Origin of the sequence: Amycolatopsis sp. 505 (assembly GCF_031625235.1) — a bacterium.
Lineage (GTDB): Bacteria > Actinomycetota > Actinomycetes > Mycobacteriales > Pseudonocardiaceae > Amycolatopsis.
In genome coordinates, this window is sequence record NZ_JACKQP010000017.1 from 1 (window position 1) to 57,671 (window position 57,671).

The following is a 57,671-nucleotide window of genomic DNA, read 5'->3' on the forward strand; positions in this document are numbered from 1 at the left end:
AGCACTGATCGCCCTGGCCCGCCGCCTGGTCGACGTCATCTGGGCGCTGCTGCGCGACGGCCGCGAGTTTCACCCCTCACCACCGATCACGGCCGCAACCGCTGCTTGACACAGTCATTGAGACTCCTCGGAACGGACTCGGTAAACCGATCGGTTTCCGGTCCGGCCGAGCACTTCCGCCGAACCGGCGTTGCGCGCCGGCGTGGAACGGCTCCGCACCGAACTCGACCTCCATGACGTGACGCTGCTGGGCCGCCGAGCTGCCGGACCGGGTCCGGCGCGTCGTCGCGGTGAACGCCTACGACTTCCGCGGCGGCATCGCGCGGTCCGGCCTGCTCGCCCGTGCGGTGGTGACCGGCGTCCTCGCCCCCGGCGTGGGCCCGGTGGTCGCCGGGGTGGAGCCGAAAGCCGCGCTGCGCCGGATCCTGCGCGGCGGCCTCGGCGACAAGAGCGCCCTGCCGCGGGATCCACCAGAACCTGCCGAGCCTCATCGCGGCCCGCTCGCGTTACGCCGAAGTCGAAGCGCCCGTCCGGTTCGGCTACGGCGAGCACGACTGGTCCCGGCCGTCGGATCGGCGGGCCAACCGGGATCTGCTGCCCCACGCCGGGTTCACGGAGGTGCCGGGAGCGGGCCACTTCCTCGCCCCGGACCGGCCCGATGTGCTCGCCGGGCTGCTTGCACATCCCCGATGAGTACTCTACGTTCAAATATCGTCGATGCGGTTCGACGAAGAGTGACGGGTCGCCGTCTCCTGGGGGGCAGTCGAGAACGCCATGCGCAAGCGCGGTCACCACCGGCACGCCGGGGCCCGGCTCACCGCCGGCCCCCGGACGAACGTCCTGGCCTTGGTCGTGCCGCTGCGCGCCGGCGCCCACGACGTCGTCGTGCGGGAGTTCGTGGCCGCCGCGATCGCCGCGGCCGGGGCCCGGGACCACGCCCTGCTGCTGCTCACCGCCGAAGACGGCCCGGCCGCGCTGCGCCGGGCGGTGTCCTCGGCGGTCGCCGACGGGGTCGTCGTGATGGACGTCGAAGCCGCGGACGCGCGGGTGCCGGTGCTGCTCGGGCTCGGCCGGCCGGCGGTGCTGATCGGCGTGCCGGACCGGCCGCGCGGGCTCGGCTGCCTCGACCTCGACTTCGCCGCGGCGGGCGCGCTCTGCCTCGGGCACCTCGCCGGCCTCGGGCACGAGCACGTCGCCCTGATCGGCTCGACCCCCGCGACCTACCGGCGCGGCAGCAGTGCCGCGACCCGGCTCGCGCAGGGCTTCACCGCGGAAGCGGATCGCCGGGGCATCCGCTCGACGACGCTGGCCTGGGGCGACACCCACTGGCGGACGCTGCGCGGCCTGGACGCGCTGTTCGCCCGCCACCCCGGCGTCACCGGTCTGGTGGTGCACAACGAAACGGCGCTGCCCGCGGTACTGGCGGCCCTGCACCACCGCGGGCTGCGGGTCCCCGAGGACGTCTCGCTGGTCGCGGTCTGCCCGGACAGCCTGACCGCGCACAGCCTGCTCGAGCTGACCTGCCTGGCCATCCCGGCGCGGGAGATCGGCGCGCTGGCCGTCGAAACGGTCCTCGGGCAGCTCGACGACGGCACCGCGCCGGGAACCCGGCTGCTCGCCCCGGAGCTGACGGTCCGCGCCAGCACCGCGCCGCCGCGCCTGCCGGGAACCGGGCGGGCCGAATAGCGCCCCGCGTATTTTGCCACTGTCGGTATTCCGGTGATCAATTGTCGGCGGTTGGTTCACGGAAATGACGTATTGCCCGGACGGCCCGGACCGGTGTTAACGTGGCCGCGGCGACCGCGCGGCTGTTTTTCCCGCTCGCATTTGCCGAGACGAAATCCGGGGGAAGCGATCTCAGCCGGAGGGGCCTGACATGCATCGAAGACAGCTGGCGCTGGCGGCCGTCGTGGTGGCGGGGTGGTCGCTGCCCGTTCCGGCGGCGGCGGAACCGGCCGCCTCCCCCGTGGCAGCAAGCGATTCGGGCCAATCGGTCACGCTGATCACCGGCGACCGGGTGCGGGTGCTCCCGAATTCCCGCGGGGAAAGCACGGTCACGGTCGAACCGGGTCCGGGCCGCGAGCGGATCGGTTTCTTCCGCGAAACGCACACCGGCGCGCAGGCCGGCGACATCACCGTGGTGCCGTCGGACGCGCTGGCGCTGGTGGCGTCCGGCAAGCTCGATTCCCGGCTGTTCGACGTTTCCGGGCTGCTGCGGCAGCACCTCGCCGACTCCGAAGGCAGCCTCCCCCTGATCGTCACCTATTCCGCCGGCTCCCCCGCCGCCACCCCGCCCGCCACGACGGCCGTCCGCGACCTGCCGAGCGTGCGCGGCGCGGCGCTGCGCCAGGACCGGCGGCGCGCCACGGAGTTCTGGTCCTGGCTCACCGCCGGGTCCGCGCTGCGGCCCGGGGTCGGCAAGGTGTGGCTGGACGGCCTGGCCACCCCGGCCCTCGACGTCAGCGTGCCGCAGATCGGCGGCCCGGCCGCCTGGCAGGCGGGCTACACGGGCCGCGGGGTCACCGTCGGCGTGCTCGACACCGGCGTCCAGGCCGATCACCCGGATCTCGCCGGCAAAGTCGTGGAGGCCCGGGACTTCACCGGAACCCGGCCGGACGCGGGCGACGACCTCGGGCACGGCACGCACGTCGCCGGCATCATCGCCGGCACCGGGGCCGCTTCCGGTGGCCGCTACCGCGGGGTGGCGCCGGACGCCCGGCTGGTCAGCGGCAAGGTCTGCGTCGCCCACGGCTGCCCGGAATCCGCGGTGATCGCGGGCATGGAGTGGATCGCGCCGAAGGTCCGCGTGGTCAACCTGAGCCTCGGCGGCGACGCGACCGACGGCACGGATCCGGTGTCCCAGGCGGTGAACGCGCTGACCGGCCGCTACGGCACGTTGTTCGTCGCCCCGGCCGGGAACGACCGCTCGCTCGACCTGCCCGAACCCGGCCCGGTCGTCGCGCCCGCCGCGGCCGACGCGGCGCTGGCGGTCGGCAGCGTGTCGGCCCAGGACACCACCAGCGCGTTCTCGAACCGGGGCGCGCGGCTCGGCGACCACGCGGTCAAGCCCGACATCGCCGCGCCCGGCGAGGGCATCGTCTCGGCGCGGGCCGCGGGGACGCGCGACGGCGACACCGCGCCGGTCGACGACGACTACGCGCGGCTCTCCGGGACGTCGATGGCGGCACCGCACGTCGCCGGTGCGGCGGCCCTGCTGCTCCAGCGGCACCCGGACTGGCTCGCCGGCCGGCTCAAGACGACGCTGACCAGCACCGCCAAGCCCACCGGCGCCGTCGCCGAGCAGGGAGCCGGCCGGGTCGACGCCGCCCGCGCGGTCACCCAGCAGGTCACCGCCACCACCGGCAGCCTCGGCTACGGCTTCGTCGCCTGGCCGCGCACCCGGCCCGTCACGAAAACCGTGACCTACCACAACGACGGCGACGCGCCCGTCACCCTGGCGCTCGCCACCACCTCGCCCTTGTTCACGCCCACGGCCGCGGCCGTGGTGGTGCCCGCGCACGGCGATGCCGACGCCGGCGTCACCCTGCAGGCCGGCGGGGCCGCGGCCGGGCCGCACGGCGACCGGCTGACCGCGACGGCGCCCGGGATCACCGTGCAGACCGCGCTCGGCGCCTTCCTGGAAGCCGAAAGCTACGACGTGTCGGTGCGGCTGATCGGCCGGGACGGGCGGTTCACCGCGGGGGTCGCCACCCTCGTCGACACCGCGACCGGAGCCGCGTTCGGCGTGCGGCCGTTCGGCGCCGACGGCACGGCCGTGGTGCGGGTGCCCAAGGGACGCTACGACCTCAACGCGCTCGACGTGTCCGGAGACCCGACCGGCCAGACCCGGCCGGCCGCGGTGACGCTGCTGTCGCGGCCCGGTCAGCCGGTGACCGGCCCGGTTTCCCTCACCTTGGACGCCCGTGCGGGCCAACCGCTGCGCGCGGTGGTCGACCGCGCGGACGCGCGGCTGCAGGGCGGCGAACTGGGCCTGGTGTCCGGGAACCCGGGCGGGACCCGGACGAACACGCTCGCCTGGATCATCCAGCCGGGCACCGAGCTGTACGCGGTGGGCTCGGGCCGCGAGGTCACCGACCACACCTACGCGCTGTACTTCCGGGCGACGCTGGCCGCCCGCCCGGACGGCGACTACGTCTACCAGCTGGCGCTGCTCGAACGCGGCCGCGTGCCGGCGGACCCGGTCTTCCGGGTGCGCGACCGGGACCTCGCGGTGGTCGACGCGCGGTACCACACGCAGGGGAAACCGGCGGACAGCCTGCGTCTCGACGACGTCACGTTCGGTTTCCCGGGCGCCGACAGCGGGACGTACCAGGTCGCCGCCCAGGCCCTGCCGAGCCGGCGCACCGAGTACTACACGACCGGGGTGACCTGGCAGCACCTCCTGGCGGTGTACCCGGATCCGCTGACCGACGCGGAAAGCAACTATTCCTACCGGACCTACCGGGCCGGGCCGCAGCGCGCCGGCTGGAACCGCGCGCCGGTCGGGCCCGCTTTCGGCGCGCCGCAGGACGGCTGGGGTGTGCTCCGCGCCGGGAACCAGCTGGTGTACGCGATCCCGCTGGTGTCGGGCAGCGATCCGGAGCAGTACACCTCGCCCCCCGGAGGCCTCACCGGCACGGCGACGCTGTCGCGCGACGGCGTCACGCTGGCCACCGCGCCGAGCCCGGCGATCGGGGCCCTGGCCATCCCGGACGACGCGGGCACGTACACGCTGCGGTCGGTGGCCACGCGCAGCGTGCCGTGGTCGGTGGTGGGGACCGCGGCGGACGTGCTGTGGACGTTCCGCGAGCCCGGCCTGGCGGCGCCCGCGAAACCGTTGCCGCTCCTGGTGGTCCGGGCCGAGGGCGCGGTCGACGAGCAGAGCCGGGCCCCGGCCGGGAAGCCGTTCGTGCTCGCCCTGACCGCGCAGCGGCAGCCGGGTGCGGGCGAGCTCCGGCTGGCGGACCTGCGCGTCGAAACGTCCGTTGACGACGGTGCGAAGTGGACACCCGTGCCCACGGCCCGCATCGGCAACGGTGGCCTCGCGGTGGTGCGCAACCCGGCGGCCGCGGGGTTCGTGTCGCTGCGGATCACCGCCCGGGACACCGACGGCAACGCGGTCACCCAGACCGTGCTCAGGGCGTACCAGACAGCACCGTGACCGCGACGGCGGCGAGCGGGACGACGAAGGCGGCCCCGGTCAGGGCTTTCAGGGCCCGGCCGTGGGCGCGCCATTCGCCGTCCCAGCCGCTTTCGCCGTCGTAGCGCAGGTTCGCCGTCGTCATCAGCGCGCGGCCCAGCCCGAACCCGACACCCGCGGCCAGCGCCGCGGGCAGCGAAGCCGTGAGGGCGACGGCGATCGCGGCCACGTACGGCAGGCCGCTGGGCAGGTAGGTGCGCGCGCCGGTGCCCATTTCGAACCCGAACTGCAGCGGGCCGAGGTGGCGGCCGAGCCGGAACACCGTGTCCGGCACCAGCCGCCGGTTCTCCGGCAGCCGGAACGACCACACCCCGGTTTCCCGCAGCAGCACCGCACCCAGCACCGCGGCCACCACGGCCCAGCAGGCGGCCGCGGGAAGCGGGGCGCGCAGCAGGGAACCGGCCACGAGCGAGACGAGCGCGGTCAGGACGCCGCCGCAGACGAGCCCGGCGCAGAACGCCAGTGTCGGAGTGCCTCGCCAGACCGGCGAGCTCAGCACGAAGGCCGAGTTCCGGCTTCAACTGGAGCCGCTGGTGGCGAACCCGGCGGCCGCGCACAGCACGAGCCACGCCCCCGGCAGCAGCCGGCCCGGCGCGAACAGGAGCGCGATCGTCGCCACGGCCGCGGCGAGCACCAGCCCGGCGGCGAGGGTCAGCGGGTGCCACCGGCGCCGGGCGGTCCCGTCCTTCACAGGGCCGCGCGGCAGATCGTCAGGTACGTCTGGCCGGTGTACCCGCCGCCCCAGAAGGTGGAGAAGCCGTCGGAGCAGCGGTAGACCTTCTGGTCCGGCGTCGTCCACCGCCACGCGTTCTTGCCGACGAACTGGCCGCACGTGTTGGCCACGGGCTGGTGGTCGACCTGGAGGCCGCCCTCGTTCCAGGTGCCGTACTTGTGCCAGCCCGCTTCGCAGTAGGTGCTCCCCCGCCAGAACCCGCCGAAGCAGGCGGCGTAGGTGTTGACGTACGTGCCGCTGGTGTCGGTCAGTTCGGCGTAGCCGGTGGGATAGGCGTCCCGGCAGTCGTTGCGGTCGAAGCCCGGCATGCCGTACGGGCTGAACTCGGCGTTCGCCTTCCGGACGCGGGACAGGCCCGACCAGTCGAGCGCGGTCGCGCCGATCGTCAGCGCGCCGAGCGCCACCGCGCGCAGGAACGTCCGGCGCGTGCCGCGGACCTTCAGCTTCCGCCCCGCGCGGGTGGCCACGGCGTCCGGGCCGGGGTGGTCAAGATCGGGAATGTGCGCCGACTCCAGCGTCACCGGCTTCACCTCCTGACGTCGGACCGGCCCAGCCGGCCAGTGTGGTGTCCACTTCGGACGCCCGGACCGGGAGCAGCACCCGGCGGGCGCGGCCGGTGTCGTCGAGCAGCATCAGCACCGGCGGCGAGAGGTGGGAAACCGAACGCCACGCTTCGGCGTCGCGGACCACCGGCAGGCCGTGGGCGAGCTCCGCCCAGGTCGTCGCAGGTTCGTGGGTCAGCAGGGTCGCGTCCGCCCCGAGCGCCGCCAGCCGCTCGACCACGGTGAGGCACAGCGGGCAGCCCGAATCGACCGTGGCCACGACCCGGCCCGCGAACCGCGGGCCCAGCACCAGGTCCGGTGGCGCCGCGACGAAGCCGTCCGTGCTGCGGGTGATCGTCCCGCGCAGCAGCCGGACTTCGCGCAGGACGGCGGCCAGGCCGAAGAACAGCAGGATGATCGCCGCCCAGGTGAGGACGGCGAACGCGGTCGACGGCGTCATCGCCGGTCCCAGGCGATGTCGATGCCGTCGAGCCAGTCGAGCCGGTCCCGTTCGGTCTTCGCCGGCGTGTCCGCGAGGTGCACTTCGGCCACGCCCGCCGGGCAGCCGAGGACGAAGGAACCCTTGGCGTGCCCGGACTTCCAGACCTCGCCGTGCTTCGTGCGCGCACCCGCGTGCCGGGGCAGCAGGGCCGCGGCCTGGCGCGGCGCCGGGATCGACAGCGAACCGTGGTCCCGCACCACCACCACGAAGTGCTCGTTCGCCGGGTCCAGCAGCGTTTCCGCGCGGGGGACGACGGTCATGCCGTCGACGTGGTCTTCGATCCGCAGCGAGCCGAACAGGGCCAGCACGCGGTCGCGGCGGGGTGCCGGGCCGGCGTACACGGTCATCAGCTCGTGGTAGGCGCCGAGCAGGGTGGCCACGGACGACTGCCCGTCGCGGGCTTCGGCGACGACCACTTCCCGGCCGTGCACGACCAGGCGCTCGCGGGTTTCGGCCGGGGCGACGTACGTGCACGCGAAGTCGTGGTAGCCGCGCGGGCCGATCTGGAAGCCGGTGCCGTACGACCCGCCGACGAACCGGACACCGGCCACGACGTGGGAAACGGGGGCCGCCCCGGGCAGGCCCACGGTCACCCGGTCGCCGCCCGGCGCCACCAATCGCAACCGTTGTGCCCCCATGATACCTCCGATTCCCGGAATCGCACCCGGTGAGACTAGCCGACGGATTCCGCGGTCGCCACGATCATTTTCCAGCAGATCCCGAATTGCTCCGAACGGGGAGGGTATTTTTGTCCACTATTACCGTGGGTCCATGCACTCCTTCTGGTCCGCGGGAATGACGGCCCTGACGGCACTCGGCGCGTTTCTCCTGACCGCCGCCGGCGGCTCCCACGCCGTGCGCCACCGCGAGCATCGCGCGGTGCTGCGCGGCCACCGCCTGCTGCCGCCGGCGGTGGCCGCGCCGGCCGCGGGTGCGGAGATCTTCGTGGGCGCGGCGATGCTCGCGGTCCTGCTCGCCGCCCCGGCGGTCACGGTCTGGCCCGCCACCGCGCAAGCCGCGCTGTACTGCGCTTTTGCCGGCTACACGGCGGTGTTGCGGACGCGCCGGCCCGGCGTTCCGTGCGGGTGTTTCGGCGCGGAACGGGTGTCGTGGGCGGTGGTGGCCCGAGCGGCCGTGCTCGCCGTGGGCAGCGCCGGGTGCGCGGTCTTCGGCGTGCCCGGACCGGCCCCGGACCGCTGGGCGTGCGCGGCCGCCGGCGTGGTCCTCGCGATGGCGAACCACCTCATTCCGGCGTGGCGCCGAGGCGGCTGAACCGCCTCCGAAGCGATTCCTCGACGGTTTGTGAATCGGTGCTTATTCGCCGGAAAATCACTGCCGGTCAGAGCAGGTGAAGCCCTTCGGCGGCGGTGTAGCGGACGGCGAAGGGATCGGACAGTTCCCCGGCGAACCCGCCGTCCCGCTCGGCCACGAACCCGAGGAGATTCCACCGGTTCCCGGTGTCGCGAACCAGGCGGGGCGCGTACAGCCCGGGACACGGCACGGGCCGGGCGAGGGACAGGTCCCACGGACCGGTCACCGCGGGCCCGGGCACCGCCCACACCTGGTCCGCGGCGGCCCGGGGACCGAGGTTGCTGCAGAAGAGCAGCAGCGGCTGCCCGTCGACGACCGCGACCTGGGGGACCTCGAGGTGCCCGAAGCCGCCGGGCCGGGTCAGCGGCGGCCCGACCTCCCAGTTCAGCAGGTCGGCCGAGAAGGCGTGGCCGATCACCCCGCGCTCGAGCGGGGCGCCGTCCTTCGCGTGGGCGGTGACGAGCATGTGCCAGCCGTCCCCGTCCGGAGACGGGAAGACCCACGGGTCCCGCCAGGCTTCGCCGGCCCAGTCCGCGCGGTCGCCGTGGGCGTACCAGGTCGGGTCGGGTTCGACGAGCGGCTTCACCCCGGATCGGTGCCACGTGCCGAGGTCGTCGGAGACAGCGAGGCCGATCCGCTGCACCGCGTGATCGCCGTCGTCGCCGACGCCGGTGTAGAACAGGTACCAGCGCCGGTCCGGGCCGCGGACGACGGACCCGGTCCAGGTCGCGAGGTCGTCCCACGCCGGTCCGTCGGCGGGGACCAGCGCGTCGGCGACCAGCTCCCAGTGGCGCAGGTCGCGGGAAACGGCGTGCCCGATCGACGCCCGCCGGTGGCGCCGCTCGGGATCGAGCAGTGCCCGCGAGGCGCGCAGGAAGAAGACGTGGTGGCGGCCGTCGTCGTCCGTGGTGTACCAGCTGTCCCACACCCAGTGGTCGGGCAGGCGCAGCATCAGCGCACCTCCGGCGGCCGGGCGACCGAAGCCCGGGTGCGCAGCGGCATCGGGATGCGGTGGACCGGTTTCTCCCCGGCGGTTTCGCCGTTGATCTCGGCGAAGAGCGCGTCGACCGCGGTGCGGCCGAGGTCGTAGAACGGCAGGGCGACGGTGGTGAGCTTGGGCCGCATCCACGAGGCGAGCGGGTGGTCGTCGAACGAGACCACCGAGACGTCGTCCGGAACGCTCAGCGACGCCTCGGCCAGTGCCTGGTAGGCCCCGAAGGCGAGCCGGTCGTTGAGGCAGATCAGGGCCCGCGGCTTTGTGCGGGCGAGCAGGTCCCGGGTCGCGTCGAAGCCGTACTCGGGCAGCCAGTCGGCGGTCCTGGTGCCGCCCGCGAGCTCGACGCCGGCCCCGGCGAAGACCTCGCGGATGCCGACGAGCCGTTCCACCGCCGCGACACTGCCCCGCGGCACGTTCCGGAGCCCCGGCCCGGCGCCGATCAGGTGGATGCCGTCCCGGTGCCCGGCTTCCAGCAGCACCCGCGCGGCCGCGCGGCCGGCCTCGACCTCGTCCGGCACCACCACGGGCAACGGCGAAGGCGTCTTCGGCACGGCGTTGAGCAGGACCGCCGACGTCCCCAGCAGGCTCTCGGGAACCGAGACGCGCCGAGTGTACATCGAGGCGAAGACGATTCCGTCGACCTGGCGGTCGTGCATGCCTTGCAGCAGCGCGTGTTCGAGCTTGCTGTCCCCTTCGGACTCACCGATGAACAGCAGGACGCCCCGATCGCGGGCGGCCTCGATCGCACCCTTGATCATGTCGCCCGCCAGCCGGGAGGTGGCGACCGTGTCGGAGACGAACCCGATGGTCAGCGTGCGCCCGGTGCGCAGGCCGGCGGAGACGATGTTCGGCCGGTAGCCGAGTTCTTCCGCGATCGCCTTGAGCCGCTCCTGGACCTCGCCGGAAATGCGCAGTTCCGCTCCCCGGCCCGAAAGCACCAGGGACGCGGTGCTGCGCGAGACCCCCGCCGCCTTGGCGACGTCGGCCAGCGTGACCCGTCGTGGGCTCACCGTCGCACCCCCGCTTTCCCCGTCTTGACACCGGCTCGTCCGATCGCCGAGACTACCGATGCTAACTCGGTTTAGCAAGGTCGAAACCCCTGCTCGACCGGTGAATCCACTTGCGACGGAGGAGACGATGTTGTCCCGTCGAACACACCCCGGCCGGCCCCTCGGCACCCTCCTGGTCCTCACGCTGGCCGGCACGCTGGCCGCGGCCTGTTCGGGTCCGGGCGGCAGCGCGGGCCCCGGCGAAACCACCGCCACGGCCGTCACCGCGGAGCCGACGTGCGGGAGCGCACCGGTCACCCTGCGCGGCTACTTCGAAACCGGCTTCCCGATGGCGAAAGCGCTCACCGACGAGTTCACCAAGCAGTTCCCGAACGTCAAGTGGGACGTCCGCGAGGACCAGTTCGCGGTGATCACCCAGAACGCGCCGCGCGTCCTCGCCGACGACCCGCCGGACCTGATGCGCCTGCCGCAGGTGTCCGAGCTGGTCAAGGACGGCCTGCTGAAGAACCTCGACGGGTACGCGAAGTGGTTCGGCTGGGACAAGTGGCCGTCCGGGCAGCTCGCGCAGCTGCGGATGGGCCCGGGCGGGCGGCCGCGCGGAGCCGGGTCGCTCTACGCCATGGGCCTGAACTTCAGCGTGACCGGCGTCTTCTACAACAAGCAGCTCGCGGCCCGGATCGGCCTGACCACCCCGCCGGCCACGCTCGCGCAGCTCGACGAGGCCATGGCGAAGGCGAAGAACGCCGGGATCCAGCCGATCCAGCAGTTCAACGGCGGCGCCACCGGCGGGCTGGCCTTCCCGCTGCAGGACCTGATGGCCTCGGTCGGGCAGCCGGCGCCGATCAACGACTGGATCTACCAGAAGCCCGGCGCCACCATCGACACGCCGGCGAACCTGCAGGCCGCCCAGCACCTCGAGCAGTGGATCAAGGCCGGCTACTTCGCGCCGGACGTCAACGCCGTCGACTACGCCCAGATGGTCAGCCGGTTCACCGCCGGACAGGGCCTGTTCAGCTTCAACGGCGACTGGGAATCGGCCAACCTGGACAAACAGATGGCCGGCAACGTCGGGTTCTTCCCGATGCCGCCGGCACAGGCCGGGGGCAAGCCCGCGGCGATGTCGGCACCCCTGACGGTCGGGATCAGCGCCAAGGCCCCGCACGCCGACTGCGCGGCGTTCTTCCTCAACTGGGTGGCCACCAACGGCAAGGCGCGGGAAGTCGCCGTGCAGACCGGCGGATCGCACCCGATGGGCCCCGCGGACGCGCCGCTGCCCCCGGTGGCGGCGGGCACGGTGACCGCGGGGACGCTCGAAGCCGCCGCCCAGGTCGACCAGGCCGGCACCGCCATGGACTTCATCGCCAACGCGACCGGGGCGATCTACGCCAAGAGCTGGACGCCGCAGCTGCAGAAACTGGTTTCCGGCGAGCAGACGCCGGACGGGCTGCTGAAGTCGGTGCAGCGCGACTACACCGACCAGGTCGGGAGCTAGGCCCCGATGACCAGGTCGGGCAACCTCCTCGCGGCCGGGCCGCGACCGTCCACCGTGGTGGGACCGCCGGCGCGCCGTCGCCGCCGGTCCCGCCGCACCGGCTGGGCGGGTTGGCTCTTCGTGGCGCCGGCCCTGCTCTTCTACGCCGTGTTCGTGCTGCGGCCGATCGTCCTCACCGTGCAGTACTCGTTCTACGACTGGAACGGCATCGGCGCGTCCCGGTGGGCCGGCTTCGGCAACTACGCCAAGGTGTTCACCGATCCGGAACTGTACGAGTCGATCCTCCACGCGTTCGAGCTGATCGTGTTCTTCAGCGGGATCCCGGTGCTGCTCGGCCTGGCGATCGCGGCGACGATCCGCCGCATCGCGACGAGCCGGCTCGCGCTCGTCGCCCGGACCGTGCTGTTCCTGCCGCAGGTGATCCCGCTGGTCGCCGCCGGCATCGCGTGGACGTGGCTGCTGTCGGCCACCGGCGTCGTCAACCAGCTGTTCTCGGCGCTGGGCCTCGGCAAGGTGTCGAAGGCATGGCTCGGTGACTCCTCGACCGCGCTGCCCGCCGTCGGGGTGATCGGCGCGTGGGTCCTGCTCGGCCTGTGCATCCTGCTCTTCCTGTCGGGCATGAGCAAGATCGACCCGGCCCTGTACGAGGCGGCGCGCATCGACGGGGCCGGGGTCGTCCGCGAGTTCTTCGCGATCACGGTGCCCAGCCTGCGCCAGGAGATCGGCGTCTGCGTGACGGTGACGATCATCGCCGCACTCGCGAGCTTCGACGTCGTGTACGTCTCGACGCAGGGCGGTCCCGGGAACGCGACCATGGTGCCGGGCCTGGAGATCTACTACCTGGCGTTCTCGCAGCGCGAAGTCGGGCTGGCCTCCGCGCTCGCCGTCGTGCTGATGGTGGTCGTGCTCGCGGTGGTGCTCCCGATCCAGCGCGTCTCGAAGGAGGACAAGCCGTGAGGGGCTGGACCGGACGCATCCTCCTCGTCCTGCTGATGGCGGCGACGGTGCTGCCGTTCATCAGCCTCTTCGTCACCGCGCTGCACCCGTCCGGTTCGTACCCGTCCGGTTTGGACTGGCCGGCCGACCCGCAGTGGGGCAACTTCGCCAGGGCGTTCGAGGTGGCCCGGCTGGGCGAGTTCCTGAAGTCCAGCGTCCTGATCGTGCTCGGCGTCGTCCCGGTGTCCCTGCTGATCGCGACGATGGCCGGTTTCGCGACCGGGCACCTGCGCATGCCGGGCGGCCGCGCGGTGTTCCTGCTCTTCGTGCTCGGCTTGACGCTGCCGTTCGAGGGCATCATCACACCGCTCTACTTCCAGGTCAGGGACATGGGCCTGCTCAACACCCGCTGGGCGATCATCCTGCCGCTGATCGGCCTGTACATGCCGTTCTCGGTGTTCTGGATGCGCGCGCACTTCGTGACCATGCCGCACGAGCTGTCGGAAAGCGCCCGGGTGGACGGGGTGAGCACCTGGCAGCTGTTCTGGCGCATCCACGTCCCCCTGGCGAAGCCGGCGCTCTCCTCGCTGGCGATCCTGCTGTTCCTGTGGACGTGGAACCAGTTCCTGCTCGCGATCGTGCTGGTGGACAACCCCGCGAACCGCACGATGGCGGGCGCGCTGGGCGCGTTCCAGGGCCAGTGGGGTACCGACATCCCGCTGTTGTGCGCCGGTTCGCTGCTGATCCTGACGCCGACTTTGGTGGTGTTCTTGATCTTCCAGCGGCGGTTCGTGTCGGCGTTGCTGGCGGGTTCGCTGAAGGGGTGATCGTCGTCTCCCGCCACAATGGCAGACGTGCGAATTGCCTGGACGCCCGAGCCCCACGGTCGGGCTTGCTGCTCCTGCGCTACAGTCCGGTCGCAGGAGCATCAGACCTCACCCTCCGCATCGCGCGCGACCGTGGCGCCGGAAAACTGAGCATGATCATCGACGGTGAGATGGACGACGTGGCATGGCTACGTACAGGAAACTTCGGATCCGATGGCGTGAAGCAATCTCGGCGTGCCCTCAGTTCGGATCACTTACCGAGCCGACCGTGACATTCGCATTGGCGGCCGTGCGCGGCGACGAGCTGGGCAGGCGCAGATCGCCGATGAGGAACGTTCCGTCGCCTTGGTCTGTCGACGCCGCGGTTACGTGGTGGGCGAACTCGGCAGTCGGCCACTGGGTGCGCGTGGACCAGCGTGCGCCGGAGAGCAGGGTTCCGGACAGCGTGGCGCCGGCCAGGAGTGCGCCGTCGAGATTGGCGCGGTCGAGGGTTGCGTCGGTGAGGTTGGCGTTGACGAGCTGGGTGCCGATCAGCGAGGTTGCGGACAGATCGGCATTGGTGAAGTCGGCGCCCATCAGCTCGGCCTCGTTGAGCGTCGCACGGAACAGCGAAGCCCCGGCGAAGTCGGCGCCGAGCAGGAGTGTCTCCGTCAGGTTCGCGTCGTCCAGGTCGATAGTGACCGCCCAGAACACGTCCGGACGGTCCGGTCGGCGGTGCGTGTAGAGGATCTCCTGCGCGGCGCGGCGCACCTGCTTTTCTTGCCGCGCATCGGCGTCCTCGGGTTCGGCGAACGGCATCCGGAGGTAGGCGCACACCACGTTCACAATGGTCTGTCGCTGTGACTCGGCTGTCTCGCCGAGCCTGGCCAGCGCGTAGAGTCCGGCAAGACGGACCGGCGCGCGGTCACTGCCGAGCTGATCCGCGGCTTTCGTGTACAGCTCGGTTATCCGCCGTTCGCTGGCGTCGTACTCGGCGCGCTCGGCAACCTCCTGCTGGTGCTGCAGCGTCAACTCAGTGGACCGCTGCCGTCGCGCGGCGAGCAGTAGTGCGATCGCACCGCCGGTACCGACGACTACCGCGCCCGTGGTCCGCACTGCCTCCAGCCGCGCCAGATCCTGAGGGGCGCCGGTGCCGTACAGCACCAACAAGATCGTCAGGATGGCGCCGCCGATGAGGATGACAGTGATCGCGCCGATGATGATCGCGCGATTGGTCAACGGTTTCGGCGCCTCACGATCACGGCTCACAGACCGAGGCTACCCCAAGGCGCACTTTCACCGCTGATGGAAATGCGCCAGCGCGCCAGAACCCCAGGACTTGCACAGCAATGAAGACCCCAGCGTGCCATGAACCGGCAATAGCGTCGTGAGCTGCGAAAATCGGGTTTACCGATGTCGACGAACTGCGGCGCCTGATCCGGCTTCGATCGCTGGAACCGGGCTCGACGAGCAAGCGTGGTCCCGGCTCGTGCCTGGCCTCGCCTATCAACCGACGTGCTAGCAACCGGCCGACGCGCCGTATGCGGAAAAACCCATCACACAAGGCCGGCTTGTCGAGGCCAGTACCAGCAAACGGTCTTGTCGACTGGGCGTTCACGGCATGAACATCCGCTCATGCCGCTGGTCGTGCGCTCACGTCCGCTCATGGGCGGCAATCGTCGAGCGACGGCTGAGGCCTGCGGGCGCTTCGTCACGCGTCAGGGACTGCCGCCTTCGGCCCTCCGGGCGAGTTGCTCCAGTTCGGCGGTGCACATCATGAGCGTGCGCGTCGGAAGGTGCCGGAGGTAGTGGTCCACATCGGCACCCAGCACGAATACGTGCAGTGACAGCCCGGTTTCGTGGCACGACTCGATGGCCTGGCGAAGCGCGGCCAGCACGGCCGGGTGCCGGGTTTGGTACGAGGAGGCGACCAGGTGGTTGCCGCGATCCGCCGCGAGGTAGAACTGGATCAGATCCTTGGTGCCGACGAACAGTTCACTGGCTCCCGAAGTGCGGAACTCGGCCGCCGAGTGCACGGCCGCCGGTGTTTCGAGGAAAACGCCGAGTGGCGTGTCGCCGGTCAGGCCGAGGTGCTGCCGCAGCCGCAGGAACTCTTCCTGGTCATTGATGAACGGCACGGCGAAGCCGACTCGATCCGCGTCCCAGCCGAGGCGGACCCGCAGGTAGGCGCGGAGTGCCCGGAACGCGCGCGGATAGCGATGATCCGCCAGCAGCCACCGGGTGCCGTGGAGGCCGAGCTCCGGGTTGGGCTCGTCCTCCACCGCCACCCCGGTCGTGATCCGGGCGGCATCGTCCGAACGGAGGTCGAGCAGTCTCATGACCAGGCGTTGACCGGGAAGGAGCTCCTTCACCATCGAGCACAGCTGCGAGGCGATGGCTTCGCCGTAGTGCTCGGCCTCGCGATCCCCGGCCCGGAGCGAGTCGACTGGGCTCAGATCGGCGGCGAAGCAGACGAACTCCTCGCGGATGAAGTAGCAGTTCACCTGTTCGACGCGCGGCACGATGTCATTCGTGGACCGGATGTCGGCGGCGTCGGCGATGACCACGCAGACCGACTCGAGGTCGTCGAGGCCGGCACCTGCGAGTGGCACCTGCTGCCGCGTCGTGTCGACGCCGCCGAGGATGACCGACTCGCGATCGACCCGGACGGTGACTTCGCCCACCAACACGTCCGGCTCGAACGAATCGACGCGCAGGACGGGGATTCCCCGCGAGCGGCAAAGCGACTGCATGTGGCCGGTCCGGCCGCCTCTGGCGCAGATCACGGCGGATGAGGCGACGATGGCGTCGTAGAAGTCGGGGCCGAGTGTCTCGACCACCAGAACGGCGCCCTCGATCGGTTTCCTCGTGCGATTGCAGATGCCGCGAACGCTCGCTCGCGGCGAGCCGACGAGCAAGGACCCCGGTATTTCACGCAAGCCCGTCTTCTCACCGGTTTCCGGGTGATCCGCATCCGGTCGAGGCATGACACCAGGCTAGCCGGTCTCCCGCCGCAGGCGCGTCTTCCCCGCTGCGCCTCCGCTGGTCCACTGTGGACTCTCAGGGGAGTCAGCCGAGCGATTCCAGCGGCTCATCGAGCCCCAGCAAGCCACGAAGTTCGCGCGGTGTGACGGACAGGTCGTTGAGCTTCCTCATGGCGGCCGTGTTCACGGCGGATCGCAGGGCGCGATCGGTCCAGGGGGCCTCGCTGTCAGAGGTGGCGTCACGAATTCCCGCAAGGCTTGCCTCGAGCCGGGTCGCCAGGGCTTCTCGGTCGCGACTACGCCGAGCGGTCATTCGACGCACATCGAGCATGACCGAAGCTGCGAACGCCTTCCGCACCCCGAGGTCTTCGGTCAAGGTCTCGGCCAGGTCCTCGGCATGCTCGTCGTAACAGGATTCGAGTCGGCGCAGCAGGGTCGCGGCGACGCCGACCGAATGGTTCTTGATCGCGGCGAGGTTGAACGTGAACGCGCCGATCCGGCCGAGCCGGACGATCTCGTCGCCCTCCCGCGGACCGCCGATCACGGAGATCGGACCGGACGCGACCCCGGACGGCCCGAGGAGGGCACCGGATCCGTCGACCTCCACGCCGCGCCCGGTGCGCCGGTGCCGCACGGCGATCTTCTTCCGCAGGAGAGCCGCCCAGAGCGCCGACCCGACCCGTCCGTAGTCCGGCTCCCGCCCGAAGTTCGAGATCACGAGGTCCGCTTCGAGGGTTTGCGTCGACGACGACCCGGCCACCGACAACATCAGCGTGCCCGCCTCAGTGCCGACGATCCGGTCCACTTTTCCGGTAATGAGGGTGATCGGCCCGCCGTCGTCCATCGCCGCGTCGACGATCTCGGTCGTGTACGCGACCGCGCCGACCCGCAGGGCGGCCAGCAGCGTCCCGTACTCGTCGAGGAGCGCCCGCAGGTCGGCGGAGGGGATCCGGGCCAATACCTCGGGCAGGTAGGGCTCCCAGGACTTCGCGACCCGTTCCGACACGACCACCGGCGCCACCTCGGGGTGTTCGCGAGCGACGATCGCACACGCCCGTTCCCATTCGGCCGTGACGCGCTGAAGCAGCCCTCCGCGGCCTTCGTAGCTGTCGCTGTGCAGCCGAGGCGCCGGCAGGTCGAGAACGCGGTGCCGGTGGTCCGGCGGATAGGTCCGAAGCACCCGGCCGGATCGGGAGATCATGGCGATTTTCCCCGTGTGGCCGCGCCGCAGCAGCAGCGCGGCCGAGTCGTACGCGGTGAGCAGCGTACCGATGATGGCGACCGTGGCGTCTTGCCCGATGCCGAGAATTCGCGCGATTCCCTCTTCGGAGTAGGGGTGCCGCACGAAGGATGGGTGGTTCATCACGTCGGCCGCGAACGGAAGGTCCCGTTCTTCAAGGCCCGTCGCGATGACGACGTGGTCGGCGCGGAGAGTGACGCGGTCGGGCGCGGTATCGGAATCGTTGCGGATCACAGAGAACCGGTCGACGACGACGTGTGCGTGGCCGCCGTCGACTTCCACGTCGACCACCTCGCCGTCGGCTTCGACCAGAGTCACGCCGTCCGTCGCTTCGCACGCGGCTTGGACGAGGCGGTCCGCAAGATAGTCGGCATAGATCCGGCGCGGCGCGGGCCCGGACTCGGTGAACGTGAAGCCGCTCCACTCCGGGGGCCAGCCGGTGCGGTCGGCCTCGCTGTTCGCCCAGGCCACGAAGTCATCGACGTCCTCACGGAACATCGACATCCGGCCCGCCTGGATGTTGAAGACGTGATGCCAGTGGTTGCCCGCCCGGTGGTAGGCCACGCCGGCGCTGCGATACTCGGGATGCCGCTCGATCAGCACCAACTGCAAGGGCTCTCGCGCGAACTGGAGGAGGCGGACGGCGGTGGCGGTGCCTCCCAAGCCCGCTCCGACGATGACCACCCTGCGAAAACGGTTCGAGAGCCACATCGTGCCACTCCTGTCCCTGTCGGCTTCGCGAGTCGTCACGAACAGCGTCTGCACATTCGGCCGACCGGGTCTGTTCGGCCACAAGCCGTACTTCCCCACGATGTTACAGGCGCCCCAACGCCCTCTCATGCCGACGACAGCGCGTTCTGGCCAAAACACCGACCGCCTCGCCATCGTCCTTGGCCGGCGTACCCGGCGCCGACGACCAGCCGACGCGGCAGCGTGAGCAGAGCACCGACAACAGCCCGATCCGGTTGCGCGGCTGCACCCGGCGGGTGATCACCTCGCGATCACGGAGACCGCGCTCACCGCGAGGAACGCGAACGTCAGCAGCACGGTGCCCAAGGCAGCCGGTGCGCGGGCGTCGGCGGCTCAGGCGTGACGCAGGCCGCCGACCACGACGCGCGCCAGCACGTCCGGGCGCAGGATCGACGTCGGCGGTTGCAGGAGCCCGATGGTGCGGATGAACGCGGCGGCGGCCACGGGGTCGTGCGCGGCGACGCGTTGCAGCCGGGCCACGTATCGGTTCAGCGTCTTGGTGGACAGCGAGCGGTGGCCGGGGATCTCCGGCAGCGCCAGGTCTCCGAGCGCGTTGAGCTGCCACACCGGATCGATGATCTTGGCCGCGGCGCGGAAGAACCGCGTGGACAGGTCCGCGTCGCCGATCTCCAGGCACCGCCGCAGGGCCTCGGACTCCAACGCCGCGACGGTCATGCCCTGGCCGTAGATCGGGTTGAAGCTGCACATCGCGTCACCGAATACGAGCAGACCCGGCGGGAACTGCCGCAGGTGCTCGTAGCGGCGGCGCAGGCTCGCCGGGAACCGGTGCGTGCGGATCTCGCTCACCGGTTCGGAGGCGGCCACGGCGTCCTGCACGTCCGGTGGCGCGGACCGCTTGAGGAACGCCAGGAAGCCCGCTTCGTCGGTCGGCGGGTGGTCACCCGCCATGCCCACCTGGGTGACCATCCAGTCGCCGCCCTCCTGCGCGGCGAACGCGAACCCGGTCGGCCGACCGGGCACCGGGCCGACCAGGACCAGCTTGTCCTGGAACGGTGTCTCCGGCCGCACGAGCCTGCTGGCGTACATCATGTTGACGTCGATCCGGTCCTCGGCGGGCGTCGGCAGGCCGACCGACGCGAGCCACGACCGGGCCCGACCGGACCGGCCCATCGCGTCGATGACGAGGTCGGCGGCCAACACCTCCTCCGCGCCGTCGCGGTCCACCCGGACGCCGGTCACCCGGTCGCCCTCGAACACCGGCCCGACCACGTCGCAGCCGGGCACGATCCGCACGCCGGGACAGGTCGCCACCCGCGCCCGGACCGCGCCCTCCAGCATCGGCCGGGTCGCCTGGATGTCCGCCGCGCCGGTGTTCGAGCGCACCATCGGGTGACCCGCCAGCACGAACCGCGCGTCCACATTGAACCCCACCGGCACCGCGCCCGCCGCGACCAGCTCGGCCGAGAAGCCGGGGAACATCTCGTCGAGCGCATCCTTGCCGCGCAGCAGGATGGTGTGGAAATGCCTGGCCTGCGGCACCCCCCGCCGGTGCACGACGCCGGCCGCCAGGGGATCCCGGTCGACCACCGTGATCCGGTCGTAGGAGCCGACCAACGCCCGCGCCGCCAGTAGTCCACCCATGCTCGCGCCCAGCACCACCGCATGCGTCATGGGGCGACTGTGACAGTTTCCGCAGCGGTGCGCTTATTCAGCTGTGCTGATCTGCTCGGTCGAACGCCGAGCAGATCAGCCAACCGGCCCCAACTGGTGGTCGAACCCCAGGAAGCCACGCGCCAGTATGAACGATGCTGTTTCACGACAGGTTGACCGCCGTGGATAGTCCGCAATTACAAGCTTCGTCAAAGTGTCGCCGGAGGGCTCGCACTCTCATGCCGCAGTGAGGGCGTCGAAGCGGGAATCCTCCGGGTTCCCCGGACCCGGTCGGCCCGCGCGGAAGCAGCGCGTGCGTCGCCGCTGAAAACTACAGCTGGTTCGCGGCCCGCTTCACGGTCTTGATCACGGGTGCGGTCTCGAGGTGGGTGATGGCGGTCAGCCGGGCCAGCCGGCCCGTCAGGTACCTATACAGCTCCTGCTGGTTCGCGCACGCCACGCTCGCGCACACGTTCGTCGGCCCGGTGGTGGCGGCCGCGAACGCGATCTCCGGGTGTGCGGCCAGCTCCGTGCCCACCTCCTCCAGGTTCGTGGGGGCGACCGAGAGCCAGAGCAGCGTTCGGGGGCCGACGCCGAACATGCTTCCGTCGACGTCGATGTCCAGGTACAGCACTCCGCGCTCGCGCAGCTCGGTCATCCGGCGGCGGACCGTCGTCGGCGACCAGCCGGTCGCCGCGGCCAGGCGCTCGATCTCGGCCCGGCCGTCGGTCGCGAGGGTGGCGAGGAGCTTGCGGTCTCCGTCGTCGAGCCGGACCGGTCCCGGCCGGTGCGGGATCGGGGCCGGGCGCAGCCGCTCGATCGCCTCTTCGTCCAGCGATCCCAGCTTGGCGACCAGGCTGTCCGGGCCGCCGTAGAACGCGTGCAGCACCGAGTGCGCTGTCACGCCCTCCACGCGCGGGGTGCGCGGCAGCTTGGCCAGCAGCAGCGCCTCGCTGTCGGCCTCGCTTTCGGTGCGGACCGTGCAGGTGATTTCCGTACCCCCGGAGGTGATGCTCACCCAGGACGTGTCGGGACGCCGGGCCAGCGCCTCGGCGACCGGCACCGACGCGGCGGGCGCGCACCGCACCCGCAGGAACCACAGCACCGCGCCCAGCGCGGCCGGGTCGACGCCGCCGAGCACCCGCACCGCCCCGGCCGACCGCAACCGGGCGTACCGGCGGGCGATGGTGCGATCCGATACGCCGAGAACGCCGGCGATCGTGCTGAACGGCGCCCGGCCGTTGATCTGCAGGGCGTGCACCAGCCGACGATCCAGTTCGTCGTATTCCACCTCGAAGAGGCTAATCAGTGTCGGATATCGACGCAATAACGCCGGTTTCTGGCACAGCCGCGTCGCCGGGCGGAGCGTCGCTCCCGTCCTGATCGATACAACCCGGGGAGACCCCATGGACACCGAGGTGCTCGTCGTCGGCGCGGGCCCGACCGGCCTGACGCTGGCCAACGAACTGCGGGTGGCGGGCGTGCCGGCCGTGCTGGTCGACAAGCTGCCGCAGCGCAGCACGTTGTCGAAGGCGGGTGGCGTGCAGTCGCGCACGCAGGAGGCGTTCGACCAGCGCGGCCTGCTGGAACCGTTGCTGGCCACCGGAAACCACCCGGCCGGCACCGCACACTTCGCCGGGATCACGCTCCCGCTCACCCGAAACCGGCACGCCCATCCGTGGCGGTCCATCCCGCAGGTGGTGATCGAGGGTTTCCTCGAGCGGCACCTTGCCGCACAAGGCATCCACGTCCGGCGTGACCACGACCTGACCGGTCTCACCCAGGACGAGAACGGGGTCACCGCGACCTTCGCGAGCGGCAGCGTCGTCCGCTCCCGCTACCTGGTCGGGGCCGACGGCGGCCGCAGCACGGTCCGCTCGCTGCTGAAGGCGGAGTTCCCCGGCCGGCCCGGCACGATGACCACCGTCGCCGCCGACGTGCGGCTGAGTGGCGGCGAACAAGGGATGGTGCACGCCCGAAGCGAGGACGGCCACTGGGTGTCGGTGTTCCCGCTCGGCACCGATCCGCAGGGCAGGCCGCTGCGCCGGCTCGCGCTGGGCGGGCCGGGCCGGTCGCTGCCCCGGGACGCCCCGGTCACCGAGGACGAGCTCCGCGACGGGCTGCGCGCCGTCTTCGGCTCACGCGTGCACCTGCTCGAATTGCGCTACGCCCGCCGCATCACCAACGCGGCCCGGCAAGCCGCCCGCTACCGGCACGGCCGGGTGTTCCTGGCGGGCGACGCCGCGCACGTCCACCTCCCGATCGGCGCGCAGGGCATGAACACCGGGATCCAGGACGCGCTGAACCTCGGGTGGAAGCTCGGCGCCGCGGTGCACGGCTGGGCGCCGGCGCACCTGCTCGACACCTACCACGCCGAACGGCACCCGGTCGGGGCCGCCGTGCTGCGCAACGTCCAGGCGCAGAGCCTGCTGATGGACCACCAGGGCACCGGCGACCCGGATCTGGCGGCGGCCAAGGATTTGTTCGCCGCGCTGGCCCAGCTTCCGGAAGTGCAGTACCACCTGGACGACATGCTGTCCGGGATGGGCATCCGGTACCCGATGCCGGGCAGCGAAGGCCAGCCGCGCGTCGGTCTGCCCGCACCGGATCAGCGGCTCGGCCCGGTCCGGTCGCACGAACTGCTGCGGTGCGGGCGCGGTCTCCTGATCGACCCGGCCGACAGGTTCGCCGAGGTCGCCGGCCGTTGGCGGGACCGCGTGGACCGCGTGGGACAGGGCGTCGCCACCGAGCCGATGCTCATCCGGCCGGACGGTTACGTGTGCTGGGCCGGCCACCCGGACGATCTTGGGCCGGCGCTCGGTCACTGGTTCGGCGACCGCCCATAGGGCCTCCTGGCCGTGGCTTCGCCCCACGCGTTGACAAGCGGGCACCACCTCCCTAGCGTGATAAGTGGAGATGACCTCCAATTTCATCACACTCGACGAGGTGCGCGTGAAGATCCTCATGTTCGGCCGGGGCGCCATCGCCACGGTGCACGGCTGGGCCCTGGAGCGGGCCGGACACGACGTCGAGTGCTACGTCCGGCCGGGCCGCGCGTCGGCTTACGGGGAGGCGGTGGAGCTCGATCTGCTCGACGCACGGAGGCGGGTGTGGGGGCAGCGCGTGGTCCAGGCGTGGCCGGTGCGCTACCGCGAACAACTGCCGCCGGACCACGATTTCGACCTGATCGTGCTGAGCGTGCCGCACCACCGCCTCCCGGAAGCGGCCGCGTTCTTGGCACCGCGCGTCGGCAACGCCACGGTCCTGGTGTTCGGCAACATCTGGGCCGAGCCACTGACCGCGATCGGCGCTCTGCCCGTCGATCAGGTGGCGTGGGGCTTTCCGTTGGCGGGCGGCGGCTTCGGCGAAGACGGCGTGCTCCGCGGAACGCTCCTGCCCGCGGTCGTCTTCGGCACCGTCGACCGGCCCCCGACCGCGCGCGAGAGAGCGACGCGGCGGGTGTTTCGCGAGGCCGGCTTCCGGTTGCGGGAGAAGCGCGATTTCCGCACCTGGCTGTGGCTCCATTTCGCGATGAACGCCGGCCTGCACGCGCAGGGCCTGCGGCGGGGAACGCTGTCCGAATTGGTCGGAGCGACGGCCGATCTAAGCGAAGCGCTGCTGACCGCCCGGGAGCTGCTGCCGGTGCTCCGGGCGCGCGGCGCCGACCTGCGCCGGCGTGACACGCTGGGATACCGGGCGCCGACCTGGCTGACGGCCCCGGCGTTCGCGTGGCTGACCGCGCACGTCCCGCTGGTGCGCAGGAGTTTCGAGGGTCACGCCGACCCGGCAGCCGAGGAGCCACGGGAGGTCTGCCGCGACACCCTGGCCGAAGCCCGCCGGCTCGGCATCGCCGTGCCACGCCTGGAAGCGGCGGAATCGAGCTTCGCCGGTAGCCCACCCGTGGTCTAGGGTGCTGTCTCCGGGCCGGGGGATTCCGAAGGGGGCACCTTGTTCGACGAACCGACGGCTTCGCCATCGCGTCGCTGCTCTGTGGCCTGGTCGGGCTCATTCCCCTGGCCGCGGCGTTCGGCATCCGCGCGTTCAGCGTGCTCTGGCTCGGCGTCGGCGTGCTGAAGGCCGGATCCCTCCTGTTCGCACACACGGTCGCTGCGCCGCGAACCGCCGGCGGCAACGACTACATCCATGTGATGGGCGCGGGCGAGAACCTCACCGCGCCCGTGCAGCCCTGAGCTTCCTATTGAAGCTCCGCGCGCTTGTCGTCCGCGGCGACTCGCACGTCCCGGAAGTCCACGACGGCCGCTCGAGCGTTTCGGATCAGCTTCGCCAGATTGCCCTCCGACAGCAGCAGCACATCGTCGAGAACCTGCGGAGGCAGCTCCAGTTCCCGCGGGCCGTAGCAGTCGTGCCACGCCAGGTCCGCCAGGTGCAGCAGGTCGAGGGCCGCCTCGACGTTCTTGGACGAGAACTGTGCCTCGATGCGAGGTGTGCGTTCCCGGCGGCGTTGCTCACTTCCGACAGCCATCAGACCCTCCCACTGTTCTGCTCCAAGGATCCACGCGTCGACGCGAAACCGGTACGTGAAAGCCCCCCGGCACTAGAATCGGCCGGCGTGCCGCCCACGCGAAGTCCCCGGGTTTTCGTCTCCTACGCCGATGACTCCGGTGACCACACCGAAACCGTCCGGCTGTTCGCCGGGCGGCTGCGCGCCTCCGGCATCGATGCGCGGCTGGACCAGTGGGAGCGGGATCGGCGGCGGGACTGGCTCGACTGGACCATGGACCAGCTCGAGCACGGCGACTTCGTGCTCGCGATCGGCTCGCCCCGGTACAAACAGCTGGCCACCTCGGACGGCGAATCTCCCGGCTACGACCGGTTCCAGCTCGTCATGCTGCGCGAACACCTGGCCCAGGACCGCGCGCAGTGGCTGGCCAAGATCCTCCCCGTCGTCCTGCCCGGGTGCTCCGCCGACGACCTGCCCGCGTTCCTCCAGCCCTACTCCGCCACCCGGTACGCGATCCCCGAGCAGTTCGACGAGTTGCTGCGGGTGCTGACCGGACAACCCCGCCGCGTCCAGCCGGAGCTGGGGCCGCTCGCCGATCGGCCGGACGGGCTGTCCCTGCTGAGCGCGGACCTGAGCCGGGTGCTCGTCGACGCCTCGGAGAGCCTCGCGGGCGCGGTCGGCGACCTGTGGCGGGGTGAGTCGCGGCGGCTCGGGCTCGACGACCCGCGTCCGCTGGTCACCCGCTGGCGCGCCGACAGCCGCGAGTTCGAGCGGATCGGGCCGTTCTTCCGCGATGACGTGCCGTCCCGGCGGCTGCTCCTGCTCGGGCCGCCGGGGTCCGGCAAGAGCGTATCGGCGATCCGCCTGGTGACCGATCTGCTGGCCGGGTGGGCCCGGGGCGCGCCGGTGCCGGTGCTGGTCCCCGTCACCGGCTGGCACCCGGGCGAGCTGCACCCGTTCGACTGGCTCGCCCGCCGGCTGGCCCGCGACCACCGGCTCAGCGGGACCGTGCGCTGGGTCGACGGGCGACGGCTGACACTGGCGTCCGCGCTGCTCGAGGTGGGCCTGGTGCTGCCCGTCCTCGACGGCCTGGAGACCATCGCCGAAGACCTGCGGCCCGAGGCGATCGCGGCGCTCAACCGGCTGGGGTCGTCGGTTCCGCTGGTCGTCACCTGCGGCCTCGCCGAATACCGCGCCTTGGACGCGGCGGGCGTCGGGCTGACGCGCGCCACCCGGGCCGAACTCCGGCCGCTCGACCGGGACGACGTCGAGGACTACCTGGCCGAGACCGTCCCCCACGGCCGGTCCCGCTTGGCTCCGCTGTTCGCCCGCCTGCGCACCGAGCCCGCGCCGACGCCGCTCGTGGTGTGGCTGATCCGCGTGGTCCACCAGGACCCCGGCCGCGATCCCGGTGACCTGTGCGACCGGACGCGCTTCCCGGACCCCGACTCGATCGAGGCCCACCTGGTGCGGCACCTCGTCCCGGCGGTCTACCCGGACTACCCCGGGCACCGCCGCCACGGGGCCTTCGCCCGGGTGGACCACGGCACCGTGCGGCGCTGGCTGGCGCACCTCGCCGCGACCGGGACGGCGGACATCGCGTGGTGGCAGCTCGATCGTTCCCTCCCCTGGGTCGCTCCGGCCTGTCGCGTCGCGGCGGGCGCCACGCTCGGCTTCGGGCTGGTCAGCACGGCCGGTGTCCTCCCCGGGTCGGTGGCCGCCGCCGTGGTCGGGCTGGCCGCCGGCCACTCGCGGTACCTCGCGTACTTCAACGTCACCGATCTCGAAACCCCGCACCGGTTCGACAACTCGACGTCGAAGGTCCGCGCCGAATTGCGCGACTTCGCGAAACTGCTGGGGACTGCGCTGCTGTTCGTCGTCGGCGTGCTCGCGCTGCTGGTCGCCGGCCGGAGCGTCGCGACCGGACTCGTGCACACCGTGCGCGCGGCACTGGTGGTGACGGCTTCGGCGCTCGGCGGCGGGTTCCTGGCCTGGTGGTTCGGCCGCAAGCTGTGGCACCGGCAGCGCCACGGCCGCGGCGACGGCGTGGTGGTGCTCGCCGATCTCGACCGCCCGACGAGTCCGGGCGCCACCCTCCGCGCCGACCGGAACGTGCTCCTGGCCGGCACCGGGACCATGCTGGCGATCGCGGTGATCTTCGCGGTGCTCGGCCTCGGCTACGCGGTCCGGATCGCGCTCGGTTACGCCGCCGCCTGGATGTTGCTCAGCGCGTACGCCAGGTTCACCACGGCCCGGCTCGTGCTCGCCGCGCGCGGCAAGCTCCCGTGGCGCCTGTTCGGGTTCCTGGACGACGCCCGCGACCGCGGCGTGCTCCGCCAGTACGGCGCGGTCCACCAGTTCCGCCACCGGCACCTGCAACGGCACTTGGGCGGCCCCGGGCAGCGCTGAGGGACTCGATCGGACAGGTCAGAAGGAGCACTGGATGGCCATGTCGTCGAAGCGCACGAAGGTCTTGGTGCCGTTGCCGTTGCCGTAGATGACCTGGAGGTAGATGTCGCCGGTGAACCCGCGCAGGTCGAGGCCGGTGATGAAGGCCTGGCGGTAGCCGCCGCCGGGGAACCAGGGGTAGGTCTCGGCGATGATGCGCCAGCCGTCGGGGTTCCAGATCTGGAGTCCGACCTGGGCGCCGGCCGGGGTGAGAGGGTTGAACCAGACGCCGACGGCGCAGTTGCCGCGGTTCCAATTGGAGATGTTGACCGGGATGCGGTTGGCGGCCCAGCCGTTGCCGACGTAAAGCCAGCCGTCGTTGGCGCCGGAGCGGGCGACGCCGCCGTTGAGGTCGTAGCCGGCGACACCGTCCCCGGAACCGCCGCCCTGCCAGCGGGTCCAGGGGGTGGCCCCCTCGACGCTGTCCCACACTTGCACGATGCTCGCCTGCGCGGGCGTTGCGGTGGTCAACGAGACCGCCGACAGGAGCGCGGTGGCCAGGGCCAAAGCCTTTGCGGATCTTTTGACAAATCCGTATTTCACGGTGTTCGCCTTTCGCATCGAATGTCGCCGGGGCGCCGGGGTGATTCGCGGATCCCGATTTCCTTTCCGGTAATCGATGCTGGCACAGGAAGTGCGGGCCGATAAGCGTCCGATCTTGCCCACTCGACCGTGGGTAAGATTGCCCATGCCTACTATTGTCGTGAGACCGCTGCCGTAGCCGCACAGCGTCCATCCAGGGTAGTGCGGTCGCCCCGGTGAAACCGTAGACTCGGCTTGGTGGGGGTGATCGCCGCGTCGGGCACGGGTGCCGGGCAGCGCGTGCTCGCGGACATTGTGGGAGCGCAGGTCGCGTGGTGGAATCTCGGTTTCGCGGTCCGGCGAGCCGTGGTGCGGGAAGCCCGCCGGGGAAAGCGGTTTCCCGAGCCGGACGTGTGGAACGTGTCCGCCGGCTGGGCACGGCAGTGGCTGGCGGCGCCGTGGTGGTGGCGGCTGGTTCGCAGTGTCGGCGCAACGGTCCTCGTCATCGTCGGCCTGACCGGGTTCGCCGCGGTGCTGGGTGAGGTGGACGGGATCACCGCACTGAGCGGTGCGGTGGCCGGGTGCCTGCCGTCGGCCGCCGGGTGGTCCTGGCGGCAGGCGCGCATCGCCAGGCTCCTCGCCGCACCGGACCTCGAGCTGCCGCTCGGTCCGCCGCCCGCGCGGAGCTTGGCCGTTCGCACGGTCCTGGTCCTGCTCGCGGCCGGTGCGGCGGTGAGCGCGACGATCATCGCCATCGCGAACGATCGGTCCGCCCGGTACGACTGCCCCCGGTTCGCCGTCGATGCGCCCGTACACGACTGGTGGCTGCACCGGGGCGGGCGCGTCGGGGTCGGCTGCCCGGCCGCCGACACCCGCTCGGCCGAAGCGGGCGTGCGCTACACGCCGTGGACTCCGGTCGTCGGCAACCGATTCGGGTGGAGTGAAGTGGTGTACGCCTTCCCGCCGGAGGAGCCGATCACCATGGCCGTACCGATCTTCAACGCCTGGATCGCCGCCGGCGGCCCGTCCGGCGTGCTCGGCCGGCCCACCGACGGCAACGTGGACGACACGACCATCGCCTACGTGAACTTCCGTGGCGGCACCATCGTCCTGACCGCCGACGGCGACCCGGAGGTCCACGTGGGACAGCAGTACTCCCGCCGGGCCCGCGACCTCGCCGGCCCCTGTGCGGCGCGCGATCGCCCGTGCATCACCGCGGCTTACGCCGACGCCGACGGAATCCACGTCGGCTGGCAGTACGGCGCCGCGGACGCGTTCAACGTCACCTGGCAGCCGGCCGACGGAACGCCGTGGTCGGAACGGCACCGTGAGGTGGCCGGCTTCGAGGTCACCTTGCCCGACGTCCGGCCGGCGACGACGTACCTGGTCTCGATCCAGGCCTGTGAAAAGCACTTCTTGAGCCGGTCCGCCTGCACCTGGCCGCCCGACGAAGTTGCCGTCCGGGTCGGGTAGATGCCGACCGAACCCAGGCATCCGGCCCCCATGCTGCTGGTGCTCGGCCTGCGCTGGCTGGCGTTCGGCTGGATGCTGGTGGTGGCGTTCGCCGGCGGTCAGATCCAGCGGCCGGTCGAGGCCGGCGTCGCCCTGATCGCCACCGGATGCTGGACGGCCTGGCTGACGATGGCCGCGGTGCGGCGGATGCGGCTCGTGCTCGCCGCCGATCTGGCCACGGCCGTGGCGTTGATCGTGGGGTACGGCCGGGTGTACCCGGCGCACGCGGTGCTGACCGACCACCCGTCGTTCATGGGCGCGTATCCGGCCGCGGCGGTCGCGGCGTGGGGCGTCGTCCGGGGGATTCCGGGTGGCCTGGTCGCCGGAGCGGTGGTCGGGCTGAGCCTGCCGTTCGCTTACGCGGCCAATGAGGTCGCGTTCGCGCGGCTGTCGTTCCTGCAGCTGTTGACCGTGGTCGGCTGGGGCCTGTCGTACGTGCTGCTGGGTGGCGCGGTGGGCGTGGCCGCCGGTCAGCTCGACCAGCTGCGCGAGCAGGCCATCCGGCACGGCGAGCGGACGGCGCGGCTGGCCGAACGGGAGCGCCTCGCCGCGCGGATCCACGACGACGTCCTGCAGAACCTGGGCCGGCTCCGGGCCCGGATCGGGGAACTGTCGGCCGCGCCGGCGCTGGCCGCCGTGGCCGAGGGGATCGCCCGGCAGGAGGCGGCGCTGCGCGGTCTGGCGCGCTCCGATCCCGACCCGGTTCCGGCCGGTGTCGTGTCGCTGCGCGAGGAGTTGGCCGAGCTCGCCGGACGGCGCGACGAGATCCCGGTCCGCCTGGTGGCGAGCGGCCCGGTCCGGTTGCCGGAGGCCGTGGCGGCCGACGTCGTCGCCGCGGTTGCGGAACTGCTGAGCAACGTCGTCAAACACGCACGGGCGCACCGGGTTTGGCTCACCGTGTTGCAGGATCGCAGCGATGTCACGGTGAGCGTCCGGGACGACGGCGTGGGGTTCGAGCCGGGCCGCGACACGAACGGGATCGGCCTGCGGCTGTCGGTCCGGGCTCGGGTGGAACGCCTCGGCGGGCAGGTCCGCATCCGCAGCCGCACCGGCCAGGGCACCGAAGTGGAACTGCGCATCCCCCGAGGGAGAGGTGAGCATGCCGGGAAATCCGGTCCGGTTGCTGGTCGTCGAGGATCACCCGATCACCCGTGACGGTGTCCGAACCGCACTCGAGCGCGATGGCCGGGTGACGGTCGTGGGTGAGGCCGCGGACGCGCCGGCCGCCTGCCGGCTGGCCGACCGGCTCCACCCCGACGTCGCGCTGGTCGATCTGCGGCTGGGCCCCGGGGCGGGCAGCGGCGTCGACGTCATCGGCTACCTGCGCGTCCACTGGCCCGATATCCGGATTCTCGTGCTTTCCCAAGGAGAACCCGCGGAGTTCCTGGCGGCGGTCCGCGCCGGGGCCCACGGCTGCGTCAGCAAGGCGACCACCGCCGCGGAGCTGACCGCGGCCGTGGCGGCCGTGCTCACCGGCCCGGTCCTGCCCGCCGACCTCGCCGCGCACCTGATCGGCGAACTGCACGAATCGTCCCGCCCGCTCACCACCCGGGAGCGGGATGTGCTGCGCTGCCTGGCCAAGGGCTACGACAACCGCGAGATCGCCGAGGAGCTGCAGATCGCCGTCCGCACGGTCAACCGCCACCTGGAGAACATCCGCGCCAAGCTCGGCCACCACCGCCGTTCCGTGCTCATCCGCGTCGCCCGCAACCACCACCCCTGACGCGTCAGGTGCCGATCACCTGGGCGTGGGCCAGCTCCGCGTAGGCCTCGTCGAGCTTCGCGACAGCCTGCTGGCGGAACACGGCTCCGCCACCGGTCCAGTCGTTCAGCGCGAGCTGGATGTACCCGACGCCGGCGGAGATGTCCTGTGCGGCGGCCTGCAGCCACGGCTCCGGCTGTGGCTTGACGGTACCGAGCTCGTCGATGAAGCCGACCCGCGCCGGGAACGGCCGGGCGCCCGGACTCGCTTGGGCGGCCTGGGTGAACTCGTCGAACGCCGCGGCCCGCAACTGGGCCCGCCGCACCGGGTCGGGGGTGCGTCCCGCACTGCTGAGCTCACCCAGCCCGAGCGCGATCCGCCGGCCCACGACCTCTTGCGGGTCGGGCAGCCAGTCGACCGCCAGGCCACACTGCGGGCAGCCGAGCTCCCAGTTCCAGTCGAGGTGCACCGGAACGCAGATCACCTGCCCCCGCCACTTGAAGCACCACGGCCCCTCGGAGCCGGCGGAGGCCGGTGCCGCCACGGCGACCGTGGCCAGCGCCGCCGCACTCAGCGCGATCAGTCCTCTGCGGATCCAGCTCATCTTGTTGCGTCTCATGGGTTCTCATGGTTCTGCCCGGTGACAGCGTCCGCAAGCGACCGGATTTTCCCATGCGCACATGGGTATTCTTACCCATTTCACCCCGGCTGCTCGACCGCCGGCACCTGACTCCCGTCCCGCAGTACTAGCGCCAGCGCATCAGGTAGGTAGGGCCGCTGTCGTCGTGGCGCGCATCGCGTTCGTCGAAACGCCATTGCGCGAACATCGTTCGCGCAATGGCGGGCGGCGTGGTACGGCGAGCCTCCAGCAGCGATTCGAGCTCATTGAAGCGCGCGGGTTCACACTCCCCCGCGTCCCATGCTTTCACGTGGAGACGCCAGGCTTCCTGTTCGAGGGCGAGACCCTCGTCGTCGATCGGCCAGACGGAGAACTCGTCACCGTCCTCGAAGAAGTTGTTCAGCCTGAGGAAGTAGTGCGGAACGCCGGAGATGTCGGCGACACCGGCTTGCGGGCCGTCGTAGCGCTCGTTTTCCACGTGAACGTGTTCGAAGCCGATGGAGATCAGCTGCTCCCGCGTGGTGTAGCCGCGGTCTTCCAACGAAACGATCGGGACGGGGTACTCGGTGAACCAGCCATCGGCACGGAAACCGAGCTGGCGGTACGCCGGCTCGCTCTCGGCGGACGCTCGCAGCGCCACCGTGTCGTATCCGGCGGCGCGAGCACTGTCTATCGCGGCCGAGGTCATGACGCCACCGAATCCCCGGCGCCGGAAAGCGGCCAAGGTGGAGATGTTGTAGATACCGGCGACCCCGGCGTGTAGGAAAACCTCGCCTGCGCTGACCGGCGCGCCGTGGTGGTAACCGAGTAGATAGTGCGCCGGGCAGTCCTCGGCGAGGGCTGACGAGGCCACACGATCGTAGAACTCGGCAACGGCGACGGCGGGCGGATTCCGGTTGGCGGCCAGGATCCGGGCGTAGTCGGCGAGTTCCTCGGGGGTACGGACCCGGCGGATTTCCAGATCCGGGAGCCGGTCCGCAACGGGGATGTCCGCGGCGGGGGCCCACATCGCAGCTTCCCTTCGCCCGGCCGTCAATTCGACGGAGCCGAACGGCAAATCCGCGGAATTCGGACCGGCCGACCAGGAGAAGGCACGGCCGGTCAAACGCAGCTTGAACACCGTGCGGTAGAGGCGGTCCTTCACCTCATCCGGCGCGAACCGAGCGTTCGCGACGATGTTGAAGGTGTCGGCACCGGTACTGGCATCGCCTTCGATACCGCTGTCGGCGATCACCAGATCGTCGGTTTCCGTGACAGTCATGCCCTCGGTATGGCGATGCAGATGACAGGCGTGTTCGACGACGTTCGCCTCGATGCGCTCCGTGAGCCCGGCGTGCATGGGCTCACCGTACGGTCGTGGTCGGCCCCGGACCACTCAATTTGCCGACGGGCAGGACGCACCCCCGAGCCGCCGGCGGAGGGTGTCGAGTGCGGTGTCGAGGTCGGGTGCGGACTGTTCGAGTACGAAATCCGCGTCCAGCATCAGCAGGTTGAGGGCGAGCGCGGCCGGTGACTCGGCGGTGGCGTGCACGCGGCACCGATGCTCGTCCACCACCTCGACGGGGACGGCCGCCGGCACTCTGGCGATGATCTCGGCGGCGGGTGCGCCGACCAGGGCGACGGCGCGATGGCGGGCGAACGCGGAGTCGATGCCGTGCACCACATCGGTGGCGGACGGGGCCTCACGCGGGGTGAACGTCGCGCCCTCCGGGCGTTTCACGGTCATCCGGTCGAGGCGGAACTGCCGCCAGTCGCCGCGGTCGGGGTCGAAAGCGACGAGGTACCACCGCCGCCCCACCTGGACGACGCGGTGCGGCTCCACCTCGCGGCGGGTCGCCTCGCCTTCGCGGGTCAGGTAGCCGAAGCGGACGCGGCGGTGGTCGCGGCAGGCGGCGGTGAGGAAGACCAGCAGGTCGGGGGCGACGCCGCCGGGGGCTCGGGCTGTCTGCGTGTAGTCGCGCATGGCCGCGACCCGTCCCCGCAGCCGGCGTGGCAGCACCTGTTCGAGTTTCACCAGTGCGGTCCCGGCAGCCTCGCCGAGGTCGGTGGTGCCGGCGCCGGTGGCCATCCGCAACGCGATGACGATGGCCACGGCCTCGTCGTCGTCGAGCTGCAGCGGGGGCAGCGCGGTTCCGGGGCGCAGCCGGTAGCCACCGGCCACCCCGGGGGCCGCTTCGACGGGGTAGCCGAGGTCACGCAGCTTCCGGATGTCGTAGCGCACCGTGCGGGGACTCGTGCCGAGCCGGTCGACCAGCTCCGCGCCGGTCCACGACGAGCGCGTCTGCAGCAGGGTCAGCAACGCCAGCAGGCGGGCAGCCGGGTTCGACATGTCTCCATGATGCGGTGGATCGCGGCAAGGATCTTGCCGCAATACCGGACATCCTCCACCTCATGAACACGACCACCACGCCCAGCCCCAAGACCGTTCTCGTCACCGGCGCCACCGGCACGATCGGCCGCCACCTGGTCGGCGAACTGCTTGCCGCCGGGCACCGGGTGAGGGCCCTGACCCGCACACCCGAGAAGGCCGGCCTGCCCGGGAAGGCGGAGCTGGTCGCCGGCGACCTGACCACGGCGCCGCCGGAGGGATTGTTCGACGGTGTCGACAGCGCGTTCGTCTTCCCGGTGGCGGGGGTGGCCGGATTCGTCAAGGCGGCCGCGGCCGCGGGCGTCGCGCACCTGGTGCTGCTCTCCTCGCTCGCCGCGGCGCTGGAACACGAGCGTGACCGCGGGTCGGCCAGCCAGGTGCACCACTCCGCGATCGAGGACGCCGTCCGCGACAGCGGCGCGAGCTGGACGATCCTGCGGCCCGGCACTTTCGCCGGCAACCTGCTGTCGTGGGCCCGGCCCATCCGCTACACCGGCGGAGTGACCGGCCCCTACCCGGCCTCCGCGCAGGCCCCGATCCACGAGGCCGACATCGCCGCCGTCGCCGCGGTAGCACTGACCGAACCGGGACACGCCGGCCGGCACTACCCCATGACCGGCCCACAGGCGCTGAGCCGGGTCGAGCAGCTCGACACGATCGGCACCGCCATCGGCCGGGAGCTGAGGTTCACCGAGAACACGCCGGACGAGTTCCGCGCCGAAATGCGTTCCTACGGCGTCGGCGAGGACATCATCTCGATGCTCCTCGACTACTGGTCGGACACGGTCGAAACGCCCGACGTGGTGCGGCCGACCGTGGAGCAGGTGACCGGACGACCGGCCCGCACCCTCGCGGAGTGGGCGCGCGACCACGCGGCGGCCTTCGGCGCGTGAACTTTCCGGGTCAGTCCCAGTAGTTGAAGAGCACCTCGCCCAGATCGGCCGGAGACCAGTACTTCAGGTCTTCGGGGGCGTACCCCGGCCACGTGTCCGCGTCGAACGGCCCGGCCAGGTCAGCCGGGGTCAGCACCCGGAACGCCGGGAACTCCGCCAGGACGGCGACCAGTTCCGGAGCTTCCACGAACGTCAGCGGTCCCCAGGTGGTCGCCGTCCCGTCGATCGCGCGCGGCTCGGCGACCGCCACGACCGGCTCGGTCCGGTCGCGGGTGCTCACGATCGACCGGCGGTGGGTGCCGTAGTCGAGGACGCCTTGGTGGAAGTTCGGCGTGACACCGTCGGCGATCCGGAACCGATTTTCCGGCTCGCGACGTGCGCGGCTACTGCCTCGCGAGCACCCAGGGCATGAACTTCTCCGCCACCGCCCGGCTGAACGGCCGCACCAGTTCCTGCAGTTCGGCACACGCGGGTTCGCCGATGTGCGCATACGGCGCCACGCTGTTCTCGTCGGTCGCCTTCTCGAGTTCCGCCCGGCGCGCCGCACCCGTGGGCGTGAACGTCGGCTCGGCATCGTCGGTGAGCCAATCCCGCTCACGGAGGCCGTCGACGGCGCGGCTCCAGTCCTCTTCGGACCACGACCGGGAAGTACGCAGGGTTTCCGCCGGGACAGCACCGGAAGCAGCGTGGGTGACGAGCGCTTCGACGCCGCTCAGGCCCGCCGTCAGCAGGGCCGCGATGTGGGCGTCGCCGCGGTATTCGCGGAGCAGGGTCTGCGCGTGCCACAGGACCAGGTGCGGCTCGGTGGGCCACGGCAGGGCCGCGTGGGCGGCGTAGAGCGGGCGGCCGACGACGTCGTCGGCGACGGCCTCGGCGGCCTCGCGCAGCAGGGTGGCCGCCCGGTGCATCTCCGGAGAGCCGATCGCGTCGCCCAAGGCGCCGCGCAGCGCCCGGTCCGCTGCGGCGTAGCGCGCGGCCAGGACGGCATCCGGCGCGGTGGCGGCCCGGGCGGCGGAGATCGACTCCCGGACGAGGACGGGGTTGAAGTTGTAGAAGGTCGCGACCACGACCGGGGCCGGGACCGCACCCAGCGCCGCCGACCTCGAGGCGAAGTAGCCCGCACGGCCGGTCAGGCCGAGCTCCTGGTACGCCGCGGCGGCTTCCGGGGCGAAGTAGATCATGCCGTGGTAGGGCTCGATGAGTCGCCAGGTCCGGCGCGCCGCTTCGATCACGCGGCCAACATACCAGCCAGTCGGTACGGCGTGGGGCGTTCCGGCCCGCCCGGCCGCGCGACCTACTCGGCCGTGCGGCCCACCTCGCTATGCGGCCCCGGCTCGCGGTGCAGCCCACCGGCCGTGCGACCCATCCCGCCGCCCGACCCACCCGGCCATGCGGCTCACGTCGCCTTGCGGCCCACCGGGCGTGCGACTCATCCCGCCGCGGCCCACGCGGCCGAGCTGCCCACCCGGCCATGCGACTCAACTCGCCATTCCGCCCAGCCGACTCTCTGGCCCCGCCATGCAGCCCACCTGGCCGCGCGACCCATTCCTCCGTGCCGCGCATCCCGCCGCGCCGCCCACCCGGCCATGCCGCCCACCCCCGCCGCGCAGCCCACCTGGCCGCGCGACCCATCCCTCCGTGCTGCGCATCCCGCCGCGCCGCCCACCTGGCCGCGCGGCGTACCAGCCGCGCGGCCCACCAGCCCTGCAACCCAGCCCGCCACGCGACCAACCCCGCTATGCAGCCCCGCCACGCGACCCACCCCGCCGCGCCGCCCACCCAGCCGCGCCGCCCACCCAGCCGTGCCCGGCAGCCGGGCCGCGCTAGCATCCCGGCGGCGGCCGCGCCGATCGGGAGGCGAACATGGCGGACGAACGCGGCGTCGAAGCCGTCGAGCAGTGGTTTCGGCGGCGGGGCTTGCCCGCCGTCGTACGGGGGCGGCCCGCGCAGCTTCTGGTGCGCGTCGGGCCCGCCGTCGTGTTCGTCGCGGCCTGGCGGGTGCTCGCCGCCGTGCTGTCCGCTGTGGACGGCCGGACCGATGCGGACTTCGACCGGCTCATGGAAAACGACCTCTACGCCCTCGGCTACACCGGCCTGCTGCTGAGCCTGGTCGTCTTCCCGGCCCTCGGCTCGTGGCTCACCGCACGGTGGGTGCGGCGCAAGCTGGTCGACCGCGGCGGAACCGTGCCCGCGGCGGTCATGGCGGCGGTGTTCGTGGTCGTCGTGCCCGTGGTCGACTGGATCGTCGACGGCGACTCGATACCGCTCGGCTTCGGCACCCAGCTGGCGATCCTGGTCGGGCTGTTCGCGGCCGCCTTCGTCGGGGTCGGCTCGATCGTCGGCTGGGCGCTGCGGGCCGCCTACCGGCAGACGCGGCTGCTCGGCGAGCTGACCAGCCGGGCGCTGCCGCTCCTGCTGCTGTTCACCGTCTTCGGGTTCTTCACCACCGAGATCTGGCAGGTCGGCGCCGCCCTGCCGCGGCAGCGGATGTGGCTGGTCGTCGGGCTGCTCGCCGTGGTCGCCGTGGTCTTCCTGCTCGCGGCGCTCAAGGACGAGGTCACCCGGCTGACCCAATCGCGCACCGCGCCCGTCGGCCTCGACAAGCTGCGCGAAACGCCGCTGGCCGCCTTCCTCGCGGACGACGTCCCCGAACGGCTCCCGCTCACCAAGCTGGAACGGGCGAACATGATCCTCGTCCTCGTCCTGACCCAGGTGCTGCAGACGTTCGTGCTCGCCACCCTCGTGTTCGTCTTCTTCGTGATCTTCGGGATCGTCGCGGTGCAGCACGCGGTGATCAAGGCGTGGATCGGCCGCGACCCCGCCGGCGGCACGCTGTTCGGCATCCAGCTGCCGATCCCGCAGGAGCTGCTGCAGGTCTCGCTGTTCATCGCCGCGTTCTCCGGCCTGTACTTCGCCGCCTCGACGGTGACCGACGCCAAGTACCGCAACGCCTTCTTCGACCCGCTCGCCGACCACCTGGCGGTCAGCCTCGTCGCGCGCGACCTCTACCTCGGGCGGCTCCTCAAGCGGTAGCTCCCGGACCCGACGACCACGACGGTGGCCTTCTTCGCCACGTCGTACGTCACGCTCGAAACACCCGGGGCCCACCGCACCGGCTTGCCCGACTCGGTGACGCTGCCTCCGGGGATCACCACTTCGGCGGTGGTGCCGGCGGGCACGGTGACGTCCATCGTCAGCCCGTCACCGGTGACGCTCCAGGCGTTCGACAGCCGCCCGTAGACGGTGTCGATGGCGCCTTCGGCGTGGGTGAGCCCGCCGCCGAGGTGCGGCTCGATGACGCTCCGGCGGTAGCCGGCCTCCTTGATCCGGATGCCGCCGATGTACTGGTGCATCCAGTCGGCGACCGCCCCGTAGGCGTAGTGGTTGAACGAGTTCATGTCCACCGGCCCGAACGTGCCGTCGGGCTGGATCGAGTTCCAGCGTTCCCACACGGTGGTCGCGCCCTTGCCGATCTCGTACCCCCACGACGGGTAGTCCTTTTTGGACAGCAACGTGTAGGCGAGGTCGTCGCGGCCGATGTTCGTCAGGGCCGGCATCAGCCACGGCGTCCCGATGAACCCGGTCTTGAGGTGGTTGTCGCTCTGGGCGAGCTTCGCCACGTACTTCGCCCCCGCCTTGGCCTTCAGCGCCGGATCGGTGAGGAGGTCCATGCCGAGCGCCAGGGCGTACCCGGTCTGCGAATTGCCCAGCACCGTCCCGTCCGCCGCCACATAGGCGCGGGTGAACGCGGCACGAACGTCGTTGTCCAGCCTGGCGTACTCGGCCGCTTCGGCGGTCCGGCCCACCGCGGCCGCCATCTCCGCCATCATCCGGACGTCCTGCGCCCAGATCGCGGTGCCGAGCACGCCCTGGTCCGACGGGTCGTCGAGGTTGAGCCAGTCGTTGGTGAAGAACGTCAGCCGCCCGGTCTCCAGGTTGTCCGGCCCGGCACTCGCGCGGGCGTAGGCGAAGAAGCGGCTCATCGCGTCGTAGTTGTCGCGCAGCACCTGAGCGTCGCCGTAGGCGTGCCACAGGGCGTACGGCACGGTGATCAGCGCATCCTCCCAGCCGACACCGCTTTCGTCGAACGCACCGTTCGTCGACGGGACGACGGCCGGGATCGACCCGCTGCTCTTCTGCTCGTCACGGACGTCGGTCAGCCACTTCCCGAGGAAGGCCCGGGTGTCGCTGAGGTAGCTCGCCGTCGGCGCGAAGATGTTGATGTCACCGGTCCAGCCCAGCCGCTCGTCGCGGGCCGGGGTGTCGGTCGGGATCGAGAGGAAGTTGCCCCGCGCGCCCCAGGAAACGTTGCTGAGCAACTGGTTCAGCATGGCGTCGGACGTCCCCAGCGTGCCGGTGCGGCGCAGGTCCGAACCCCACACGACGCCCTGCACGTCCGCGGCGGCCGGCGGCGTGGCGAGCCCGGTGACCTCGAGGTAGCGGAAACCGTGCTGGGTGAAGGTCGGCTGGTAGGTGATCGTGCCGTCCTTCGCGAACCGGTAGTGGTCCGTAGCGGTCGCCGCCCGCAGGTTCGCCACGTACATCGTGCCGTCCGGGTTGAGCACCTCGGCGTGCCGGAGCTTGGCCGTCTCCCCCGCCTTGCCGGTGAGCTTCACCCGGGCGACGCCGACCATGTTCTGGCCGAGGTCGTACACGGTCACCCCCGGCGCCGGGTGGCTGACCGCCTTCGTGGCGAGGACCTGGGTTTCCCGCACCGGTTCGTCCGGCTGCGGCGACAGCTTCGCCGTGTCCGAGGGTCGCGTGACGACCGGCGCCCACGCCGAGTCGTCGAACCCGGCGGCTGCCCAGCCGGGCTGTTCGAGCCGGGCGTCGTAGGTCTCGCCGAGCTGGTTGTCGGTCGCCGCGAACGGGCCGGTGCTCCACTTCCAGCCCGGTGCCGTGTCGACCCACTGCACGCCGCCGTCGGCGTAAGTGATCTTCAACCGGGCGACGAGCGCCAGGTCGGTCCCGTACTGGCCCTTGCCGGCGAGCCCGATCTTCCCGGCCCACCAGCCGTCGCCGAGCGCCGCCCCGAACCCGTTCGCACCCGCCCGGACCAGCTCGGTGACGTCGTAGGTCTGGGACTGGATCCGCTTGGCGTACTCGGTGTAGCCCGGCGCGAGGTACTGGTCGCCGACCTTGCGGCCGTTGAGCGTGAGCTGGTAGACGCCGTGCGCCGACGCGTACACGCGGGCCTGGGCCACGCGCTTGCCAGGCGTGGTCGAGAACGACGTCCGCAGCAGCGGTGCGAAGGAGTCACGGCCGGCGAACAGGGCGTCGGTGCCGCCCGCGACCGTCAGTGCTCCGTTGTCGATGCTGCCGCCGGTGAACGGGTTGGGCACGGCGAATTCGAGGTTCGCCAGCACGGTGCCGTCCGGTTTGGTGACGGCGAACTTCGTGACGGTGGCCGATTCCGTGTCGTAGGTGCGCAGACCGGCCCGCCCGCTCGGGAATCCGGCGGCCGTGCGGGTATCGATGAGAACACCGTCCAAAGTGGTCCGGATGGTGGTGCCGTCAACGGTGTAGGCCACGGTGTGCGTCCCGGCCAGCAGGCCGGCCCGGGTGAACCCGAACGGCCGCAGGTCCACTTCGGCCAGCACCGAGTAGCCGCCGTTGACGCGCAGGTGCGGACGCAGCAGCGGCACGGACGTCGCGGAGTCGCCGACGTTGAGCTGCCACATGTAGGCGTTGTCGACATCCCGGGCACGGAGAAAGGTGCCGAAGGCCAGGTTGTTCAGCCGGAAGTCCTCGGTGACGGTGTAGTCGGTCCACTGGTCGTACGACGGCGCCGGTTTGCCGATCCAGGCCGCGGAACCCCAGTCGGCCGCGGTGAGCAGCCCGGTCTCGAACCACGCGGGCCGGCTCCACCGGCTCGGCGAACCCTGGTCGTCCCAGCTGCGGACGCGCCAGAAGTACCGGACGCCGGAGGCGAGATCCGGCCCGCCGTAGGCGACGTCGACCTGCTGCGCCGACTCGACCTGGCCGGAGCGCCAGACATCGGCGGCTCCCGGCGTCCGGCCGACCTCGAGCTCGTAGGCGGTCTGGGTGACCGCCCGACGCGGCGAGGAGATCTGCCAGCCGAAGACGGGGCCCGCTCCGGGAATGCCGAGTGGGTTGGTCCGGCCGTTCGTGGTGAGCCCGTCGAGGGTGGCCGCGGTCGCCGCGGCGGCCTCGGTGCCGGGCAGCAGACCGAGCACCATGAGGAGAACGGCCAGCAGACTTTCGGCCGTACGAGGGGCTTTCTTGCGGCGCTGCCGTCCGGCCACGTCGACTCCCGGAGACTTGAAACGATTCAACCGAGCGGGACTCCGGTGAGAGTAGGTGACCGCGGTCACGGTCGTCAACCGTTGGCGCTCACCACGTGACGGGCAGGTGCCGCACGCCGTGGACGGTGCTGTCGCCCCGCATCGGGACTTCCCCGGCGGGAACCGCCAAGCGGAGCGAAGGGAGCCGGCGGAACAGGGTCTGGAACGCGACGCGCAGTTCCGCCCGGCCGAGGTGGCGGCCGGGGCACTGGTGGACGCCGTACCCGAAGGCCAGGTGGCCGGTGGCCGGGCGGGCGAGGTCGAAAGCGTCCGGGTCGGCGAACCGCGCCGGGTCGCGGTTCGCGGCCGGCAGGGACACCGTCACCGTGTCGCCCGCCGCGACCAGCCGGCCGGCCATCTCCACATCGGACAGTGCGGTCCGGGTGGTCCCGAACTGGGCGATGGTCAAGTACCGCAGCAGTTCCTCGACGACTGCGGCGAGCGCGGCCGGCCCGGCGAGAACCGCGGACGGCCGGCCGAGGTGGGTCACCAGGGCGAACGTGCCCAGTGCCACCATGCTCGCCGGGGTGTCGTGACCGGCCGCGAGCAACAAGAAACCCACGCCCGCCACCTCCGGGTCCGAAAGTCCGGTGCCGGCGACGAGGTGCCCCAGCACGTCGTCGGACGGCCGCGCGCGCTTGGCCGCGACGAGTTCGTGCAGGTACCCGTAGATGCCGGTGAACGACTCGGCGATCTGCTCGGCGGTGCCCTGCTGGCGGAACAGCAGGGCCGAATCGTGGCCGACCTGCTCCCGGTCGGCATCGGGGACACCGACCACTTCGCACAGCACGCGCAACGCGAAGGGCACCGCGAAATCCTCCAGCAGGTCGGCGGGCGGGCCGGCGTCGCGCATCCGGTTCACGAGCTCGTCGGCGATGTCCCGGATCCGCGGCACGCGCAGCCGGGCCTGCCGCGCCGAGAAGAAGGGCGCCAGCAGCCGACGGTAACGGCGGTGCTCCTCGGCGTGCAGGCCGCCGAACATCCCGGGGAGCGCCGGGGGCGGCGGCTCACGCGGGACCACCGGCCGCGGGATCACCGCGCGCCGCAGCTCCTGGGCCGCGCTGAACCGCGGGTCGGCCAGGATCGCGCAGGCCAGGGCGTGGCTGGTGACCAGCCAGCCGAGGTGACCGCCGGGGTAGCTCATCCGGCTCAGCGGCTCCTCCTGCCGCAGCTGCGCCAGCTGGGCGGGTGGAGCGAACGGGCCGTGGTCGCGGCGGGTCGGCAGGGGCTCGGCGGGGCGGCTCACCCCGCCTCCCGCAGCCGGATCGCCGCCCGGCCGCGCGGGCCGGGGACCACCAGGTTGCCGGAGGTCACCACCATGAACTTCTCCAGCCCAGCGACGATCACACTGACGACCGCGACGCCGTTGTCCGCGCGGAACAGCTCCCGCACCCACGGCCGGTAGCCGCGTCCGGTGAGGATGCCCGCGAGCCGCGTGAGGTGCTGTTCCGGGCCGCCGGGCGCCGCGGTGTCGACGAAGCGGACCGAGTGCGCCCGCGTCAGCGCTTCGCCGAAATCCATCACGCCGCAGGCGAAGAACGGCGGATACTCGCGCAGGTGCTCCGGCAGCGGCGGTTCGGGGACGCCGAAAGCCTCGTCCGTCGCGACGCACTGCAGGATTTCGTTGAGCGCCCTCGTGACGGCGTGCCGGCGCGACAGCGAGGCACCGCAGCCGAACCGGTGCGCCGGCACGCCCGCTTCGGGAGCCGAGTAGGCCATGACGCTCGGCACGCCGAGGTCGGTGGTCATCTCGATCAGGGTGACGGGCTTGCCCACTCGGTCCTCGGCGTAGCCGGCGAGTTCGGCGAGCTCCTCCGGCAGCGAGTCCCGGGCGATCACCGCGGGGGCCGGCGAGCCGGGCGCGAGGAACGTCCGCAGCAGAAGCAACGACCAGGCGTCGCGCTCGATCGCCTCGTTCAGCGCGTGGACCACGGCCTCCGCCTCGCTCGAACCGGCCGCGCAGCCGCTGTTGGTCGCGTAGCGCTCGACGACCGCGTAGTCGTAGCCGTCGCCGAGCTCCTCCCGCAACTCCTCGTGGTCGTCCAGCAGGTAGTCGGGGCAGCTCAGGTACACGGGCACCGAGGTGGTCCGCGCGCCCGCGAGGTCACGGTAGGTGCGGCACGCCAGCAGGTCGTCGGCGGTGTCGGCGAGGACCGCCACCCCCGGATCGCCGCGCAGCGCACCACCGGCCACCTCGTGCGAGGAGCGCAGCTCGACCGTTTCCGGGAGCACGAACCGCGGACCGCTGACGTGGTGCTCCAGCGACTCGAACACCGCGCCCGCTCGGGCCGAGTCCCCGGGCCCCTTGCCGAAGCCGTTGGCCAGGTGACGGCCATCGGCGCTCAGCGCGCACTTCCACGCACCGGGCGCGCCGCCGAGATCGGTCAGCTCGGCAGCCCAGCCCCGGTTCCGGATGGCCCGCAGGCCGTGGTCGATCGCCGCGTCGAGCGCCAGCCCGCGCTCGCCCGCCTGCGGCAGCTCACGAACTTTTCCCATGCTCACACACCCCTTGGCTGACAGCGAATCGGAAGGAGCCGGGCGCTGTGTCACGGGCTCCGTCCGCTACACAGCGCCCGGCGGCCGGACTACTCGCCGGCGGTCACCAGGACCTCCGCCTCGACGTCGAGGCTCGGCGCGTTGAGCACCATCTCCTCGATGACCGCCTGCTCGCGGGCGGTCGCGTCTTCCTGGGAGTAGTAGAAGTTGTAGATGATGAAATCGCCCATCGCCGGATTTCCTTTCGTTCTAGACGGTTTTCAGTTGTCCGCCACCATCAGCCAGTAGGTGCCCAGGATCTGCGGGCACCGCCAGTGATCCCACTGATAGGTGTTCCACCCGTCGAAGCCGGCCCAGTAGCAGTCGTCGTAGGTGGCGTAGATGTTCTGCAGCCGCCACTCCAGATCCTGCTGCGCGGCCGGCGCCTCGACCGGTCTGCCGGCCGTCGCGGCCGAGGCCGGCGTCGCCAGCCCGGCCCCCAGTGCGAGCGTCAGCGCGCAGAACGCGACGCCCACCGCTCTCCTTGCCTTGTGCATCGGATTTCCCTCCCTTGCAACCCCGCTGCGGCGCTCAGTTGCCGCAGCGGCTGACCCATTTACTGGAGGCGATGTTGTTGAACAGGCTCTCCCAGTAGCCGCGCTTGCCCGGTCCCCAGCTGAAGATCCACTGGCCGGAGCTCAACGGGAACCACGTGTCGCCGCGGCCGATGCACGCCCACGCCCCGGCGTAGCCCGCTCCCCAGTAGAGGTTGACCTTGTCGTAGGTCTGCTGGAAGCCGTTGTTGACCACGGCGTTGACGTTGTTCGTGCAGTCACCCCAGCTCGGCGCATCCAGGCTCCACCGGCAATGGGTGCCCGGCTCGGTGTAGGCGTAGACGTACCCGTCCGCGTCCGAGGCCGTCGGCGGAGCGGCCGCCGCGCCCGCCGGCAGGGCGGTGGCGAAGGAGAGCGCCACCACCAGAATCAACAGGCCGGTAATACGATTCCTCCACACGATCGATCCCTTCTCTTTCGGTTCCGGTTTCTCAACCCTGTGAGTTCGCCCGCACGGCACGAGCGCGCGGCAGGCCGGCGAGCTGCAGCCGGAGTTTCGTTTCCAGTTCCGTCCGGTATTGCGCGCGGACGCCGTCCTGGCACGTCCGGTCCAGTTCGCGGGCAGTGGCGGCCAGCCCGGTGCGCGCGGCGCAGGTGGCCTCCGCGACGGCGGTGCGGATCTCCCCGTCCCCCGGCGTCCGGCTGGCGGCCTCCCGCGCCGCCGCCGGCGACTCGTACGGGAAACCCGCCTCCCGCATGCACCCGCTCCACCGGGTGACGGCCGCGGTGAACGCCGGATCCGCCACGACCTCGCCCTGCCACAGGCCGGGCAGGAGCTCGGTGACCTTGTCCACCCGGTACCACGTCGCGAGGTCTCCGTAGAGCTCCCGCCACGCCCGCGAGGTACAGCCGTTGTCGTACCTCGCCAGCCGCCCGCCGACCGGCAGGACCGCCTCGACCCGGCCGGGACCAGTCCCGTTGAGCGCGGCCAGCGCCGCTTTCCGGCGGTCGGCGGGCAGGCCGGCGAAGTACGCCTTGTTCGGGTCCGCCGCCGCTTCGGCATCGGCGATGCGCCGCAGATCGGTGCCGTAGCCGTGCTCGCTCGCCCAGCCGACGTCGTCGACCACGTACGGGAACGGCTCCGGCTGCGGCCGCCGGTCGGAGGGCGTGACCTGAATCCGGAAACCGTGCCGCGCCATGCAGTCACGGACGAGCACCTGCTCCGCGTCGTACAGCAGCGCTTCTTCGGATCCGGTCAGCGGGCGAAGCCCGGGTTCGGCCGCGCACCCGGCGGCGAGCAGCAGGCACCCGGCGGCGAGCACCGCCGTCCCGATGGCCCGCTTCAGCACGAATAGCCGTTCAAGGTCACCGTCTGGTCGTCGGTGATCTTGTACCAGCCTGGGTCGTACCAGGTGATCCAGCCGTTGGTCGTCGCCTGGCAGCCGGTCTCGACGAAGAAGTAGTCGACATCGATCCCGTCGTTCCAGCGGCCGCCCTTCTTCGTCCCCGGCGCAACCCAGGCGTAGTCGAAGCCCGAGTCGTCGTCGGCCCACGCCACGTACACGGCGTGGTTGGTCCGGTTGTCGAGCGCGCCGCAGACCAGCCCCAGGAAGCACCCTCCCGGCGCCTGAGCCGCGGCCGTGTCCGGCCCGGCGGCGTTGGCGGTGGCGGTGGTCGATCCCGCCAGCACCAGCGCCGCGGTCGTGACGAGCACCTTGCCCACGAACGTCATGTCTCCCCCTCGGTGCGCTTCCCTTGCGACCTCCAGCCCTACCGGCGCGGGGTTGTTCACGGTCGGGGGTCCGCGCTCAAGAAAGAACCGGTGAAGATTGACGAACGCCTGACCAGGCAAGACGCTTCCGCCCGTGGGTAGCAGGGTTCGCCGGAGCCCACCTGGGCCGGGTCGGGCCCGGCTGGGTCAGACTGGGCCAGGCCTGGGCCGGGCCGGACCGGGCCGGGCCGGGCCGGCTGGGTCGGGCCGGGCTGGCTGGGTCGGGCCGGGCCGCGCCGGGCTGGCTCAGACTGGGCCAGGCCTCGCCAAGCCGGGCCGGATCACGCCGAGCCGGCCCAGTCGGGGCTGGGCCGGATCAGGCCGACCGCACCAGCCGATCCACGCCGGGCCGCGTCGCGTCACGCCGGGCTTCGCCGGGCCAGGCCGGACCGCGCCGGGTCAGGCCGGACCGCGCCGGGCCAGGCCGGGCCGGGCCGGGCCGGACCACTCCGAGCCAAGCCGGGCCGCGCCAAGCCGGGCCGGACCAGGCTGGGCCGGACCAGGTCGAGCCGGACCGCGCCGGGTCAGGCCGCGCCGGGCTGGCTCAGACTGGGCCAGGCCTCGCCAAGCCGGGCCGGACCACGCCGAGCCGGGCCAGGCGGGGCTGGGCCGGATTAGGCCGACCGCACCAGCCGATCCACGCCGGGCCGCGTCGCGTCACGCCGGGCTTCGCCGGGTCAGGCCGGACCGCGCCGGGCCGAGCCGCGCCGGGCCGCGCCAAGCCGCGCCGGGCCGGGCCGGGCCGGGCCGGGCCGAGTCAGGCGGGGCTGGGCCGGATTCGGCCGACCGCACCAGCCGATCCACGCCGGGCCGCGTCGCGTCATGCCGGGCTTCGCCGGGTCGGGCCGGACCGCGCCGGGTCAGGCCGCGCCGGGCTGGCTCAGACTGGGCCAGGCCTCGCCAAGCCGGGCCGTTGCAAGCCGGGTCAGGCCGGACCGAACCAGGCCTACCCAAGCCGAGCCGACCCGAGCCGGGCCAGGCCTAACCAAGCCGAGCCAAGCCAACCCGAGCCAGGCCAAGCCGGGCCGAGCCGGGTCAGGTGGGTGTCAGCGGCACGGTGCGGGCGCCTCCACGTCGGAAAAGTAAGCACCCCACTGCCCGGCCGTTGCCGGGGGGTGGGCGACCCTGCAGGCCTCGGCGGCCGCGTCGGCCGGGTCGATGCGCCACAGCAGGGCGGCCGGGTCGCGGCCGCCGGTGAGCAATGTCCGGCCGTCCGGGAAGAACGCGACCGTGTGCACCTCGTCGGTGTGCCCGGCAAGGGTGGCCCACGGCAGCGGCGCGCGGGCGTCGGTCACGTCCCACAGCCGCGCGGTGTGGTCGTACCCCGCGGTGGCGATCCGGGTACCGTCCGGCGAGTAGGCGACCGCGGGCACCGCACCCTGGTGGCCGGCCAGCGTGGAGACGTGCGCGGGCGCGCGCGGGTCGGTCACGTCCCACACCCGCGCCGTGCGGTCGAGCCCGGCGGAGACGAGGTGCCTGCCGTCGGGGGCGAAGTCCAGCGCCAGCACCCGGTCGGTGTGGCCGTCCAAGACCGCCAGCAGGCGGGGCCGGGCCGGGTCGGCCACGTCGATCAGGCGCACCGTCCGGGTCATGGCTTGGGCGAGCAGGTCGCCGCGGGGCGAAAACGCCAGTGCCGGAGCGAAATCCGTGGCGCCGGTGACCTGCCCGGCCACGACCGGGGCGGCCGGGTCGCGCAAGGACCACAGCCGGATCACGTGCTCGGGGTCGTCGCCGCCGACGGCGAGCACCGCACCGTCCGGGCGGAACGCCAGCGCGCGGGCGGTGCCCGGGTGCCGGATCGGCTGCGGCAGGAGCCGGGCGTGGGCCGGATCGGTGACGTCCCACAGCCGGACCAGCCCGGCCACGTCCCCGGCTGCCAGCACCGTCCCGCTCAGCACCACCGACCGGACCCGCGCCATCTTCGCCTCGGGCAGCGGCAGCCGCCGCGGCCGGTCCGGATCGGTGACGTCCCACAGCCGCACGGTGCCGTCACGGTCGCCGGTCACCGCCGTCCGCCCGTCGGCCGAGACCGCCGAGGCGCGCACGGTGTCGGTGTGCCCGCCCAGCACCCGGCCGGGCACGTCGGTCAGGCGGATCGCGCCGTCGTTGCCCGCCGTGGCGACCACCCGCCCGTCGGGGCTGAAATCGGCGGCCCACACGGTGTTGGTGTGCCCGGCGATGGTGCCGGTCACGGTGGGCGCCGACGGGTCCGACACATCCCACAGCCAGGCGGTGTAGTCCCAGCCGGTCGTGACCACGGTCCGGCCGTCCGGGGCGAACCGGGCCGCCTGCACGGTGTCCCGGTGCCGGGCGAGCCGGCCGAGCTCGCGCGGGCCGGCGGCGGCCCGCAGGTCCCACAGCCGGGCGACGGCGTCGAACCCGGCGGTGAGCAGCAGCGCGCCGTCGGGGCTGAAGACCGCAGAGGTGACCTTGTCGGAGTGGGCGGGCACCAGTGCCGTGCGCCGGGGGTGAGCGCGGTCGGTGACGTCCCAAAGGCCCACCGTCCCGTCGTCGGACGCGGTGACCGCGCTGCGCCCGTCCGGCGCGAACTCGGCCCACGAAAGCGGGCCGTCGTGGCCGCTCAACACGGCGACGCGGGTCGGCGTGCTCGGATCACGGACATCCCACAGCGCGGCGGTCCCGTCGTTGCCCGCGGTGATCAGCGTGGTGCCGTCGGGACTGAACGCAACGTGGTACACCGCTTCGGCGTGGGCCCGCACCTCGGCGAGCAGGCGGGGCCGCACGGGATCCTCCACGTTCCACACCGACACCAGCCCGTCGTGCCCGGCGGCGGCCAGCCGGGCCCCGTCCGCGGTGAACGCGAGCGACTCCACCCGCTCCGACCGCGCCACGACGTCCGCGAGCGGCTCGGCGGCGTGGGGCAACGGCAGCCGCCACAGCCGCACCGCCCGGGCGTCCCCGGCGGCGGCCAGCAAGCTGCCGCGCGGGGAGAACGCGACCGCGCGGCGGGCCACGTCGCCGGTCAGGACGGTGGTGCGGGGTCCGACGACGGTGCTGAGCAGGCTGCCGCGGGTGTCGGCGGTCGGGTCGAGCCGGAAGGCGGCGAGGGCGAGCTGCCCGGCCAGTGCCGGGTCCACCGTGCGCAGGGCCGGTGCCTGCGTGGCGACCTTCTGGGCGACTGCGGAGTTGCGCTGCGCCGCGGTCACCTCCGCGGCCCGCACGGCGTACCAGGTGGTCCCCGCCGCGATCAGCAGCAGCACGCTCAAGAGCGCCACCAGCACACGCAGTTGCGCCGACCGGCGGCGGCCGGCGGCCTCGGCGCGCGCGCTCTCGGCCACCGATGCCGCGAGGAAGTCCCGCTCGGGCCGGCTGAGCACGTGGTCGTGTCGCTCGGCCCACGACCGGGCCACGGCCAGCCGCACCCCGCGGTACAGCGCGCCCGGGTCGGCTCCCAGCGCACGCCAGGTGGCGGCGGCGCCGGTGAGCTCCCGGTGCACCCGCAGGCCCTCGCGGTCCTCGGCGAGCCAGCCGCGCAGGCGCGGCCACGAGCGGAGGAGCGCCTCGTGCGCGATCTCCACGCTGTCGCCGTCGAGCACGATCAGCCGCGCGGCCGCCAGGTTTTCCAGCACCGCCCGGACGTCGCCGCCGAGCTGCTCCAGCTCGTCGCGGTCCGCCCGCCGCTTGGTGTCCTCGAGTCCCTCGCCGAGGGCGCACAACCGCAGGAGCACCTGCTGAGCGGTCCGTTGCCGCTCGGGGGAAAGAGCGGTGAACGCGGCCTCGGCCGTGTGCGCGACGGCGTGCTCGATCCCGCCTGCGGCCTCGTACCCCTTCACCGTCAATGTCGTGCCGCGACGACGCCGCCAGGTTTCCAGCAGCACGTGGGAAACCAGGGGCAGCACGCCGGGCTGGCCGCCGGCGTCGCCCACGATCCGGGCGACCAGCGCGCTCTCCACCACGCAGGCCGTTCGCGCGGCGGGCTGGACGACCGCCCGGCGCAGCTCGTCGGTCGTCATCGGCTCCACCGTCACCTGCCCGTCGCGCAAGGCCCGGGACAGCGCGGGATGGGCGACGCAGTCGCCGTAGAAGTCGGCGCGCACGCTCAGCACCACCCGGCACGCGCTGCGGTCGGTGGTTGCCGCCGTGAGCAGCTGGTCGATGAACCGGACCCGCTCGGCGTGGTCGGTGCAGAGCGTGAAGACCTCCTCGAACTGGTCGACGATCACCACGAGCTCGCGGCCGTCGGCGGCTGCGCGCCGCACGGCGTGGTGCAAGCCCCGGACGTCGTCGGAGGGCAGGCCCACCGGCGCGTCCGCCAGGCCGGCCAGCCGGAGGAAGCACTCTTCCAGCGGATGCGCTCCCGGGGTCAGCACCACGGCCGGCCCGGGCAGTGCCGGGGTCACCCCGGCCCGCAGCAGCGACGTCTTGCCCGTCCCGGACGCACCGACGACCACCACGACCCGCTGCGTCGCCAGCCGGGCGAGCACCGCCTCCACCAGCGGTTCCCGGCCGAAGAACCGCTCCGCGTCCTCGACCCGGAACGGCGCGAGCCCCGCGTAGGGCGGCTCGTCCGAGTCCGGTGGCGCGGGCGGTTCCAGCGTCACCGCCAGTTCGCGCCACCGGCGTTCCCACTCCTCGACGTCCCCGTCGCACGCGCGCACGTACGCCAGCGTCACCTCGAGACTGGGCAGTTTGCGGCCCGCGGCCGCCTGCGACAGCGCCGCTTCCGAATAGTGGGCGCGCGCACTGAGCACCCGGTAGGTCGGTTTGCCCGCCTTCTCCCGCACCAGCCGCAGGGAGCGCGCGAACTCCACCAGCGGCAGGTCCCCCTCGGGCAACGGGCTTTCCTCACGCGGCATCAGAACCACCCCTCCCCTCGCCATCGTCCACCACCGCGACACCGCCATCCGGGCGTTCGCCGGTCGGGGCAGACCTCGGCAGCGCGTCCGGATTGTGCTGCCCGCCACCTTGTTGGTTAGGTAAGCCTGACCTTATTGTCCTCCTGTGTCCCTCGTCCCCCGCTCCGGCGTGCACGCCCAGGAGGTCGACGTCGCCTACGGCAGCGACGTCGTCGTGCGTGCCGCTTCCCTCTCGCTGCAGGCCGGGACCGTCACCGCGCTGATCGGCCCGAACGGCAGCGGGAAGTCGACGCTGCTGCGGGCGCTCGCCCGGCTGCACCCGCCGGTCGCCGGGTCCGTCACCTTCGCCGACGGCGCCGACCTGCGCACACTGTCCGGAAAGGACATCGCCAAGCGGATCACCCTGCTGTCGCAGCACCGGACCGCGCCCGGCGGGGTCTGCGTCCGGGAGCTGGTCGAGTTCGGCAGGCACCCGCACCGGTCCCGCTGGGGCGGCCGCGATCCCGAAGGGCCCGCCGCCGTCGAACGGGCGATGGCGCTGACCGGGCTGTCCGCCCTCGCCGACCGGCCCGTGCAAGCCCTGTCCGGCGGGCAGGCGCAGCGGGTCTGGCTCGCCGCCTGCCTGGCCCAGGACACCGCGCTGCTGCTGCTCGACGAGCCCACGACCTTCCTCGACCTGCGCTATCAGGTCGAAATCCTCGACGTCGTCCGCGATCTGGCCGACCGGCACGGGGTCGGCGTCGGCGTGGTGCTGCACGACCTCGACCAGGCCGCCGCGGTCGCCGACCGGGTGCTGCTGCTCGAAGCCGGCCGGGTCACCGCCGAAGGCACCCCCGCCGAGGTGCTGACGGCCGAAAACCTCAGCCGCGCCTACGGCATCCGCGTGGACGTCGTCGCCGACCCGGCCGACGGGCGGATCCACACCCGCGCGGTCGGCCGCTTCAACGACGCGGCACCGCGCACCGCGTCGGTCTGACCCAAAAGGAAAACAGGAGAAACATGCGGATCACCCGGATGCTCCTCGGCCTGTCCGCGGCCGCCACGTTCTTCGTGGCCGGCTGCGGCACCACCGAGGCGCCCACCAGCAACGCCGCCCCCACCGGGGGTGCCGGCCCGATCACCGTCGTCGACTCGCGCGGCAAGGAGGTGAAGCTGCCCGGCCCGGCCAAGCGCGTCGCGGCGACCGAGTGGAACGCCGTCGAGCACCTCGTCTCCCTCGGCGTCATGCCGGTCGGCGTGGCCGACATCAAGGGCTACGGCCAGTGGGTCAGCGCCGAAAAGCTCGACGGCACCCCGAAGGACATCGGCACCCGCGGCGAACCGAGCCTCGACACGCTCGGCTCGCTGGGCCTGGACCTCGTGGTCGTCACCGACAGCGTGACCGAAGGGGCCCTGGAGCAGATCGAGGCGAAGGTCCCGGTCATCGTCATCAACGGCGGCACCGCCAAGGACCCGATCGCCGGGATGTACGCCAACCTGGACACCATCGCCAAGGCCACCGGCACCGAAACCCGGGCCGCGCAGCTGAAGACCGAGTTCGAGCAGAAGCTGACCGCCGGCCGGGCCGCGGTGGAGAAGCGGGGCGCAGCGGGCCAGAAGGTCGCGTTCTCCGACGCCTACGTCACCTCCGGCTCGGTCAGCATCCGCCCCTACACCAAGGGCGCGCTGGTCTCCGCGGTGTTCGCCGAGCTCGGCCTCGAAACCGCCTGGCCGATGGACGGCGACGCCGTCTACGGCCTCGCGCAGGCCGACGTCGAAGGCCTGACCAAGCTGCCCGACGTACGGTTCTGGTACATCGCCAACAACGCCGACGGCGACCCGTACCAGCAGCAGCTGGCCGGCAACGCGATCTGGACCGACCTCCCGTTCGTCAAGAGCGGCAAGGTGCACCGCTTCCCGGACTCGCTCTGGATGTTCGGCGGCCCGAAGTCCATGGCGCAGTTCGTCGACGCGGCCGTCGCCGCGCTCGAGAAGTAGCGTGGTCACCCTGACCGAGCCCCGCCCGCCCGCGGTCGCCGTCCGGCGCCGCGGGCGGCTCGCGCTGCTCGGCGGCGGGCTCGGCGCGCTCATCCTGCTGGGTTCGGCCGTGCACCTGACGCAGGGCACCGCGAACCTGGACGCGCTGGACGTGCTGCGGCTGGTCTTCGGCAGCGCGACCGGTGACACGACCGCGGTGGTCGTCGAGTCGCGGCTGCCGCGCCTGCTCGCGGCGCTGGTCGTCGGGGGCGCGCTCGGCGTGGCCGGCGCGGTGCTGCAGTCGGTGTCCCGCAACACCTTGGCGTCGCCGGACACCCTGGCCGTCAACGCCGGCGCGCACCTGGCGGTGGTCGCCGTCGCCGCGTTCGGCGTCTCGCTGCCCCTGCTCGGCGCGGCCGGGATCGCCTTCGCGGGCGGGCTGGCGGCGGCCGTGTTCGTGCTCGCGCTGTCCGGTACTGGGGGCACCGGGATCGTGCGGCTGGTGCTGGCCGGCACCGCGATCGCGTTGGCTCTGATCTCCGTGACCCAGGTGCTGCTGCTGTTGTACGCCCAGGAAACTCGCGGCCTCTTCGCCTGGGGCGAGGGCTCCCTGGAACAGAACGGGCTCGGCGGCATCCGCACGCTCGGCCCGGTGGCCGGGGTGGCGCTGGCCGTGTTGCTCGGCATGGCCCGGCGGCTCGACCTGATCCAGGTCGGCGACGACCACGCCCGGACGTTGGGTGTCCACATCGGACGGACCCGGTTCGCCGCGATCGCGCTGGCCGTGCTGCTGGCCGCGACCGCGGTGACGCTGGCCGGCCCGATCGGGTTCGTCGGCCTCGCCGCACCGGCGGTGGCCCGGCTGCTCGCGACCGTGGTGCCGGGCCTGCACCGGCACGCGGCGTTGCTCCCCTGCTCCGCGGCGCTCGGCGCGGCGCTCCTGCTGGGCGCGGACGTGCTGCTGCGCGCGGTCATCGGCCCGCAACGCGCCCTGGCGGTGCCGACCGGCGTGGTGACGACGATCCTCGGCGCGCTCTTCCTCGTGGTCCTGGCCCGCACCGCCCGGATCACATCCGCGACCGCCGAACCACCCGCGGCCGGCGCCCGCGGCGGGGTGAGCGCGACCCGGTACCGGATGACGTTGTCGGTGCTGGTGCTCGTGCTGGCCGGCGTCGCCGTGGGCGCGGTGCTGCTCGGGGACGCGAAACTGCTCCTGGGCGACGTCGTCAACTGGGTCACCGGGCAAGCGGGCCCGATCGTCACCGGTGTCCTGGACACCCGCGTTCCCCGCGTGGTGGCCGCGCTGCTGGCGGGCGCGGCACTGGCGCTGGGCGGCGCGCTCACCCAGGCGGTCGCCCGCAATCCCCTGGCCGAGCCGGGGATGATCGGCGTCGTCGGCGGCGCGGGCCTCGGCGCGGTCGCGGTGATCACGGCCGTGTCCGGGGCCGGGTTCTGGACGCTGACCGGCTCCGCGGGCCTGGGCGCCGCCCTGGCCATGGCGGTGGTCTTCGCCGTGGCCGCCCGCGGCGGGTTCACCAGCGAACGCCTGGTGCTGATCGGTTTCGGCGTGCACGCGGCGTCGCAGGCGGTGGTGACGCTGCTGATCACGCTGTCCGACCCGTGGAACGAGACCAAGGCGCTGACCTGGCTGGGCGGTTCGACCTACGGCCGGGCCTTCCCGCACCTGGTACCGATGGCGCTGGCCCTGCTGGTGGTGACGCCGGTGCTGGTCCGCACGCGGCGTGAGCTCGACCTGCTGGCGCTGGACGACGAAACGCCGCGCGTGCTCGGCGTGCCCGTGGCCCGGACGCGGTTGCTGCTGCTGTCGTGCGCGGTCCTGCTGACCGGCGCCGCGGTCGCGGGCATCGGGGTGCTGACGTTCGTCGGGCTGGTCGCCCCGCACGCGGCCCGCGCGATCGTCGGCAGCCGGCATTCCCGCCTGCTGCCCGCCGCCGCGGTGCTGGGCGCGATTCTGGTCTGCGCGGCCGACACCGTCGGTCGCACGGTCCTCGCCCCCGGCCAGCTCCCGGCCGGCCTGATGACCGCGGTCCTCGGCGCGCCCTACTTCGTGTGGCTGCTGTACCGCCACCGCACGGCCGCCGCCCGGGGACGTTGAGCTCCCTGGGTTGCGGTCCGTCCGTGCTCAGCCGTCGACGCTGGTGGGTCTTCGAGGCGCACTTCGCCGGCGTGGTGTCGCCGTTGCCGTCGACCAGGCACGACACCACGCCGTCCAGCAGCTGCGGGTGCGCTTTCCCGTACCGCCGCACCCGCGTCCACGCCGCCCGCCCCGGGCCACCGTATCCGCCCGGCTGCGGTGCGTCATGCGCCCCGGGTTGACCTTCGGTACCGGGGGAGTTGACGGGCCCCTACTCGGCCGTGGTTTTGCTTCCGCGCCGCCGTCGCCAGACCACGGCCGCGACGAGCAGCGCCACGGGCAGGCCGGTGAGCAGCAACCCTTCGGCGGGCGCCGGCACGACGTCCTGGTGCGCCACCGAGGCGGCGAGAGTGACCTCGCCGGCAGGGAAATCCCGGGCGGGCGGACCACTCCCGCACCCGTTCTGCTCGTGCCAGTGCCCGGCGGCTGCGTATTCGATGGCGGTGGGCATCCCGCACCCCTCCTCGGGTGTTCTCCGGAACCGCAGACCAGTGTGGCGCGGCCGGCCGGAGAACTCCACACCTACTCGGGCGCGAGGATTTCCGTGGGCAGGCCCAGGGTTTCCACGACCCGCGCGACGGCGTCGCCGAGCCGCACGAAGTCGTCGCCGAGCGGATCGGTCACCAGCCGGCGGACGGTGGCGACGTGCCCGGGCGCCGAGGCGGCCAGGTGCGCGCGTCCGGCCGCGGTGAGCGTCGCGGTGGTGAACCGGCGGCCCCGGCCGGTGCAGACTTCGCGCACCACCCACCCCCGGTCTTCCAGGCGCGCGACGGCGTGCGAAATCCGCGGCAGCGACCCGTTGGCCATTTCCGCGATTTCGCTCATCCGCAGGCTTTCCCCGGGCACGGCCGACAGCCGGGCCAGGATCATGTAGCCCAGCAGCGTCAGGTCGGCGTCCCGCAGCAGCTGGCTTTCCAGCGCGCCCGGGAGCGTGAGCAGGACCTTCGCCAGGTTGATCCACGCCCGCCGTTCGTCGTCGTCCAGCCAGCGGACCGGCTCCTCCTCGCGCACGCCTTGACTTTAACACGCAACCCAACCTACCGTTTGGGTTGCGTGTTAAACCCAAGGAGGAGCGATGACGACCACCCCGCGACTGACCTCGATGACCGTCCTCCGCCTCGGCTTCGCCCTGCTGGCGGCGGCCGCGGCGAACACGGCCATCGCGCTCGGCGCACTGGCCCTCGACGACGGCGGGATCGCGATGGGCCTGAACCCCGCGTCCTACCTGCCCGCGACCGCCGCCGGGCTGCTGCTCGGCACCATCGGCTGGTTCGTGCTCGCCCGCCGGGCGCCGCAGGCCCTGCGCGTGGTCGTCCCGGCGGTCCTGGTCCTGACCTGGGTCCCCGACCTGCTCCTGTTCACGGCGGGCGCCACGGCGGCCAACGTCTTCGGCTTGATGCTGATGCACCTGGTCGTCACGACGGCGGTGGTCGCCGCCCTGCGCCCGACGCTCACCCCGGCCGCGGTTCAGCTCTCAGAACCGTCCGGGAGGTGAGCCGGCCCTTCTCGGGTTCCCGCCCGGCCTGCCCCGCGGCGACGGCGGCGGTCAGCGCCCCGACGGCGTCCTCGGCGCGGTAGATCGTTTCCAGCAACGTGAATTCCTGGAGGGCGGCGACGGTGGCGGGGCCGTTCCGCTCCAGTTCCGCCAGCAGCGCCCGCCGCAGCGGCAGCAGCTGCGGGGTGAGAGAGATGTCGACGAGCGTGCCCTCGGCGTCCCGCGGATCGCGGTACCGGATGCCGGCGAACTCGTCGGCCGCCCAGAGCTCGTTCTTGAAGGTGGCCAGGTGCCGGCCGTCGGCGGTCGCGAACACGAGCGTTTTCACGCTTCCGTTGTCCGCCACCAGATCCACGGCCACGGCACACCCGAGCCCGGCCGCCTTCAAGCGTTCCCGGTGGTCCGAGCCCGGTTCGGCGGCCAGCAGGACCTCGTGCGCCTTGCCCCGCACCAGGGAGGCCGGCCAGTCACCGGAGAGGTGCGCGAGCATCGGCCCGCGCACGCCGACCTCCCGGAGTTCGCCGACGGTCCGGACGACCAGCCCACCCGGAGCCCCACCCGGCGCCGCCCGGCCGACGAGGACCACATCCAGGTGATGCTCCCCCAGCCGGTCGGCGAACTCCCCGAAAACCCGGAAGGCCTCCGCGGCGAACTCCCCGCATTCGACGTAGGTCCCACCCTTGGGCGACCGCAGCACGGTGGCGGTCCACGCGTCGAGGTACCGCACCAGCACGTCACGCTCGACGGAAACGTGCGGGTCAGGACGCCGGACGCGCTCGGCCACGCTCCCGGTTGTACCGCACCGCGGCACCGATCACCAGCTCTCGCGCGGCTCGGCTCACCTCCTGGAGACCGAGGAGCGGCGATGAAGATCAATGCTCACGTGACGTCGGCGCGATTCGCCGCGCCACCGAGTTCCACCGTCTGGACGAGCCAGAACACTGCGTACCAGAGGATGATCAGCGCCTCCAGCCACAACGCCCAGTGCTGCACGCCGACGACCCAGAGGATTCCTCCGGTCAGGAGGGACCCGCCCATCAAGGCGGCGACCACGATGTACCAGACCGTGAAGTTCCCTTGGGGGGCGGACCAGGCGTTCGCCACGACGACGATGACGATCCCGATGAACAACGGTATCGCCGCGTAGAGGTGGCCGTGGTCACGGAACCAGTCTGGCCTGTTCCAGTACAGCCAGATCCCGAAGGACAAAACCGCCAGCGTCACCAGGTGCGAGATGAGCGTGTACGGCTTGGGGCGTTCGAACCGGCCGTGCCGGCGTTTCCGCGCGACCAGGCCGAAGACCGTGGCGGCCACCCCGATCACGAGCAGCGCACCGACATCGGTCTTGACCGCCGCCTCGATCTCGGGCCGGCTCGGCCCGTTCACCGGAAGACAGGCGTCGTCGATTTCCGTCGGCACGAACGCGACGATGAACGCCAGAAACCCCGAGCAGTCGAGTGCGGTGTTCTCGTAGTCGGTGTTCCCGCGGTAGACGATCATGCC

General features: G+C 72.2%; 51 protein-coding genes (1 of these 51 running past the window's edge). 19 read left to right on the forward strand and 32 right to left on the reverse strand.

What is annotated here, in order from left to right; genetic code table 11:
* Positions 1–774: 774 nt before the first annotated feature.
* A complete protein-coding gene (locus H5965_RS42630) occupies positions 775–1,686 on the forward strand; it encodes a LacI family DNA-binding transcriptional regulator (RefSeq protein WP_310976977.1) in 912 nt (303 codons plus the stop codon).
* Positions 1,687–1,876: 190 nt separating this feature from the next.
* A complete protein-coding gene (locus H5965_RS42635; RefSeq protein WP_310976978.1) occupies positions 1,877–5,161 on the forward strand; it encodes a S8 family serine peptidase in 3,285 nt (1,094 codons plus the stop codon).
* Here the strand turns inward: H5965_RS42635 and H5965_RS42640 are convergent.
* From H5965_RS42640 to H5965_RS42660, 5 genes are read right to left on the reverse strand one after another with little or no spacing between them, the layout of a single operon-like run.
* The gene (locus H5965_RS42640; RefSeq protein WP_310976979.1) at positions 5,136–5,699 is read right to left on the reverse strand and encodes a hypothetical protein; all 564 of its coding nucleotides are present in this window, start codon (positions 5,697–5,699) and stop codon (positions 5,136–5,138) included. The two genes, H5965_RS42635 and H5965_RS42640, sit on opposite strands and share 26 nt — an antisense overlap.
* An 18-nt stretch (positions 5,700–5,717) precedes the next feature.
* Positions 5,718–5,891 carry a hypothetical protein gene (locus tag H5965_RS42645; protein ID WP_310976981.1) on the reverse strand — a complete coding sequence of 58 codons (174 nt, stop codon included), beginning with the start codon at positions 5,889–5,891 and terminating at the stop codon, positions 5,718–5,720.
* A complete protein-coding gene (locus H5965_RS42650; RefSeq protein WP_310976983.1) occupies positions 5,888–6,454 on the reverse strand; it encodes a hypothetical protein in 567 nt (188 codons plus the stop codon). The genes H5965_RS42645 and H5965_RS42650 overlap by 4 nt, the downstream gene beginning before the upstream one ends.
* Positions 6,420–6,935: a hypothetical protein gene (locus H5965_RS42655; protein ID WP_310976985.1), complete on the reverse strand. Its 516-nt coding sequence runs from the start codon at positions 6,933–6,935 to the stop codon at positions 6,420–6,422. Before H5965_RS42655 ends, H5965_RS42650 begins: the two co-directional genes overlap by 35 nt.
* Entirely contained in the window at positions 6,932–7,615 is a 684-nt protein-coding gene (locus tag H5965_RS42660; RefSeq protein WP_310976987.1) for a hypothetical protein, read from the reverse strand. The genes H5965_RS42655 and H5965_RS42660 overlap by 4 nt, the downstream gene beginning before the upstream one ends.
* Before the next feature lie 133 nt (positions 7,616–7,748).
* Here H5965_RS42660 and H5965_RS42665 point away from each other — a divergent pair, with 133 nt between their 5' ends.
* Entirely contained in the window at positions 7,749–8,249 is a 501-nt protein-coding gene (locus H5965_RS42665; protein WP_310976988.1) for a MauE/DoxX family redox-associated membrane protein, read from the forward strand.
* Between the two features lie 67 nt (positions 8,250–8,316).
* On the opposite strand, the gene H5965_RS42670 is transcribed toward H5965_RS42665, so the two are convergent.
* Positions 8,317–9,240 (reverse strand): glycosyl hydrolase family 32, encoded by a 924-nt coding sequence (locus tag H5965_RS42670; protein ID WP_310976990.1) that lies wholly within the window; start codon positions 9,238–9,240, stop codon positions 8,317–8,319.
* Positions 9,240–10,295, reverse strand: a complete 1,056-nt coding sequence (locus tag H5965_RS42675; protein ID WP_310976991.1) for a LacI family DNA-binding transcriptional regulator — start codon at positions 10,293–10,295, stop codon at positions 9,240–9,242. Before H5965_RS42675 ends, H5965_RS42670 begins: the two co-directional genes overlap by 1 nt.
* Positions 10,296–10,425: 130 nt before the next feature.
* On the opposite strand from H5965_RS42675, the gene H5965_RS42680 reads away from it, so the two are divergent.
* From H5965_RS42680 to H5965_RS42690, 3 genes are read left to right on the forward strand one after another with little or no spacing between them, the layout of a single operon-like run.
* Positions 10,426–11,787 (forward strand): extracellular solute-binding protein, encoded by a 1,362-nt coding sequence (locus H5965_RS42680; RefSeq protein WP_310976992.1) that lies wholly within the window; start codon positions 10,426–10,428, stop codon positions 11,785–11,787.
* A 6-nt stretch (positions 11,788–11,793) separates the two neighbouring features.
* On the forward strand, positions 11,794–12,744 hold the full coding sequence (locus tag H5965_RS42685; protein ID WP_310976994.1) for a sugar ABC transporter permease: 951 nt from the start codon (positions 11,794–11,796) through the stop codon (positions 12,742–12,744).
* Entirely contained in the window at positions 12,741–13,550 is an 810-nt protein-coding gene (locus H5965_RS42690; protein WP_310976996.1) for a carbohydrate ABC transporter permease, read from the forward strand. The genes H5965_RS42685 and H5965_RS42690 overlap by 4 nt, the downstream gene beginning before the upstream one ends.
* A 240-nt stretch (positions 13,551–13,790) precedes the next feature.
* On the opposite strand, the gene H5965_RS42695 is transcribed toward H5965_RS42690, so the two are convergent.
* From H5965_RS42695 to H5965_RS42715, 5 genes are all read right to left on the reverse strand, one after another.
* On the reverse strand, positions 13,791–14,798 hold the full coding sequence (locus H5965_RS42695; protein ID WP_310976997.1) for a pentapeptide repeat-containing protein: 1,008 nt from the start codon (positions 14,796–14,798) through the stop codon (positions 13,791–13,793).
* 449 nt (positions 14,799–15,247) lie between these two features.
* Positions 15,248–16,516, reverse strand: a complete 1,269-nt coding sequence (locus H5965_RS42700) for a putative PEP-binding protein (RefSeq protein WP_310976999.1) — start codon at positions 16,514–16,516, stop codon at positions 15,248–15,250.
* A gap of 82 nt (positions 16,517–16,598) precedes the next feature.
* A complete protein-coding gene (locus H5965_RS42705) occupies positions 16,599–18,464 on the reverse strand; it encodes an FAD/NAD(P)-binding protein (protein ID WP_310977001.1) in 1,866 nt (621 codons plus the stop codon).
* Positions 18,465–18,836: 372 nt separating this feature from the next.
* Entirely contained in the window at positions 18,837–20,135 is a 1,299-nt protein-coding gene (locus H5965_RS42710) for a 2-polyprenyl-6-methoxyphenol hydroxylase-like oxidoreductase (protein ID WP_310977002.1), read from the reverse strand.
* 310 nt (positions 20,136–20,445) lie between these two features.
* A complete protein-coding gene (locus tag H5965_RS42715; RefSeq protein WP_310977003.1) occupies positions 20,446–21,405 on the reverse strand; it encodes an Lrp/AsnC family transcriptional regulator in 960 nt (319 codons plus the stop codon).
* A 115-nt stretch (positions 21,406–21,520) separates the two neighbouring features.
* Between H5965_RS42715 and H5965_RS42720 the strand changes: the two genes are divergently transcribed.
* From H5965_RS42720 to H5965_RS42730, 3 genes are all read left to right on the forward strand, one after another.
* Positions 21,521–22,960, forward strand: coding sequence for an FAD-dependent monooxygenase (locus H5965_RS42720; protein WP_310977005.1), 1,440 nt, complete (start codon positions 21,521–21,523; stop codon positions 22,958–22,960).
* 106 nt (positions 22,961–23,066) lie between these two features.
* On the forward strand, positions 23,067–24,023 hold the full coding sequence (locus H5965_RS42725) for a 2-dehydropantoate 2-reductase N-terminal domain-containing protein (protein WP_310977094.1): 957 nt from the start codon (positions 23,067–23,069) through the stop codon (positions 24,021–24,023).
* A gap of 137 nt (positions 24,024–24,160) precedes the next feature.
* On the forward strand, positions 24,161–24,304 hold the full coding sequence (locus H5965_RS42730) for a hypothetical protein (protein ID WP_310977006.1): 144 nt from the start codon (positions 24,161–24,163) through the stop codon (positions 24,302–24,304).
* A 5-nt stretch (positions 24,305–24,309) separates the two neighbouring features.
* Here the strand turns inward: H5965_RS42730 and H5965_RS42735 are convergent, their stop codons facing one another.
* A complete protein-coding gene (locus H5965_RS42735) occupies positions 24,310–24,597 on the reverse strand; it encodes a hypothetical protein (RefSeq protein WP_310977007.1) in 288 nt (95 codons plus the stop codon).
* 87 nt (positions 24,598–24,684) lie between these two features.
* Here H5965_RS42735 and H5965_RS42740 point away from each other — a divergent pair, with 87 nt between their 5' ends.
* Positions 24,685–26,985: an SEFIR domain-containing protein gene (locus H5965_RS42740; protein ID WP_310977009.1), complete on the forward strand. Its 2,301-nt coding sequence runs from the start codon at positions 24,685–24,687 to the stop codon at positions 26,983–26,985.
* Between the two features lie 18 nt (positions 26,986–27,003).
* Here H5965_RS42740 and H5965_RS42745 read toward each other — a convergent pair whose 3' ends face one another.
* Positions 27,004–27,531: a hypothetical protein gene (locus H5965_RS42745; protein ID WP_310977010.1), complete on the reverse strand. Its 528-nt coding sequence runs from the start codon at positions 27,529–27,531 to the stop codon at positions 27,004–27,006.
* Positions 27,532–27,804: 273 nt separating this feature from the next.
* Here H5965_RS42745 and H5965_RS42750 point away from each other — a divergent pair, with 273 nt between their 5' ends.
* The 3 genes from H5965_RS42750 to H5965_RS42760 are packed head-to-tail and all read left to right on the forward strand — an operon-like array spanning position 27,805 to position 30,781.
* Positions 27,805–29,019, forward strand: a complete 1,215-nt coding sequence (locus H5965_RS42750) for a hypothetical protein (RefSeq protein ID WP_310977011.1) — start codon at positions 27,805–27,807, stop codon at positions 29,017–29,019.
* On the forward strand, positions 29,020–30,213 hold the full coding sequence (locus tag H5965_RS42755; protein ID WP_310977012.1) for an ATP-binding protein: 1,194 nt from the start codon (positions 29,020–29,022) through the stop codon (positions 30,211–30,213). It begins immediately after the preceding gene.
* Complete coding sequence (locus H5965_RS42760) at positions 30,158–30,781, forward strand: response regulator transcription factor (RefSeq protein ID WP_310977013.1); 624 nt, start codon at positions 30,158–30,160, stop codon at positions 30,779–30,781. Before H5965_RS42755 ends, H5965_RS42760 begins: the two co-directional genes overlap by 56 nt.
* A gap of 4 nt (positions 30,782–30,785) precedes the next feature.
* On the opposite strand, the gene H5965_RS42765 is transcribed toward H5965_RS42760, so the two are convergent.
* The 3 genes from H5965_RS42765 to H5965_RS42775 all read right to left on the reverse strand — a co-directional run bounded on the left by H5965_RS42765 (position 30,786) and on the right by H5965_RS42775 (position 33,708).
* Positions 30,786–31,379 (reverse strand): hypothetical protein, encoded by a 594-nt coding sequence (locus tag H5965_RS42765; RefSeq protein WP_310977014.1) that lies wholly within the window; start codon positions 31,377–31,379, stop codon positions 30,786–30,788.
* A gap of 127 nt (positions 31,380–31,506) precedes the next feature.
* Positions 31,507–32,718 (reverse strand): GNAT family N-acetyltransferase, encoded by a 1,212-nt coding sequence (locus H5965_RS42770; protein WP_310977015.1) that lies wholly within the window; start codon positions 32,716–32,718, stop codon positions 31,507–31,509.
* Positions 32,719–32,754: 36 nt separating this feature from the next.
* Complete coding sequence (locus tag H5965_RS42775; protein WP_310977016.1) at positions 32,755–33,708, reverse strand: YafY family protein; 954 nt, start codon at positions 33,706–33,708, stop codon at positions 32,755–32,757.
* A 62-nt stretch (positions 33,709–33,770) separates the two neighbouring features.
* On the opposite strand from H5965_RS42775, the gene H5965_RS42780 reads away from it, so the two are divergent.
* Entirely contained in the window at positions 33,771–34,640 is an 870-nt protein-coding gene (locus H5965_RS42780) for an NAD(P)H-binding protein (protein WP_310977017.1), read from the forward strand.
* A gap of 10 nt (positions 34,641–34,650) precedes the next feature.
* Here the strand turns inward: H5965_RS42780 and H5965_RS42785 are convergent, their stop codons facing one another.
* Positions 34,651–34,920 (reverse strand): hypothetical protein, encoded by a 270-nt coding sequence (locus tag H5965_RS42785; protein WP_310977018.1) that lies wholly within the window; start codon positions 34,918–34,920, stop codon positions 34,651–34,653.
* A gap of 103 nt (positions 34,921–35,023) precedes the next feature.
* Complete coding sequence (locus H5965_RS42790; RefSeq protein WP_310977019.1) at positions 35,024–35,872, reverse strand: SCO6745 family protein; 849 nt, start codon at positions 35,870–35,872, stop codon at positions 35,024–35,026.
* Positions 35,873–36,503: 631 nt separating this feature from the next.
* On the opposite strand from H5965_RS42790, the gene H5965_RS42795 reads away from it, so the two are divergent.
* A complete protein-coding gene (locus H5965_RS42795; protein ID WP_310977020.1) occupies positions 36,504–37,673 on the forward strand; it encodes a hypothetical protein in 1,170 nt (389 codons plus the stop codon).
* Here H5965_RS42795 and H5965_RS42800 read toward each other — a convergent pair.
* From H5965_RS42800 to H5965_RS42840, 9 genes are all read right to left on the reverse strand, one after another.
* A complete protein-coding gene (locus H5965_RS42800) occupies positions 37,646–40,906 on the reverse strand; it encodes a family 78 glycoside hydrolase catalytic domain (RefSeq protein WP_310977021.1) in 3,261 nt (1,086 codons plus the stop codon). The genes H5965_RS42795 and H5965_RS42800 overlap by 28 nt on opposite strands.
* 88 nt (positions 40,907–40,994) lie before the next feature.
* Complete coding sequence (locus H5965_RS42805; protein WP_310977022.1) at positions 40,995–42,191, reverse strand: cytochrome P450; 1,197 nt, start codon at positions 42,189–42,191, stop codon at positions 40,995–40,997.
* Positions 42,188–43,441 (reverse strand): YcaO-like family protein, encoded by a 1,254-nt coding sequence (locus tag H5965_RS42810; RefSeq protein WP_310977023.1) that lies wholly within the window; start codon positions 43,439–43,441, stop codon positions 42,188–42,190. The genes H5965_RS42805 and H5965_RS42810 overlap by 4 nt, the downstream gene beginning before the upstream one ends.
* A gap of 89 nt (positions 43,442–43,530) precedes the next feature.
* Positions 43,531–43,671 carry a hypothetical protein gene (locus H5965_RS42815; RefSeq protein ID WP_310977024.1) on the reverse strand — a complete coding sequence of 47 codons (141 nt, stop codon included), beginning with the start codon at positions 43,669–43,671 and terminating at the stop codon, positions 43,531–43,533.
* A gap of 30 nt (positions 43,672–43,701) precedes the next feature.
* Positions 43,702–43,977 carry a hypothetical protein gene (locus H5965_RS42820; protein ID WP_310977025.1) on the reverse strand — a complete coding sequence of 92 codons (276 nt, stop codon included), beginning with the start codon at positions 43,975–43,977 and terminating at the stop codon, positions 43,702–43,704.
* 34 nt (positions 43,978–44,011) lie between these two features.
* Positions 44,012–44,407: a hypothetical protein gene (locus tag H5965_RS42825; RefSeq protein WP_310977026.1), complete on the reverse strand. Its 396-nt coding sequence runs from the start codon at positions 44,405–44,407 to the stop codon at positions 44,012–44,014.
* A 58-nt stretch (positions 44,408–44,465) separates the two neighbouring features.
* On the reverse strand, positions 44,466–45,323 hold the full coding sequence (locus H5965_RS42830; RefSeq protein WP_310977027.1) for a hypothetical protein: 858 nt from the start codon (positions 45,321–45,323) through the stop codon (positions 44,466–44,468).
* The gene (locus H5965_RS42835) at positions 45,317–45,706 is read right to left on the reverse strand and encodes a hypothetical protein (RefSeq protein ID WP_310977028.1); all 390 of its coding nucleotides are present in this window, start codon (positions 45,704–45,706) and stop codon (positions 45,317–45,319) included. Before H5965_RS42835 ends, H5965_RS42830 begins: the two co-directional genes overlap by 7 nt.
* A 1,085-nt stretch (positions 45,707–46,791) precedes the next feature.
* Positions 46,792–50,562: a hypothetical protein gene (locus H5965_RS42840; RefSeq protein WP_310977029.1), complete on the reverse strand. Its 3,771-nt coding sequence runs from the start codon at positions 50,560–50,562 to the stop codon at positions 46,792–46,794.
* A 145-nt stretch (positions 50,563–50,707) separates the two neighbouring features.
* On the opposite strand from H5965_RS42840, the gene H5965_RS42845 reads away from it, so the two are divergent.
* The 3 genes from H5965_RS42845 to H5965_RS42855 are packed head-to-tail and all read left to right on the forward strand — an operon-like array spanning position 50,708 to position 54,634.
* Complete coding sequence (locus H5965_RS42845) at positions 50,708–51,538, forward strand: ABC transporter ATP-binding protein (RefSeq protein WP_396136998.1); 831 nt, start codon at positions 50,708–50,710, stop codon at positions 51,536–51,538.
* A gap of 23 nt (positions 51,539–51,561) precedes the next feature.
* Positions 51,562–52,539, forward strand: coding sequence for an iron-siderophore ABC transporter substrate-binding protein (locus H5965_RS42850; protein WP_310977030.1), 978 nt, complete (start codon positions 51,562–51,564; stop codon positions 52,537–52,539).
* A 1-nt stretch (position 52,540) separates the two neighbouring features.
* Complete coding sequence (locus tag H5965_RS42855) at positions 52,541–54,634, forward strand: iron ABC transporter permease (RefSeq protein WP_310977031.1); 2,094 nt, start codon at positions 52,541–52,543, stop codon at positions 54,632–54,634.
* Positions 54,635–54,884: 250 nt separating this feature from the next.
* On the opposite strand, the gene H5965_RS42860 is transcribed toward H5965_RS42855, so the two are convergent.
* Both H5965_RS42860 and H5965_RS42865 read right to left on the reverse strand, forming a co-directional pair.
* A complete protein-coding gene (locus tag H5965_RS42860) occupies positions 54,885–55,124 on the reverse strand; it encodes a hypothetical protein (protein ID WP_310977032.1) in 240 nt (79 codons plus the stop codon).
* Positions 55,125–55,195: 71 nt separating this feature from the next.
* A complete protein-coding gene (locus tag H5965_RS42865; RefSeq protein ID WP_310977033.1) occupies positions 55,196–55,684 on the reverse strand; it encodes a MarR family transcriptional regulator in 489 nt (162 codons plus the stop codon).
* 64 nt (positions 55,685–55,748) lie between these two features.
* Between H5965_RS42865 and H5965_RS42870 the strand changes: the two genes are divergently transcribed.
* A complete protein-coding gene (locus tag H5965_RS42870) occupies positions 55,749–56,168 on the forward strand; it encodes a DUF6069 family protein (protein ID WP_310977034.1) in 420 nt (139 codons plus the stop codon).
* Here H5965_RS42870 and H5965_RS42875 read toward each other — a convergent pair.
* Together H5965_RS42875 and H5965_RS42880 are read right to left on the reverse strand one after the other, a co-directional pair.
* Positions 56,125–56,952: a hypothetical protein gene (locus H5965_RS42875; protein WP_310977035.1), complete on the reverse strand. Its 828-nt coding sequence runs from the start codon at positions 56,950–56,952 to the stop codon at positions 56,125–56,127. The two genes, H5965_RS42870 and H5965_RS42875, sit on opposite strands and share 44 nt — an antisense overlap.
* Before the next feature lie 95 nt (positions 56,953–57,047).
* Positions 57,048–57,671: the 3' portion of a hypothetical protein gene (locus tag H5965_RS42880; RefSeq protein ID WP_310977036.1), read on the reverse strand. 321 nt of this gene lie beyond the right edge of the window; 624 of the gene's 945 nt are visible here — the last part of the coding sequence; its start codon lies beyond the right edge, outside the window; it ends in the stop codon at positions 57,048–57,050.

Bases quoted from the DNA above. Each gene is read 5' to 3' on its own strand.
- H5965_RS42630 (WP_310976977.1), top strand. From the start codon at position 775: ATGCGCAAGCGCGGTCACCACCGGCACGCCGGGGCCCGGCTCACCGCC.
- H5965_RS42635 (WP_310976978.1), top strand. From the start codon at position 1,877: ATGCATCGAAGACAGCTGGCGCTGGCGGCCGTCGTGGTGGCGGGGTGG.
- H5965_RS42655 (WP_310976985.1), bottom strand. From the start codon at position 6,935: ATGACGCCGTCGACCGCGTTCGCCGTCCTCACCTGGGCGGCGATCATC.
- H5965_RS42660 (WP_310976987.1), bottom strand. From the start codon at position 7,615: ATGGGGGCACAACGGTTGCGATTGGTGGCGCCGGGCGGCGACCGGGTG.
- H5965_RS42665 (WP_310976988.1), top strand. From the start codon at position 7,749: ATGCACTCCTTCTGGTCCGCGGGAATGACGGCCCTGACGGCACTCGGC.
- H5965_RS42670 (WP_310976990.1), bottom strand. From the start codon at position 9,240: ATGCTGCGCCTGCCCGACCACTGGGTGTGGGACAGCTGGTACACCACG.
- H5965_RS42685 (WP_310976994.1), top strand. From the start codon at position 11,794: ATGACCAGGTCGGGCAACCTCCTCGCGGCCGGGCCGCGACCGTCCACC.
- H5965_RS42700 (WP_310976999.1), bottom strand. From the start codon at position 16,516: ATGCCTCGACCGGATGCGGATCACCCGGAAACCGGTGAGAAGACGGGC.
- H5965_RS42705 (WP_310977001.1), bottom strand. From the start codon at position 18,464: ATGTGGCTCTCGAACCGTTTTCGCAGGGTGGTCATCGTCGGAGCGGGC.
- H5965_RS42710 (WP_310977002.1), bottom strand. From the start codon at position 20,135: ATGACGCATGCGGTGGTGCTGGGCGCGAGCATGGGTGGACTACTGGCG.
- H5965_RS42720 (WP_310977005.1), top strand. From the start codon at position 21,521: ATGGACACCGAGGTGCTCGTCGTCGGCGCGGGCCCGACCGGCCTGACG.
- H5965_RS42735 (WP_310977007.1), bottom strand. From the start codon at position 24,597: ATGGCTGTCGGAAGTGAGCAACGCCGCCGGGAACGCACACCTCGCATC.
- H5965_RS42755 (WP_310977012.1), top strand. From the start codon at position 29,020: ATGCCGACCGAACCCAGGCATCCGGCCCCCATGCTGCTGGTGCTCGGC.
- H5965_RS42760 (WP_310977013.1), top strand. From the start codon at position 30,158: ATGCCGGGAAATCCGGTCCGGTTGCTGGTCGTCGAGGATCACCCGATC.
- H5965_RS42765 (WP_310977014.1), bottom strand. From the start codon at position 31,379: ATGAGACGCAACAAGATGAGCTGGATCCGCAGAGGACTGATCGCGCTG.
- H5965_RS42770 (WP_310977015.1), bottom strand. From the start codon at position 32,718: ATGCACGCCGGGCTCACGGAGCGCATCGAGGCGAACGTCGTCGAACAC.
- H5965_RS42775 (WP_310977016.1), bottom strand. From the start codon at position 33,708: ATGTCGAACCCGGCTGCCCGCCTGCTGGCGTTGCTGACCCTGCTGCAG.
- H5965_RS42780 (WP_310977017.1), top strand. From the start codon at position 33,771: ATGAACACGACCACCACGCCCAGCCCCAAGACCGTTCTCGTCACCGGC.
- H5965_RS42795 (WP_310977020.1), top strand. From the start codon at position 36,504: ATGGCGGACGAACGCGGCGTCGAAGCCGTCGAGCAGTGGTTTCGGCGG.
- H5965_RS42810 (WP_310977023.1), bottom strand. From the start codon at position 43,441: ATGGGAAAAGTTCGTGAGCTGCCGCAGGCGGGCGAGCGCGGGCTGGCG.
- H5965_RS42815 (WP_310977024.1), bottom strand. From the start codon at position 43,671: ATGGGCGATTTCATCATCTACAACTTCTACTACTCCCAGGAAGACGCG.
- H5965_RS42820 (WP_310977025.1), bottom strand. From the start codon at position 43,977: ATGCACAAGGCAAGGAGAGCGGTGGGCGTCGCGTTCTGCGCGCTGACG.
- H5965_RS42835 (WP_310977028.1), bottom strand. From the start codon at position 45,706: ATGACGTTCGTGGGCAAGGTGCTCGTCACGACCGCGGCGCTGGTGCTG.
- H5965_RS42840 (WP_310977029.1), bottom strand. From the start codon at position 50,562: ATGCCGCGTGAGGAAAGCCCGTTGCCCGAGGGGGACCTGCCGCTGGTG.
- H5965_RS42850 (WP_310977030.1), top strand. From the start codon at position 51,562: ATGCGGATCACCCGGATGCTCCTCGGCCTGTCCGCGGCCGCCACGTTC.
- H5965_RS42860 (WP_310977032.1), bottom strand. From the start codon at position 55,124: ATGCCCACCGCCATCGAATACGCAGCCGCCGGGCACTGGCACGAGCAG.
- H5965_RS42870 (WP_310977034.1), top strand. From the start codon at position 55,749: ATGACGACCACCCCGCGACTGACCTCGATGACCGTCCTCCGCCTCGGC.